Below are 55,477 nucleotides of genomic sequence, written 5' to 3'. Positions count from 1 at the left end.
TGGAAGCCCCGCTCGGCGATGAGGCGGTCAGCGCGCCGCCCCTAGTCCTGTCGGTGCAGACCGGGCGGATCAGCACGGTCGGCCGGTCGCCGAGCCCTTGGGGCGCGTAGTGATTGGCCAGCAGCACGACGCCGTCCGGCATCGGAATGGGCAGATCTTGCTCGACAATCACGTCCTTGGTCTCCGCCGGGGCCAGTTTCGCCCTGCGTGCCAGGATCTTGGCGGCGATGCTCATGAACTGATGTTCCTTTCCTGACAATGGCGCAGCCTTCACCGCGAGCCGCGCTGTGGCCCGCGTTCGTCACGCACGGCCTTCCACGCCTTCAGGGCGCGCTCGTCGGCGAACCCGCCCCGGGTGAAGATTTCGATGCCGGCGCGGGAGAAGCGCAGCAACGTCCGCATGTCGTGCACGTCCGTCACGCCCAGCGAGCGTGCCAGATGTTCACCGAACGCCAGCGGCGCCGGCAGCCACGTCACGTACATCGCGGCCCGCGCGGGCGGGTCGTCGCTGGGCTGCACCAGCCCTCGCGCACCCCCTGCTCCAGCCATTGACCGGTGGAGGCGACGAGCTCGTCGAACAGCGCCGCCCCCTCCGGGGTGCTGTCCAGGAACCCCGTCCCAGGTAGCGGCGTACCGCCGTACCAGCCAGGCTGCTGCGCAAGCAGGTGATCATTGGATGCCCGCGGCACGGGCCGGCTTGTTCTGCTCCCGCGCCGTGCTGCGCTCCGGTATGGCCCGGAGTGCCGGGAAGTCTGCTCGGCGACGTCTTTGGCCGCGCGACCGAACGGAGACTCCGCGATGGATGACGGCGTTCTCAGCTTGTCCGGCAGCCCACAGCGCCGGGCGATCTCATGATGCGGCGCCATCCGGCTGTCAGCCCTCTCACCACCGCCCAGAAACAGGCCAGCTCATCGGCAGCGAACGCGCCCCGTCGAGCACGCCTTCGCCGATCTCAAGAACTGGCACATCCTCACCAAGCTGCGCATGGACGCCGCTCACGCCACCATGCTGCTGCGCGCACTGCTGGTGCTGACCCACAGCGAAATCAGCCGGTGACAGACGATCACCCACCATGATCAGGCGTCACCATCTGCCCGAACACCGCCAGACGAACTCAGACAAGGGGGATGACCTGCGATTTCAAGATGGACCCAGCCCAATGATGCGCATCACCCTCGATGCTCGCTCGACGGATGATCGCCGTTTCGAACCACGCTGGAAGGTGACGCGTAACCCAGCAGCGGAAGGAAGACCTCGTCGGCAACCGCGGCCAGGTCGGCATCGGATGGCCAGATCCCGAAGACCACGAAGTCGTCCCGCAGCAGGCTGATCGGCAGGGTGATCACCCGTCGCGGCCAGGGGCCGGGCGGGATCTGACCGCGCTCGGCCGCGCGCTTCAGCACCGTGGACATAGCGTCCGACAGGGTCGAGCCGGCGATGAGGTCCCGCAATCGCTGTGCCAGCCGCGGGTCGTGAACTGTGTCCGCGATCAGCCCAGAGACCGTGTCGCGGCGGGTGTCGCCGAGGTTCGTCTGTGCCTGACGCAAGAGGTCCAGCACATCGTCGCGCAGATCACCGGTGTCGGGGACCGGCACGTTGGCGAACCGGCTCCGCAGCGTGTCCAGCACCAGCTCGGGCAGGCTGCCCCAGCGGCGGTACAACACGGCCTTGCTGGTACCGGCGCGGTTCGCGATACCGCTCATGGTGGACTTCGCGTAACCCAGTTCGGCCAGTTCCTCGCGAGCCGCGTCCAGAATGGCGTCTTCGAGCTCGGCTCCCCGGCGGCGCGACATGGTCTCACCTGCAGACGGAGCCGTCCTCGGCGTGTTCGGCATCACAACTCCCAAGAAACCTTGCGTTCCCTGATCGCCTAGCCTAGCCTGAGCATAAGGAACTCAAGGTTTCTTATTTCGAGAGGTGACATCATGACAAATTCCGTCACTCAGGCTCCGCCGGCATTCCCGATGCCCCGCTCCTGCCCGTTCGGTCCGCCGCCGCAGTACGAGCAAGTCAGACGGGAGGCGCCGATCTCGCGGGTGACCCTGCAAGACGGCAAGCAAGCGTGGCTGATCACCGGGCACGCCTTCGCGCGAAAATTCCTGTCCAGTGACAAGATCAGCTCGAACCGCGCGAACCCAGGTTTTCCGCAGCTGATTCCCGGGGTGGCCTCGGTGCCGCTGAAGGGCACGATCGTCGCCATGGACCCGCCGGAGCATTCCCAGCACCGGCGCATGATCACCAATGAGTTCACCGTCAAGCGAGTCAAGCAGATGCGGCCGGAGATCCAGCGGATCACCGACCGATCCATCGACGAGATGCTGGCCGGACCGCGGCCGGCCGACCTGGTGGATGCCTTGTCGCTGCCGGTGCCGTCACTGGTGATCTGTGAGCTACTGGGAGTGCCCTACGCTGATCGCGGTCAATTCCAGGGCAGAACAAAGATCATTCTCAGTCGCAACGCGACAAGCGAGCAGCGACGTGACACCGCATTGTGGTTGCGCCAATACATCAACGGCCTGGTCGTGGGCAAGGAGACGGAGCCGGGCGAGGATCTGCTGAGCCGGCTGATCGACAAGTACCGCGACATCGACGCCTATGACCGCGAGACCCTGACCGGGATCGGGCTACTGCTACTGGTCGGCGGTCACGAGACCACCGCCAACATGATCTCGCTGAGCGTGGCCTCGCTTCTGGACGATCCGGAACTGCTGGCCGGGTTGCGGGAGCGGCCCGAGCGGACCCCACAGTTGGTCGAAGAGCTGCTGCGCTTTCACTCCGTCGTCGACAACGCCACTTCCCGGGTGGTCGTCGAGGATTTCGAACTGGACGGCGTCACCTTTCGCGCCGGCGACGGCGTCATCGTGGCGGCCGCGGCCGCCAACCACGACCCGGACGTGTTCACGCGGCCGGATCAGATCGACATCGATCGCGGTGCACGGCACCACCTGGCCTTCGGTTTCGGGATCCACCAGTGCCTCGGACAGAACCTGGCCCGGCTGGAACTGGAGGTCGTGCTGAGCACGTTGTTCGCACGGATCCCGGACCTGGCACTGGCGGACCCGGTAGAGCGCCTGCCGTTCAAGAGCGACGCACTCGTCTACGGCATCCACCGGCTGCCGGTGACCTGGTAAGAGACGCCTCCATAAGACTCCGCAAGCAGATGGACGACACCGGCCGGGTTCTTGATCCAGTGGGTTCTGGAATCGAGGTTCTCCAGGGGCTCGACCTCGTCACACGGGTGGATACCGATATCGGCCAGTTTGCTCGCTGCCGCGTCCAGGTCACGGTGTGCAGCTGCAGCCACAGGTCGGGCTGGCTGTAGTTGTCGACACAGAGGTCGAGCCACAGCGTATTGGGACCGAACCGCACCGAATGAGTTCTCGAGACGGTCGGAGCGTAGGAGACGTCGTCCTCTTTGACCTCGAAGCCCAGAGTGTCGCGGTAGAAGGCCACGGTGGCCTCGTACTGTGCCTTGGGGATCTTCATGGCGATGTTCAGGCCGGCGGTGAATTCAGGCTTGCTCATTGTTGCGCGACTCCTTAGCTTGACGTTTAACCCTTCTGTTTTGGTTCTCGGTGAGCGTTTCGGGTCCAGCCCAGGGTCTGTTTCCACATCCGGAACGTGTGCTCAAGATCGAATCTGCGGAGGAATGCCGGCCAGAGCCGGTCCAGGTGGGCTGGGGTGATGGCAACCGCCGAGGTCCACAGCCACACCGGCTTGGGGTCGCGTTCGCCGGGCAACTGCTCGACCTGCAGCCGGATCAGCGTGCCGTCGATGATGGGCAGCGCGCCGTCGTGGTCGAGCCAGGCGGCGCGTCGGGTGAGCCGGTGGTGCAATCGGTCCCAGCAGGAGGCGACGGCGTTGCCGTACCGGCTCGTGGCGGTGGCCGTGGTGTGGGCGGGTTCACCCCAGGTGGTCTCGTCCTTCATCCGGAACACGGCAAGGGGGCGTGGCCTCTCCCGTCGCCGCACGGCCCGAACGGTCTTCACGGCGTAGACCGGTCTGGGAGGTCGTGCCGGGTGTCGCTCTCATCGCGGCCGAGTTCAGGTGAGATCCGGGTGGCCGATGGGCGAACGTTCCCCGTAGCCTTGGAATCAGCCTCGGATCGGCCCCAGACCACCGCCGCCCTCAATTGTTGACAGCGCCCCAAGCGGCAGATCGGCCTCCACTCGGAACCAGGCTCGGCGGGGAGCAGGTCCATCCCCTGCAGGAATGCGCAGAGGCGTGGCTGCGGGTGCGGTATGTCGGCGGTATAGCGGCAGGCCTCTGATGGCGTCGTCAGTTGCCTCACGAAGATCGCCCTTGCTTGGATGGCAACCCATGGCCGAATGATGAGCACGGGGGATCAGGAGAGTTGCGACGTCAATGATGTCCTACCCGCGTGCGCGGCGCTGGAAAGAAGACGGACATCCTTCGCAAGATCCGGCCGACTGAGCACCAAGCGACTCACCGAACTGGCCGGGGGCACTCAATGACGTCCAGCGCATCGCCCCCGCGCCCTGGACTGACCACTCCTGGAGCCACCATCATGGACAAGAACCTGCCTCGCCGTACGCTGCTGGCGAGCATCGGCGGCCTCGCCGCCGCCGGCCTCGCCACCCCCGCCGCAGCGGGTACGGTGCGTTCCGGCAGCGTCACCGTGAACGCCTCGTTGGGCATGGGCGGCTTCCCCAACCCCGCCTGGTACATCAGCCACACGCACGCCAACTGGTATTTCAAGCGCGGCCCGCTCGGCCCCAAGACGATGGACCAGCTCAAGAACGACTTCCACATCAAGTGGGCGCGGGTATTCGCCAGGCCGGACCGCTACTACAACCCCGACACGGGCACCTACGACCTGGCCAAGAACTACCCCTACCTGGACCAGGCCGCCTCCTACAGCAGCCGACTGCATTTGATCATCAGCTCGCCCAGCGTCGCCAAGACCCCGGCGCTGTGGGAGGAGATCGTGCGCACCACGCTGCTGGACCACAAGAAGCGCTATCCGCAGATCGACAGTGTCGTGCCATGGGGCGAGGCCAATCAGGCGTCGTCAGGGGACATGACACCCAGCCAGTTCTACCCCTTCTACCGGGCTGGTTACCGGGCGGTCAACGCGGTGAACGCGCAACTGCAGCCCGCCATCCCGATCATCATGGGAGGACCGGGGATCTCGCGGCCGCGTCCTGAGTGGATGAACCCCTTCTTCGCCCTCTACGCCGCCGACCAGGACAAGGGCAAGCGGCTGGACTTCGTCTGCTACCAGTCTTACGGCCTGCTCGATACACCGATCCAGGCCCAGAGCGAGCGCAGCCGGGTGCAGAGCATGCTGAGCGGTGCTGGTCTCAACCCCGCGACCCCGGTCTGGGTGACCGAGTTCGGCTTGTACGGCGGCGACACCGATGGCGGAACCCACGGCCGTACCCCTGAAGCGGACCTCAAGCACGACCAACTCGTCCAGGCCGCGGGGATCGCCGCGGTCAGCAGGTACTACATCATCGGCAAGATGAACCGCCCGTTCCAATGGGTGGTCCACCACGGCGAGAACCTGCGGAAGGACATGTTCGTCGAGGGCCTGGACGGTGTCCGCCTGCCGTTCGGCCACGTCGTGGTGATGCTGGGCATGCTCAAGCCCAGCCTGGACGGTGAGCGGCTCGACATGCGGATCAGCCCCGGAGCCGCCCAGACCGATGGAATCGGTCTGGCGGCTCTCGCGCACGCCGACTCCAGCCGGGTGGCCGTCATGTACTGGAACTACCAGGCCGAGACGGGTGGTGACGTCTACGACACCACGATCACGGTGGACAATCTGCCCTCAAACCTGTTCTCCGGCAGGCGGGTCAGGATCGAGCGCTGGCTGGTCGACGCCACGCACAACAACTACAACTACAACGGCACCACCACCTTCGCCCGCGAAATGGACACCACAACGGACACGCCGGTGACCAAGGTGGTGCAGCGGGTGCGACTGGCCAAGAACGCGGTCGGCCTCATGCTGCTCACGCCGCGGTGATGACCGGCCTCGGTGACGGGCGCGCGGCCCGACACCGAGGGCACCGGCGCCACCGTGTGGGTGCCGAATATTGTGTCGCCTCAGCAGTGGGGTTCGCCGTAACCCCCAGCACGTGCACCCGCCGGGTGGCGTGCTCTACCGCGGAGAAGCAGTACAGCCGCGCGAGCATGACCGTCTCGGCGCTGAAGAGGTCGCAGGCAAGAATCCCGGACGCCTGGGCTTGAAGAAACTGGGCCCAGGTCGGACCGCTGCGCCGGGGCGCTGGATCGAAGCCTGCCCTCTTCGAGATCGCCCACACGGTGGCTGGAGACACCTTCCGACCAAGGCCGGCGATCTGCCCGGCGATGCGCCGATATCCCCAGCCCGGGTTTTCGGTGGCCAGGCGCAGCACCAGAACACCAGGATCTCTGCGTCCTTGGACGCCTGTGATCGGGCGAGCAACGCGATCCAGCCGAACACCCGTAAGACGATCAAGTACAACAGCCGCAGAGCCATCCTGCGATCCTGCCGGAGCCGAGCCATCGAGCACAGCAAAACCCCAGATCAGCGCCTGTGACGCAACATTCGGCACCCACAGGCATCCGTACCGTCAGCGTGCTGGTGGGGTGGAGTCCGAGAGTCAGCCGGTCTGATCACCGGATCGGACCGATCGGCGTTCCCAGGCCAGGGCCGCGACCAAACCGATGGCATAGGCGACCAGGTCCCATGGGTCGGGGAACGCGCCGACCAGGACACCGCCGATGCCCGGCGGGGTCATGCCGACTATTTGGTAGAACTCGACGGCGGCGGCGATCGCGGCCGTGGCCAGGGCGCGGCGTGCGGCGGTGGTGCGCCACAACAGGCCCAAGAACGCGTAGACCAGCATGGTGGCGCCGACGTCGCTCACGTAACCGCGGACGAACGGTTGTCCCGGGCCCTGGTAGAGGAGGGTGAACGCGCCGACGGCGAGGGCGACGCCACCCAGAAGGACCATGGCACGGCGCATGAGATTGACATCTTCTCCGAATCTCAACGATGAGGACGAACCTGATCATAGAAGTCGTCCCTCATGGCGGCATGCTGATTGCGTCAGGTCAGCGACCGCGGTGGAGTGCCACGGCGACGGGAGCCGGTGCGCCAGTACCTGACCCGACGCTTCGTCAAGGGCTGAACCCCGAGCCGGCCCGATGGGCGATCAGTTCGCCGGTGCTGCGGCTGATCGAGACCCATCAGCACGCCACCCCCCTCTCCAAGCCGCCGGCCGCTGCCGTGATCGCCTACGACGGCGCGCCCACCGGGGCGCCGGGAATTTAAGCAACTGCGGTTGACTATCGCCGGTTTAGTCAACTACGGTTGCTTACATGCCGGCAGAAGACGTACCCGTACCCCAGGACCCCGCCGACGCGCTCGCGGCGGTCGCCGCGCTGCGGCGCCTGGCCGACCAGCTCGAGGACGCCGCCGTGGAGCAGGCCATGCGCGCCGGGTGGAGCTGGCCGGAGGTGGCCGAGGCGCTCGGCGTCACCCGCCAGGCGGTCCACAAGAAGCACGGCAAGCGGCTCATCGCCGCCGGCGTGACGCTGAGGAGACGACAGTGAGCACGATCGACCACTACATCAACGACATCATCGTGCGGGGGGCGGCCGAGGCGCGGGAGGAAGGCTCCGCCGCCACCGAGGCCCACCACCTCCTGCTGGCCATCGCCGCCGTCGAGGGCACCGCCGCGCACCGCGTGCTGACCACGGCGGGGCTCGGGCGGCAGGCGATCAGGGATGCGCTGGACCGGGAGTTCGAGCACAGCCTCGACGCGGTCGGGGTGTCCCTGGCCTCCTACGACCTCCCGAAGCCCTTCCGCGACCCCAAGGACGATCCGAAGCCCGGCGCTTCCGCCCGGCTCGCGCTCGAACGCGGCTTCGCCGTCGCCAAGGGCAAGAAGGACCTGCGTCCCGCCCATCTGCTGCTCGGCGTCCTGAGCGCCGACATCGGCACCGTTCCCCGCGCGCTCGCCCTGGCCGGCGTCGACCGGGCCGGCCTGATGGATCGCGTCGAGGAGACGCTCACGCGCGAAAGCTGGTAACCAGCACCCCCCAGCCCCCACGCTCCGGCCCCGGTTCGGGCCGCGATGCGCCATGCCCTCGCGCCGGGCTTCGCCGGCATGCGCTCCGGCACGAGGTCATCCGATCACGAAGAGAGGTCATATCATGACGAAGAGCAACGACATCGTGCTCGACGCCGACGGGCTGCGCATGCGCTACGGCTCGCTCGACGTCCTGCACGACGTCACGTTCCAGGCCCGCCACGGCGAGGTTCTGGCTTTGCTGGGGCCGAACGGCGCGGGCAAGACCACCACGATCGAGATCCTGGAGGGCTTCCGCATCCGGTCGCAGGGCCGGGTCTCGGTGCTCGGCGCCGATCCCGCGCACGGCGACGAGCTGTGGCGGGCCAGGCTCGGGATCGTGCTGCAGTCCTGGCGCGACCACGGCAAATGGCGGGTACGCGAATTCCTCGCCCACCTCGGCACCTACTACGCCCCCTACGCCGCCCCCGGGATCCCGCGGCCCTGGGACCCCGACGAGCTGATCGAGCGGGTTGGCCTGACCGAGCACGCCGGCAAGAAGCTCAAGACGCTGTCGGGCGGCCAGCGGCGCAGGCTCGACGTGGCGATCGGGCTCGTGGGGCGCCCGGAGGTGTTGTTCCTCGACGAGCCGACCACCGGTTTCGACCCGCAGGCCAGGTCCGACTTCCACGATCTCGTACGCGACCTGGCCGACGCCCGCCAGACCACCATCCTGCTCACCACCCACGACCTGGACGAGGCCGAGAAGCTGGCCGACCGCATCCTCGTGCTGAACGGCGGCCGGATCGTCGCCGACGGCACCGCCGCCGAGCTGGCACGGCGGATCGCAGGCGAGGACGAGGTGCGCTGGGTGCGCGACGGGCGGCGGTACGTCGGCAGGACGCCCGACTCGACCGCGTTCGCCCGCGAGCTGTTCGCCCGCTACGGCGACGACGTCCAGGAGCTGGAGGTCCACCGGGCCTCGCTGGAGCAGACGTACCTGGCGCTGGTGCGCGAGGCCGAGGGAGTGGCCCGATGAACGCGACCGTACTGCGCGCGGGCTGGTCCCGGGGCCTGATCGAGCTGCGGCAGTCGTTCACCAACGGTGCCGAGCTGTTCTCCCACTTCCTGTGGCCCGCGCTGATGGTGGCCACGCTGTTCTTCATCCGGGACCTGCCGGTCGGCGCCCTCCTTCTCGGCGCCCTGGCCTTACCCGGCATCCTCGGCATGAACGCCGCGACCGGCCTGATCAGCATGAGCCAGCAGCTCACCGCCGACCGCGAGGACGGCACGCTGTTGCGTGCAAAGGCGACCCCGCACGGCATGCCCGCCTACCTGATCGGCAAGGTGATCTCGGTGTCCGGCGGCCTGCTGGCCGACCTGGTGATCTTCCTCGTGCCCGCCGTGCTCCTCGTCGAAGGCCTGCGGATCGGCCCGGACTCCTGGCCGGCCCTGGCCTGGGTGCTGGCGCTCGGCCTGGTCGCGACCCTGCCGATCGGCGCGGTCCTGGGCTCGGTGTTCACCACCGCCCGCGCCCAGGGGCTGGTCCAGCTGCCGTTCCTCGCCTTGATCGGGATCTCCGGCATCTTCTACCCGATCACCGCACTGCCCGAGTGGCTGCAGTGGATCGCCCAGATCTTCCCGATCTACTGGATGGGGCTCGGCATGCGCTCAGCCCTGCTGCCGGACTCGGCGGTCGCCGTCGAGATCGGCGAGTCCTGGCGACACCTGGAGACCGCCGGAGTGCTGGGCGCCTGGGCGGTGCTCAGCCTGCTCGTGGCGCCGGTCGTGCTGCGGCGGATGGCACGCGGGGAGTCCGGCTCGACGGTGGCGGCACGCCGTGAGCGTGCCCTGCAGCGGGTCGGGTGAAGGCCGTGACCGTCACGACGGTGACCGGCCGATCCCTGGCGCCGGACCTGGCCCGGGGCGTGATGCTGCTGGCGATCGCGGTGGCGCACGCGCCGGTGTTCGCCACCGGCACGGCCTTCGGGGTACTCGACGGCGTGGCCGCGTTCCTTGACCATCTGCTCGCCCACAACCAGGCCCGGCCGATGTTCGTGTTGATGTTCGGCTACGCGCTGGGCCAGTTCGCGTACCGGCATCAGGTGCGGGGCGGGGACTGGGGCTCGCTCAGGAAGCTCTTGCGGCGCCGGAGCCGATGGCTGATCGTCATCGGCTTCGTGCACGGAGTGCTCGTGCCGCTGGACATCATCGCGGTGTACGGGCTGACGTTGCTGATGCTCGTCCCGCTGGTGCGGGCCCGGGAATCGGTGTTGTGCTGGACGGCCGCCCTGGCCCTTCTCCCGGCGGTGCTCGTGACCTCCGGGCCGGTCCTGCTGGCCTTGGCGGGCGCCGTCGACGTCGCGGGGGCCGGGATCATGCCGGCCGACCTCGGTTCCCACCTGCTGTCCGGCCTCCAGATGTGGCCGGTGAAGACGGTCCTGGGCACGATCGACATCGTGCCGGGCATGATGCTGGGCATCTGGGCGGCTCGCCACCGCGTCCTGGACGAGCCCGAGCGGCACCTGATCCTGCTGCGCCGCGTCACCGTGATCTGCCTCGGCGTCGCGCTCGCCGGCCGGCTCCCGGGAGCCCTGCTGCTGTCCGGCGCGTGGACGCCCCCCGCGCCTTGGGCGGCCGTCCTCGCGCACACCCTCACCGGCTATGCCGGCGGCATCGGCCTGGCCGCCCTGATGGGGCTCATCGCGACACGGTCTCGCCTCGGCCCTCTCACCGCCGCACTCGCCGCCCTCGGCCGGCGCTCGCTGACCTTCTACCTGTTCCAGTCAGCGGTGTTCCTCGCCCTGTTCTACCCGTTCACGCTGGGCCTGTCCGACGACGTGGGCTTCGCCGCCGCCTTCGGAATCGCCCTCGCGGTCGGCGCCGTCTCGATCGTCCTCGCAAACTGGCTGCATCGCACAGGTCACCGAGGCCCGATGGAGGTCCTCCTACGGCGCCTGACCTACGGCCGCCGCAACACAACGGCCTAGTCGAAGAGCTGTTTCTTGGACCTGCCGGCGTCCGGCGAGGTTGGGGCGCGCCGGCGCGGCTTCCGGCCGGAGCCTGTGCGTCGGTGAGGCCTCCCCCTCGGGTCCGCGCGACCAGCCCCGAAGTAGCTTTCTGTAATCAGACTCTATGGATGGTGATTCCGGGAAACCTGGCGCGGCCTCGGGGGCTCAGATTTGGCGCGGGATCCGGTAGCAACGGGGGTTCACGCAGGCCGGAGAATCGCTGTTGCTCACCATGTCGAACCCGGCTCGCGCCCGGCTCTGTGCGGGTTCACACCGCGCCGTTGATCACCGTCGTCCGCCGAACTCCCAGTCGTGTACTTCGATATCGGCATGGCGGTCCGGGGCCAGGATGGTGCGGGCCGTATCCCGATCCGTCGCCCGGATCAAGGCTGCGGTGCCCAGCCAGGTGGCGCCGTCGTCGGACAGCAGCGGCCCGTAAGCGATCAAGTCGTCCCGCCGGTCGGGCGGTGGGACGAGGCCGGCGGCCGGACCCGCGCCAAGGCCCAGAACCAGATAGCGGTTGCCGCCCTCGCGGCCACCAGGGAAGTCCCACATGGTGCGGCCCAGCACGTTGCGCCAGCGGCGCAGCATCACGTCCCGGTACACGCCGGCCTGGAAGTTGGGCTCGTCGAAGGCGAACGCCCGCGCGGCGGCCGGGCCCGGCAGGTCGACGATGTGCACACTACCGGTGGCCGTGTCGCCGTCGAGGGTGGGGCCGCGGGCGATCAGCCGACCATCGTAGCGGTCCATGTAGGACCAGTGCTCCTCGGCGAGCTTCTCGCGCAGCGCTGCGGAGCCGGGCCGGTCACGGTGGTAACAGAAGAATTCCATGTCGAGCCTGTCTATCACGGTTTGCGGCAGGGGCGGGCGCGTCGGGGGCAGGGGCGTCGGCAGGGCGGAGCGTGGACGCGATTTCGGTCGTGCCGATGAGTTTTGTGCGGATCCGTGGTCGACACGGCTGGACACACCGACAGCGGTGGGCCTGTGCTGGGGAACACGTCCCCGCGCGGGAGGAAGCACATGGAGGCAGTGATGAGCATCGACGACTCCAACCAGGATCACACCATCCGGACTGGCGAGCAGGGGACGCGGGTGAGCGGTCCCAGGGTGTTGGTGGCGGGGGCGAGCATCGCGGGACCCGCGCTGGCCCACTGGCTGCGCCGGCGAGGGGCCGAGGTGACCGTGGTGGAGCGGGCTCCCGAGCTGCGTCCCGGCGGGCAGGCGGTGGACGCGCGCGGAGTCGCCAAGGAGGTCATCCGGCGCATGGGGCTGGACGCGGCGGTGCGCGCGGCGTGCACCGACACCGCCGGCGCGCACACCGTGGACGCGGACGGGAACGTGCTGGAGACCTTCCGTGCCGACGACCACGGGGGCGACGGGTTCATCGCGGACATCGAGATTCTGCGCGGGGACCTGTCCCAGGTGCTCTACGACGACACCCGGGACGGTGTCGAGTACGTCTTCGGTGACCGGATCGCCGAGCTCAGCCAGGACGCGGACGGGGTTGACGTGGTCTTCGCCGGTGGCGACCGGCGGCGCTTCGACCTGGTGATCGGGGCCGACGGGCTGCACTCGCAGTTGCGAGCGATGGTCTTCGGGCCGCGCGAGCACTTCATCCGCCATCTCGGGCTCGTGCTGGCCTTCTACAGCGTGCCCAACGAGTTCGGCGTGGACCGCTGGATGATCGACCATCAGGAGGCCGGACGGTCCGCCGGCCTGCGGCCCATCCCGGACACCACCCGGGCGATGGCCATGCTCTCCTTCCCCGCCGTCGACTTCGACGTCGATCACCGCGACGTCGCGGCGCAGAAGCGCCTGCTGCGCGAGCGGATGGACGGTTTCGGCTGGTTGACCCAGCGCATCCTCGCGCACGTGGACGACACCCCGGACTTCTATCTGGACCAGGTCGCTCAGGTGGTGATGGACCGCTGGTCGAGCGGACGGGTGGGGCTGCTCGGGGACGCGGCGTTCAGCGCGTCGCCGATGTCCGGGGCGGGCACCGGGCTGGCCCTGGTCGGCGCCTACCTGCTGGCCGGAGAGCTGGCCGCCGCCGGGTGGGACCCGGAGGCCGGGTTCGCCGGCTACGAGGCTCGGATGCGCTCGTTCGTGGAGGCCAACCAGGAGATCGGCCGGTTGCACGTACACAGCCTCGAGGTCCCGGGGCCGGACGCCGAGCCGAGCCCCGATTTCGCCGGCGAATGGTTCATCGAACTGGTCGAGCGTGCGATCAACGGCGTCGAGCTGCCCGACTACGCGGGGGTGCCGGACTCCGGGGCGTCGGCCGGACTACCGATGATCTCGTCGGCCAAGCCGTAGGTGTCACATGACGTGTCGAGAGGGACCACGCTACGGGCTGATCCTGGTCGACCCGGCCACCGGAGAGATACGCCGGCGTGACGGCGGCCTGTTCGCCCGCCGAGTGGCGGGAGCGCATCCCGGAAAGTCCCATCAAGGGCCCTGTCGTGACGGTTAGCCGATCTTGCGGAGCACCACGCCGAAGAGGCGGTCCGCGGTCAGGTACCCGGTGTGGCGGGAATCGTGGGAGCGAGCCGGATTGTCGCCCAGGACGACGAGGCATCCGGCCGGCACCCGATCATCCTGAAGTGCGGGGACTGTGGCACGTGGTGCCGGATCCCCCGGTACGGCGGCGACCCGCTTGATGATCCAGTACGTGCCCGGCCGGTCATGGGCGATGTCCCTGAGCACGACGACCTGCCCGGCACCTACTTCGTCGATGGGCGTCCGCCGCACCAGCACCCGCTCACCCGGCCGGTACGCGGGCAGCATGCTCTCCCCTCGCACGGTCACCACGAGATACCGCCGGCGCACCCACCACATCGCGAGCGCCCCGGCAAGAGCGAGCCCCACCAGCGCCATCACCGCGCCGCCTCCGTCAGGTCGTCCCGGTAACCGGTGGCCTGCCGGGTGAACAACCGTGCGTACGTGCCCCCGTCGGCCAGCAACCGGTCGTGGGTGCCCTCCTCGGCGACGACGCCGCCGTCGAGCACCACGATCCGGTCGGCGGTGCGTACCGCGCCGAGCCGGTGGGAGATCACCACACTCGTACGCCCGGACCGCAGCGACGCGAGCCGCCGGTGCACCTCGTACTCGGCCTCCGGGTCCAGCCCCGCACTGGGCTCATCGAAGATCATCAGGTCGCGGTCGTGACGCAGGAACGCCCTGGCGAGGGCCAGCCGCTGCCACTGCCCGCCGGACAGCAGCACACCGTCACCCTCCTCCGGGGAGAACGCCCGGCTCAGCAGCGTGCCATAGCCGTGCGGAAAACCGGCAACGGCGTCGTGGACGTCCGCGTCCCGCGCCGCCCGCTCGATCCTGGCCTGGTCCCCGGCGGCGGACAGGTCACCGATGGTGATGTTGTCGGCGGCGGTCAGCTCGTACGACACGAAGTCCTGGAAGACGGCGCCGATCCGGGCGCGCAGCTTCTCCGGCGGCACGTCGCGCAGGTCGACGCCGTCCCACGTGATCGCGCCCCTGGTCGGGTCGTAGAACCGGCACAATAGCTTGACCAGCGTGCTCTTGCCTGCGCCGTTGTGCCCGATCAGCGCGACCGTCTCCCCGTGCGGGACGAGCAGGTCCACGCCGCGCAGGATCCACGGATGGTGCTCGCTGTAGCGGAACCACACGTCGCGCAGCTCGATGCCCCGGCTCAGGGGCGGCAGCGCGCGAGGACGGGCGGGCGCCGGCAGGTCGGGGGCGTCGGTCACGATCGCGACGTGGTGGCGGAAGGTCAGCAGATGCTCGTACGCCATCACCCCCGCACCCACCATGCCGCTCAGCGCCGCCTGCACCCCGGCCACGGCGGCCACGAACATCGCCACGTCGCCCACGCTGAGCCGCCCCTGCCCGGCCGCGAGGATCCCCCACACCAGCCCGGCCCCGGACACGATCGCCGACGCGCCCGACAGGCTCGCGTGGATGACGAACTCGCGCCGGTCCAGCCGGCGGCGGGCGGCGTTCGCGGTACGCAGTTCGCCCAGCATCCGCGACCGCAGGAAGGCACCGAGGTCGAACAGGCGGATCTCCTTGGCGGCCGGCGCCGTGGACATCAGCTCGGCGTAGAACAGCTCGCGGCGCTCGGCCGGGCCGATCCGCCACAACATGGCGTTGCGCTGCCGCGACATCCGTACCTCGATGAGCAACGCGGGCACCGCCGACAGCACCACCAGGACGGTGAAGGCCGTGTTGATCAGCGCCAGGGACCCGACGAAGCCGGCGGCGGTCACGGCACCGCGAGCGGCCGCCAGCGCGGAGTCCACGAGCCGTCCCGGATGGCTCGCGCTCTGCTGGGCCAGCCGCAGCCGGTCGAGGAACTCCGGGCTCTCGAACCTGGCCAGCCCCGGGAGCCGGCACACCGCGGCGAACAACTCGTCCTTCGCGCGCAGCGCCGTCCTGCGGTCCACCTCAGCGCGCAGGTAGTCCCCTGCGTGCGTTGTCGCTGCGGCGGCCGTGGTCACGACGGCGACGGTGACCGCCAGGGCGAGGAGCGTACCGGTCTGCCGGCCCGCCACCCCGTCCAGCACCGCCTTGGTCAGCCAGGCCACGGCGATCGGTGTGGCGGAGGCCACCAGCGTGACCGCGAGGTAGCCGGCGACGTGCCCAGGCGCCGACCGCCACACAAGCGCGGCGGCGAGCGTCCAGTCGCGCCCCGATCCGGTCGCGCCGTCGCCGGCCGGTTCCGTCACGCCGGTGCCCCGGCCGGCAGGCGCGAGATCTCCGGCCCCACCGCCAGGAGCCTGCCACCGGCCGCCACTTGCAGGAACGTCGGATACGCCGGCACCCCGAACGCCCTGCTCACCGCACCGTCCACGACCACCTGCGCCACGGGCAGCAGCATGCCGAGCATCTCCCCGGGCTCGCCCGCCCGGTCGTCGAGCACCGCCACCACCCGGGCCCGGTCCTGCCCCGCGGCCCACGCGGCGAACGCGGGCAGCTTGTCGTGACAGCCCTGGCAGTCGGGCGACAGGAAGGCGATGACCGTCCCGTCCGGCAGCAGGTCCCGGGCCAGCCGGGTGCCGTCCGTGGTCGTCGCCTCGAACTCGCCGACGACGTCGCCCACGGCCAGCCGCCCGCCCGCGCCAGGTGGGCCGCCCATCAGATCGACGGCCTCGTACAGGGCGTCGATCAGCTTGGTGTGCTCCTTGAGCCGCCGGACCACGCCGAGCGTCAGCACCAGGTCCACCGCGCACAAGACACCGACGAAGGCCACGACGGCGATCAGATAGGACATATGACACCTCCGTGTGGGAGTGCCCGGCCGGCCGCGCCGGCCGGGCACTCAGGTCATGAGCAGTAGATGTAGGTCTGGCAGGAGCCGCACGTCTTGCCGGTGGGGCGGTAGCAGCACCACCGGCCGGCGTTGATCGGACCGCAGCACTCCCAGCCGCAGTCGGCCGCCCGCGCCTCGGTGTGCGGCGCGACGAGCTCGAGGAGCCGGTCCGCCATCCTGGTCACGACGCGCATCGAACCTTCCTTTCGATAGGGGCGGCGGGCCCACGCCCGCCGCTCGTCGCAGCCTGGGGCAGAGGTTTCAGCGATTTCTCAACGAAGTCTTAACGGCCACGGCCACGGCAGGTCCCCGTACGTCCCAGCGGACGTGGCCGTGCGTGGATCGCAGCGGATCTCAGCGGACGTGGCCGTGCGTGGAGATGCGGTCGCGTACCTGGCCGGCGCGCGGGTCGCCGACGGCGTCGTACCAATGCGCGGCCTGCTTCCACGCCTTGAGCGCCGACGCGACGTCACCCGCCCGCAGGTGCGTCTCGCCCAGGCGAACCAGCGTGGTGGCTGCGGCGTGCGGGTCGTCGCATCCCTCCAGCAGCTCCACCGCCCGCTCGAAGCCGGCCACCGCGCCACGGGTGTCGCCCTTGAGGTCGAGTACGTGGGCGATGCTGTCCCACGCGTGCCCCTCCCCCTGGGCGTAGCCGACCTCGGCCAGCATGCGCTGGGCGCGGCGGCAGTCGGCGAGCGCCTCGTCGTACGCGCCGGTCTCGGCACGCAGCCAGCCCGCGTTGTTCAGCGCCCGTGCCTCGCCGACGACGTCGCCGGCCTGCCGGAACAGCTCCATCGCGCGTAGCGTGTGCCGCAGCGCGGGGCCGGCGCCCTCCTTGCTCAGCACGACGCACATGCCCAGGTGGACGTGCGCCTCCAGGCCGTGTTCGCCCAGCTCGCGATGCAGTTCCGCGGCCCGCTCGAAATGGTCGATGGCCTCGCGGTCGCGGCCCAGCCTGGCGTGCGCGCGGGCGATGCTGTTGTGGCAGCGGGCCCGGGCCAGCCCGTCGCCGAGCCGTTCGGAGGCGGCCAGCGCAACCGCATGCATCCGCAGGGTCTCCTCCCATAGGCCGCGGCGCTGCATGAACTCGGCGAACGCCCACGTGAGCTGCCAGGCGTGCCGATCCAGTCCGGCCGCGATCGCCTCCTTGAGCAGCGGCGGCAGGGCCGGGGACTCGTCGGCGTACCAGCGCAGGGCGTCGGCCGGGCCGGCGAAGCGTTCGGGCGTCGTCCCCCGGGCCGGAGGATCCAGGGACAGGCTGTCGCGGTGCGGATAGCACAGGTCGTTGGCGGCGCACGCCGTGTGCACGTAGTGGTCGAGCAGACGCTGGGTGGCGGCGCGCCGTACCGTGCGGCTGTCGGTGGCGTGGGCCCGTTCGGCGGCGTACACGCGCAGGAGGTCATGCAGGCGCAGGTGGCCGGGCTCGCGCACGTCCACCAGGTTGACGCGCTCGAGGTGCGCGGCCAGCTCCTTCGTGCGGTCCACCGGCAGCGCGGCCAGGCTCGCCGCCGCGGCCGGTGATACGCGCGGGCCGGGGTGCTGCCCGAGGCGGCGGAACAGCCGGGCCACGGGCGCGGGCAGGCTCTGGTAGGAGCGCCCGAACACGCCGCGCAGGTCGATCGCGGGATCGTCGTGGGCGAACGGCGCCAGGTCCGCGCCGGGCCGTTCGAGCTCGGCGGCGACCTCGGCCAGTGGCAGATCGACGCGCTGGGCCAGCCGGGCCGCGACGATCGCGAGGGCCAGCGGCAGCCGGCCGCAGCGCCGTACGATGCGGGCCGCCGCCTCCGGTTCCCCCGCCGGCCGGTGCTCGCCCAGCCACGCCACCAGCAGCCGGTACGCGTCCGTCCCGGGCAGGACGTCCAGCCGCAGCAGGTACGCGCCCTCGGTCACCGCCAGCCCAGGCAACTCCGCCCGGCTGGTGACCAGCGTCAGACTGCCCGGCGCGGTGGCCAGCAGCGGGCGGACCTGCGCGGCGCTGCGGGCGTCGTCGAGCACGACGAGCACCCGGCGGGAGGCCAGCAGGCTACGGTAGAGACCGATCCGCGCCTCCGTCCCCGACGGCAGTTGCGCCTCCGGCACGCCCAGCGCGTTGAGGAACCTGGGCAGCACCGTGGTCGCGTCGGCCGTGCCCAGGTCGGCGTAGAGCTGGCCGCCGGGGAAACGGTCGCGGTGCAGGTCGGCCCAGCGCAGCGCCAGCGACGACTTGCCCACCCCGGGCGGCCCGGAGATCACGCACGCGACGGCGGAGGGCCGGCGCCCGCCGATCATGGCCTCCAGGCGTTCGAGCTCCGCCGCGCGGCCGACGAAGTATCGCAGGGCGACCGGGAGTTGCGCGGGGACCAGGCGCTCGGTGACCTCGCCCGGGCGCAGCAGCGTACGATGCACGCGTTGCAGGGACGCGCCCGGCTCGACGCCCAACTCCTCGGCGAGCGTGGTCCGTACGCGGGCGAAGTGCGCCAGCGCCTCGGCCGTCCGGCCCCAGGCGTGCAGGGCCTCGATCAGCGCCGCCGCCACCAGCTCGTCCAGTGGGTGCTCCTCGGCCAACGGTGACAGGGCGGCCACCGCGGCCGCGGCGTCGCGGGGTGTCATCGCCCGCGCCCAGCGCAGCACGGCCTCCTTGCGCTCGTCGCACAGGCGGCGGCGGGCCCGGTCCACCCACTCGCCGGGCAGGCCCGTCATCGGCTCGCCGCGCCACAACGCCAGAGCCTCGTCCAGCATCGGCACCGGGTCGGCCGCCGTCATCGCCCGATCGGCCAGAGCGCGGAACCGCGCCACGTCCACGGCCGCCGCATCGACGTCCAGCAGGTAGCCGCCGAGCCGGTGGACGACGGCGCCCTCGTCGGCCAGCACGTCGCGCCTGATGCGGGTGATGATCGTGTACAGGGTGCGCCGCGCGCCCTGCGGCACGCCCTCACCCCAGACGCGGGCGAGCAGCGACTCGACCGGCACCACCCGCCCGGTCTCCCACGCCAGCGCGGCCAGCGCGAGCGCTACCTGCGGAGGCCGCACGGCCCGGGGCTGCCCCGAGCGCTCGACCTCCACCGGCCCGAGTAAGCGAATCAGCACGACGTCCCTTCAATTGGATCTTCCGAGCGTAGCGAGGTGACGGGCGCATCGGGGGCGCCTGCCGGATTCGCCCCAAGCGTTTGGGGGCACTGCCGGATTCCGGCCGGGTCTGTCGATCGCTTGTCGCTCTTGCCGGACTCGTCCGGTGGCGATTAGGTTGCGCTGGTGCAGTACGTCGATGTGGCCGCCAGAGCGCTGCTGCTCACCGTGTTCACGCTCGCTCTGGTGAGCAAGATCGCCAGCCGCGAAGCCTGGATCGCGTTCGCCGATTCGATCCGGGCGATGGATGTGATCCCCCGTGCGATGACGCCCGCGGCCGCGGTGGCGACGGCGGCGGGCGAGGCAGGCGTCATCGTGCTGGCCGCCGTACCGGTGCGGTGGGCCGGCTCGGCGGCGTTCGTCCTCGCGAGCTTGCTGCTCGGTTGCCTCACCGTCGCCGTCGTCATGGTCGTCCGCAGGGGCGCCGCGGTCCCCTGCCGCTGCTTCGGCGCCACCGAGACGACCATGGGCATGCCGCACGTGGTGCGCAACCTCATCCTCGTCGGGACGGCCCTGCTCGGCCTGGCCGCGTCGTTCGTCGGCGGCTCGTTCGACCCGCTCTTCACCGCGGTGGTCGCCCTCTTCGGCGCCGTACTCGGCCTGCTCATGGCCCGGTGGGACGACCTCTACTCCCTCCTCGGCACCTCCTGACCTGCTGGCCGCCGGCCGGCAGGTGGCGTCATACATCGGCCGGGATGGCCTTCACCCCGGCCCGGACCTATGGTCTCGTCGTCGGCGCGCAGCACCTTGGTCACCGCTCCGACGGCGCCGCGCGCGAATGGGCCACAGGCGGGACAGATCCGCCCTAAGATCGGCGCCGGAAGATCAACGACAACAGGGGGCGTCACATGGCCGAGGCGGATCACCTACCTGCCGGCATCAACCCGAACGTGCCGAGCGTCGCCCGCATGTACGACTACTACCTCGGCGGCCGCGACAACTTCGCCGCTGACCGCGAGGCGGCCGAGAAGATGATCGAGATCGGCCGCCGGATGGGCAACGACGCCCGCGAGCTCGCGCTGGCCAACCGCGCGTTCATCGGCCACGCCGTACGCATGCTCGCCGAGACCGGGGTGCGCCAGTTCATCGACATCGGCGCGGGCCTGCCCACTCAGGACAACGTCCACCAGGTGGCCCAGCGACATGCCCCCGGCTCCCGCGTCGTGTACGTCGACAACGATCCCATCGTCCTGGTCCACGCCCGCGCGCTGCTGGCCAGGGACCCCAACGTGCTGGCCATCGAGGGCGACCTCAAGGACCCCGACGCCATCCTGGACGACCCGCGCGTCACGGAGCACCTCGACCTCTCCGAGCCGTTCGCCGTCCTGCTGGTGGCGGTGCTGCACTTCATCCCCGACGACGCCGAGGCCAACCGGATCGCCGCGCGCATCCGCGACCGGCTCGGTCCCGGCGGCCATCTGGTGCTGTCACACCTGCTGTACTCGGGCGACGCTGTGAAGGGCGCCGCCACGGCCGGCCAGCAGGTCTACTCCAGCACGACGTCGGGCGGCCTGGCGCGGCGCGGCTACGACGAGATCGTCCCCTTCTTCGACGGCCTGGAGCTGCTCGGCCCGGGTGTGGTGCCGGTGACCGACTGGACGCCCGACGCCTCCCCTGGCGGCTCGTACGACCTGTCCAGAGGCGGCGTCCTGGCCGGCGTGGGCCGCGTCAAGTCCTGAACCCCGCCCGACCGGCGCGAACGCTCCATCGTCCGATCCGCACGGGAGCCGCAGCACCCTCTCGGTCGAGTTTGTCAGGGACGTGCGGCTCTCACAGGGCCCACATGTGCCCAAATTCTGGCGTTATGTCAACAGCGCGGCCGTCTCCTGTTAGATTCGGGAGTCATGATCAAGGAGAGGCGCGTCAACGGCCCTGCCACAGGGCGCTGAGGCGTAACGGGGTGCTCCACGGTTCGGGGACCTTCGACGGGGGTCTGATCCTGTCCCCGCGCGGCCGTCCGGTACGGCGAGGCCAGGACCCGATCGTGTGCCGTGCGAGCAGCCCGGCGTGCCGATCGACGCGCCGATCGACGCGCCGATCGACGATAGGAGCAATGTGCTGAGAAGAACTCCCCTGCTCGCCACCGCCCTCATGGTGTTGACGACGCTGTTAACCGTCCCGATGGCGGGGACGGCCGGCGCGGCGGTGACCGGGCAGGACGTCACGGATGCCGTCGGCAAGCGCGGCATCACCTGGGGGCCGTGCGAGGAGGAACCCACCGTCGAGTGCGGCACGCTGAAGGTGCCCATCGACTGGTCCAGGCCCTACGGGCCCACCATCGACCTGGCCCTGGCCCGCCGCAAGGCCACCGACCCGTCCGCGCGGATCGGCTCCCTGCTGAGCAACCCGGGCGGTCCCGGCAACTCCGGCGTGAACGACATCCTGCGGCCGTCCGGCTTCAGCGAGGACGTTCAGCGGCGGTTCGACATCGTCAGCTTCGACCCTCGCGGCGTCGCCCGCAGCGGCTCGGTGACCTGCTCGGCCTCGGTGTACAACCAGATGCCGCACCCGGTCATGACCAGCCAGGCCGACTACCTCAAGTGGGTCGCGTTCGACGCGAGGCTGCGCTCCGACTGCCGCAAGCTCACCGGCCCCGTGTACGACCACCTCGACTCGGTCAACGTGGCCCGCGACATGGACGCCATCCGCGCCGCGCTCGGCGACGACAAGCTGACCTCCTACGGCGTCTCCTACGGAACGCTGGCCCAGCAGATGTACGCCGAGCTGTTCCCCCACCGGATCCGCGCCATGGTGCTGGACAGCAACATGGACCACAGCCTGGACGCCAAGGCGTTCCAGGTCACCGAGGCGGCCGCCGTCGAGGACAGCTTCGACGAGTTCGTCGCCTGGTGCGAGCGCGACAGCGAGTGCGTCCTGCACGGCCGCGACATCCGGGCGCTGTGGAAGGGCCTGCTCGAGAAGGCGGACCGGGGCGAGCTGTTGTGGCCGGGCGACGGCCGTCCGGTGAGCGCCCACAACCTGCTGTGGCTCGGCGTGATGCTCAACGAGGGGCCCGCCTGGCGGCAGGAGGCCCAGGTGCTGCGCGCGCTGGACGGCGGTCCGGTGCCGGACGACATGCCCGGCCCTCCCGGCAACTGGCCCGTGAACGGCGAGTTCGCCGAGCTGCCCACCGCGATCCTGTGCGAGGACTGGAACCTGTCGCTGCGGAGCTACGGCGAGTACGCCGAGGTGATGCGCGCCTCCAACGCGGTGGCCCCGGACATGCGGTACAACCCGATGCCGATGGGCGACATGCCGATCTGCCAGGGCCATCCGGTCAACAACCCCCAGCACCCGCTGCAGTACAGGGGCAGCACTCCGCTGCTGGTGACCACCACCATGCACGACCCTTCCACGCCGTACGGGTGGTCGGCCAACGTGGCCCGGCAGCTCGGCCCCAAGGCCACCCTGTTCACGTACGAGGGCTGGGGCCACGGGGTCTACGGCATGACCGAGTGCACGACGGTCGCCATGGACGACTATCTGATCTCGCTGACCGTACCTGCCAAGGGCGCCCGCTGCCCGGCGGAGGAGCCGCAAGGCTAGGCGGAACGGCGGTGTGAAGCACGTCCGGTTCGGGAGGGCGGCACGGGGAACAGACCGATGGCAACATCGGGAACTGCGCCCCGTGCCGCCCCACACCGGCCGCACCGCTCCCTCGCCCTGGCCGGCGCCGTCGCGGTGCTGGACGCGGAGCGCCGCCTGATCGGGGCGACGCTGATGCTCTCGGGCATCGCCCTGCTCGGCGTGGTCACCGCCTCCGTCGCCGCCTGGTTCGTCGGACGCTTCCAGCAGACGTCGGCCGCGGAGATCCGCAACGAGGCCGGCCTCCGGCTCGTCCTGGCCGAGCTGCGGAAGGTGCCCGCCCGGCTCGATGAGAGGGCCGAGCAGCGTCGTGATGACGGTCCGGGCGCTATGGCCGGAAGCCGGTGAGCTCGATGAGGGCGTCTGCGACGGACGGGAACAGCTCGATGTCGTCGACCGCGTGACCCGGCAGCACTCCGCCATCGATCACGATCAGCCGTCCGTCGGCGGCCCTGGCGTGCTGGGAGGCCGACGAGACGATGTCGCAGCCGCGCCCATCGATCGCCGTCAGACAGGTGAGGTCCATGACCAGCAACGGGGGGATGCGGCTGACCAGGGCGTTGACCAGGTACTGCTGGAGAATCAGGCATGCCACGCCGTCGAGCCGCCCCGCCAGGGACAGCATGGCGACGTCCCCATGCCGGTCAAGGCGGATGTCGAAGTCGGGATCGTCCGGGTGAATGTCCAGTTCCGCGGAATCCATGATGTACGTCCCTGGTCCGAGGCGCGCTTCTACAGCGCCGACCAGACTTCCCGGCTCACCCTGAGACGACCCTAGCAGTCCGTTGCCTTGTGCAACGCTCGCAGTGCGAAGAAGGCCGGAATGGCCGTACGGCACCTCCGAACTCAGTTGCACCATGCAAGGATATTCGGGCGGCGGTCCGCCTCTGGAGGGCACATGGGGCTCGGTGGCGCACGGCGAACCTCAAGAAGCCCTGGACGCCCTGCGTGCCGACCTCGTCGGCCACACCGGTGGACCGCTGCTGGACGACGCGGCGATGCTGCTGCTGCGCCGGCACGGCGGCTGAGCACAGCGCGGCCCCGACATGGACAAGCAGCGTGTACGGGTCGAGCCGCCACGTGGCATCGACCACGACATCGCCGGGCGGGGTGACGTGGGGGTGGCCAGGATGATGTCGTGGTGTGCCGCTCCCTGGCGCAAGGCATCGCTTCCCCTGCTCGACGCCCGACCGGTACAACTAATCAACATGAAGGAGCGCTCACCGGACCGGGTGGACACCGAGGATCTCCAAGCCGTCATCTCGGCTGTCCTCACCGGGTCACGGTTGCTGGTCGCCATCGCCGCCCGATCCCTGGCCGCCGTCCAGGACCAGGTGACGCTCCCCCAGTTCCGCATGCTGGTCGTGTTGTCCGCGCACGGCGAGACCAAGCTCGTCACCATGGCCGACGCGCTCGCGGTCAACAGCTCCACTGCCTCGCGGATGGCCGACCGGCTGGCCTCCGCCGGGCTGATCGTGCGCGAAGTCAACCCGCACAACCGCCGGGAGACCCTCATGCGGCTCACCCCGGAGGGCCAGCGGCTGGTCGACGATGTCAGCACGCGCCGCAGCGAGGAGATCGCCGGCATCGTCTCGCGCCTGACGCCGATGGAGGCCCAGGCGTTGATCGCCGCCATGACGGCGTTCAACAGGGCGGGCGGCGAACCACCGGCGACCATGCGCCATCCCCTCGGCTGGCCGGACCAGTAGCCCCTCCCGCCCTCAGCCGCTCCAGGCCCGGCCTGCCCGGTGCGCCCGAACTCCTTTCTCAGGCTGGTCCACGCCGGGGTCGGCGTCGGCGATGTGATGCTGACCTCGCCCTCGGCGCCGGACCGCCGCGGCACGGGGCATGGAACCGTCACGAGCGGCGCGCCCAGTGCCCGAGCTGCGCTACCGCGTCGTGCAGCCCTGAGACCCGGTCCGCGGGAGATCGCCTCCTTCCTGAACGCGCTTCCGTCGCACCCCGCGCTAATGTGATCTTGTGGCGGACGTGCGTGCGGGATGGCTGACGGCGTGGCGGATCCTGCTGATCACGGCGACCGTGGCGGGCCTGGCCTGCCTGACCTCGTCGATCGGCCGCCCGTGGGCGTACTTCACGGTGCAGAGCAACGTCATGGTGACGCTCTACTACGGCTGGCGGCTGATCATGGGCCGCAGGCGGCCGGCCTCCGCCGACGTCAAGGGCGCGGTGACGCTGTATCTGCTGGTCACCTGCCTCGTCAACTACGTCTCGCGCGACCTGGAGAATCCGCTGGCGTTGCTGGACGGGGGCGGCGCGCGAGGGTGGGGCAACTTCCTGCTGCATTACGTGACGCCGCTGATGGTGGTGGCCGACTGGGCCGCGTTCGACCGGGGACGTCAGGCGCGGTGGGCGGCGCCGTTCGCCTGGCTGGGGTATCCGCTCCTGTACGGCGCCTTCGTGCTGCTCGCCGCCCCTCACCTGCCGCGCCGCTACGTCTACCCGTTCCTGAACGTGGAGCGGCTGGGCTGGCCGACGGTGGCGTCGGCGGCGGCCGGCGTGCTGGTCGCCTTCGTGGTACTGGGCTACGCCCTGGTCGGCCTCCGCCGGCTCACGGCCCCCGGACCGCCGAAGAGCTCGCAGAGTCCTCGACTGTGAGCGAGCGCCGGTGACGGCCGCTGCGAGTGGCTATCCAGGCCCGAGCCGGCGACGACGGGGGCGCTGCCGGCGGTCGCTGCCTCGTCCGTCGGCGATGGAGATCCCGACCAGAAGACGATCGGCATGAGGCACGCGGTGGATCCAGGCTCAGAGGGGTTGGGGAAGGGAGAGTTTCTCGCGCAGCTCCGCCGACCCTTGTGTGCGTCGCTCGTTGCGGTGGTCCTCGACATGGGTGTGGAGCGCGAGTACCTTGCCCGCTTGGTTTGGTTCGTCCCGCCCGACCAGTACGTGCCCTTCGAGGTAGCCCGCGTAGCCGGCGAACGAGCCGTCGCACGTTCCTCGCCGCGTACCGCAGCGGCTTGAGAGCCGCGCGCGTCCAGGTCGCCAGTGAGTTGTGCCGCGAGGCTCGGCCATGAAACCCGCCGCCACTCGGCAGGCAGCACTGAGATCCAGCCTATGGGCGGGTCAGGTGGGTTCTTCCAGTTTGCGGGCGATGTTTTCCAGGGTGGACAGGTCGGTGGGTGAGAGCCGGTCGATGACGTGGCGGCGGACCGATTCCAGATGGGCCGGGGCGGCGTCCTCGAGCGTGTGCAGGCCGTGCTCGGTGAGGACGAGATAGCAGCCTCGGCCGTCGTCGGGGTCGGGCTCGCGCCGTACGAGACCGCGGGTCTCCATCCGGGTGGCGTGCCGTGACAGGCGGCTGCGGGACCAGCCCATCTTGGCGGCCTGCTCGTGCAGCGTGCTGGTGCGGCCCGGGCGCTCGGACAGCGTGCTGAGCACCTCGTAGTCGGCTTCGGACAGGCCGATCGCGGCCAGGTCGTGCGCGGTACGCGACTGGATCGCGATCATCATCCGGCGCAGCGCGCGCCAGGCGCGTTCCTCATCCGCGTCGAGCCAGCGCACCGTCTCGGGAGACCGCTTCTTTGACATGTAAACAAGTTACCAGCTACGTTCGTTTCCATGTCAACGAAACCCGTGCGGGTCCTCGTCCTCACGTGCAGCACCCGGCCCGGCGCTCTCGGCCCGGCCGTGAGCCAGTGGCTGATCGACACGATCAAGCCCCGGGCCACCGAACTCGGCGCGGAACTCGTGCCGGTGACCCTCGGCGACCTCGCCCTGCCCTTCCTCGACGAGGAGCACGAACCGGCCTCCGGCCGCTACCAGCACGAGCACACCAAACGATGGAGCGCGATGGTCGACGCGGCCGACGGCTTCATCGCCGTCACCCCCGAGTACAACTACGGCATGCCGGCGGCCTTCAAGAACGCCCTCGACTACCTGAGCCGGGAATGGGCGTGGAAACCGATCGGCTTCGTCAGCTACGGCAACACCTCAGCGGGCACCCGGTCGGTCCAGCACGCCAAACAGGTGGTGACCACCCTGCGCCTGGTGCCGCTGGGCGCCACCGCCGCCCTGCGCATCGCCGACACCGTCGAAGGCGGCCGGCTGCGCCCCGACACCGGCCGCGACCAGGTCGCCATCGGAGTCCTGGACGAACTCGTCCGCCTCGCCCACGCCCTGCGCCCGATGCGCGAGCAAACCCGCACCAGGCCTGCGGAGACGACACCCCTGCCGGGCTCGTACACGCGTGCGCTGACCCCCGACGACGCCGCGGAGGTCCTGGTGCTCCAGCGCTGCTGCTGGGTGGAGGAAGCACTCGCCAACGACACCCTGGCCATCCCCGCCCTGACCGAGTCGCTGGAGCAGGTCCGCACCTGGCTGACCACCTGGCAGACCACAGGCCTGTGGCGAGACGGCCGGCTGCTGGGCATGGTACGCACCCGCCGCCTGAACAACGACTGGCACGTCGGCCGCCTCGCCGTCGTCCCCGACCTCCGCGGCCACGGCATCGGCCGCTGGCTGCTGCGCCAGGCCGAAACCACAGCCGACCCCGGCTGCCACCGCATCGTCCTGTCCACCGGCGCCCAGAGCCGGCACAACATCCGCCTCTACCACACCGAGGGCTACCACACGGAAACGACCGACGACACGACAACCCTCCTCACCAAGCCCCTGCCCGCCCACGACACCCCCGGAACCGCCGACGAAAAGCTGGCCCAGGTGAGATGACGAAACCCCGCCGCCCCCAGACGAACCATGTGGACCCGGCGCACCCAGTCGAGGCCGGCTGCTTCGTCGATGAGCTCGTCAGCTCGGGCCCACCTCAGCACGGCGGTGCAGCCGCAGGCGAGGTCCTGCTGGAGGACGCGGCCGGCGCCTGCCGGCTGGCGAGGGGAACCTCACCGGCGATCAGATCGAAGCCTCGCCGACCGGCGAAGGCACGGCGCACGGACGCAGGACCATGAGCGAGTCTTCCATGGTCGCCACCATGGCAAAGGGGAACCGGTCGAGCTCAAGGCAGAGTGCGACGTCATCAGGATGGGCTCCTTGACGCACACCCTCCGCCAGCTCGGTGGCGGCGCGCGACTCCCCGGCGCGGCGGAGGAACTCGGCTGCATCCGTCCCGGCCCCGGCGGCCCTGCGAGCGATGTACTGAGCGCACGCCAGATCTTCATCGGCGTTCCCCTCCTCGCCGGTGACCACGAACGTGACACTGTCACACTCGCGTGCCCGCAAGAGCCGAGCCGTTGCCTCCGCCACCACGAAGCTGGCGCACAGCACCAGCGACGCCTCCTTGACCGCGAGCGCGCCGACCGTCCCCGCAGTGGTCTTCTGCACGACGGTCCGTCCGCCGAAGCTGACGGACCGCAGCAGGGCCGGCGAGTTCACAGCGTCGAACCCGGGCGCGGGCGGACCGTCTTTCAGCGCCACCCAATCCGGGTGGCGAGCCTTGAGCGCCAGGGCTTCGTCCAGAGACTCAGCAAGAACGATCCTCTCCGCGCCCTGGGCAAAGGCCCAGGCAGCCACCGTGAAAGCACGCATGACGTCGACCACGACCGCCACGGACGGGGCTTGGACCAACTCAGCGATACCAAGGAAACGAGCGTCCATCCGGTCATGATCGCGCATACCCGGCCGAAACGCACCCGGACAATCGGAGTCGCGCGGACAGGCGGTCGACAGGGCGGCTGCCCGCCTTTGCCCTGTCCAGGGCTGGTCGCCACTTCCGAGCTTCACTTATAGTAATTGATTAACTACTATTTGTGGTATCCGCAGGTCTGGAGGCCTTCCCATGGAGCAGGCGACAGCCGAGATACCGCACGCGACCAGGCTGGAGAGCCTCACGTTCTCCTTGCTCTACTCCCTTCCGGAGTTCGCCCGCGGCCCCGTCATCCGCAGACCCTTGACGATGCGGCAGCTCGCCCGGCTCGACACGCAGGCCGCGGCCCAGCGCTTCTGCATGAGGCTGCGCGTGCGCTACGGCGGCCGCTCGCTCTATGTGAAGGGCCCGCGGGGAAAGGTGCTCCTGCTTCTCTCGCAGGGCGACGTCGAACGGGTGCTGACCGGCAGCGACTCGGTCTTCTCCCTTCGTACGGAAGACAAGTGGCGCGCGTTCTCGCCCGTCCAGCCGGACAGCCTGCTGCTCTCGCGGGGGAAGTCGCGCGAGGACCAGCGCCGGTTCACCGACGCGGTGCTCCAGCCGGGAAGGGCGCCGCACGATCTGGCCAGGCGGATCGACCAGGTGATGGCGGAGGAACTGGACGGGATCTTCGGCCACCGCCCGGCCGTCGTGAGCTGGAAGCGGCTGCGCGACGGCTACTACCGGGCGGTCCTGCGGCTGGTGCTCGGCGATGCCGCCCGCGACGACGTCCAGATCCTTTCGGCGCTGAACGCGCTGCGCCGTGAGGGCAACTGGGTAGGCCTGCGCCCCTGGCGGGAGAAGAGGGTGCGTAGCCTGCGGCAGGCCATGATGGCGCGGATCGAACCGCACGTGGCGGCGGCGGCCGACGGGAGCCTGGCGGGCCTGTTCGCGGCCGCGCCCCAGAGCCCGCTCACCCGCCCGGCCGTGCAGGTGCCGCACTGGCTGATGGCCCTGGAGGGGATCGGCACGACGGTGCTCGGTACCACCCTGGCGCTGCTCGCCGGCCATCCCGAGCACTACGAGCGTGCAAGGGCCGAGGCAAGCGCGACCGGCGGCGACCGGGAGCATCTGCGTGCCTGCCTGTACGAGTCCCTGCGCCTGTGGCCCCTCGTGCCCACGCTGCAGCGGGTCGTGACCACGCCCACCGGCTGGCACGGAGCCACGCTCGCCGCCGGGACCGACATCACCATCCCGGTCGCCGTGCACAGCCGGAACCCGCAGATCGACTACGCCGACGCCTTCACCCCGCAGGCCTGGCTGGACGGCCGGGCCTCGGCCGACTGGTGGATCGTCCCGTTCTCGGCCGGGCCCGGCCGCTGCCCGGGGGCCGACCTGGGAGGCCAGGTCGGGGCTGCGGTGCTGGCCACGCTGCTGCGCCAGTACGACTTCCATCCGGCCGGCCCGGAACTCGGAGCGGGTGGCCCGCTGCCCCAGACTCTGGACCCCTTCTCCCTGCGCCTGAGCGTCCGGCCCGGCCGACGGTGACGTAGCCCCCGCCGGCGGCGTTCACATCGCGCGGGCCCTCGCCGTGCGGGCCCTCGCCGTGCGGGCCCTCGCCGTGCGGGCCCTCGCCGTGCGGGCCCTCGCCGTGCGGGCCCTCGCCGCGGGGCTCGGCCGCGAGGGCTCGGCCACACGGCCGGTTCGCACCCGGGGAACTCAGCCGCTCACGGCAGGTCGCGGGCGGTCTTCAGCGCGCTGATCAGGTCGGCCGCGAAGGACCGATCGATCTCGCGGCCCGCCAGTGCCGTCACCTCGGCGCTCAGTCCTGTCAGGATGCCGCGCCTGGCCTGGGGGCGCTCCCACACCTCGGCCAGCACGCGAAGCCGCGCCAGCAGGCCGGCCCGCACGCCGGCACTCCTGATCGCCCCGGTATCGGCGGCGTTCGTCACCGCCTCGGTCAGGGTCGCCGGGCTGAGCGCCGCCCAGGCGGGGCGGCGTACGGTGACCGTCACGGCCCCCGGCACCCGCGTGCCGCGCGGGAAGAAGGACGTGGTCGCACCCTCCGAGCCGACCTCGAACGGCACCCAGTCGTGCACGCCGACAGTGCCGCGGGTGACCCGGTCGACACGCATCCCCCAGCCGCGTCCGTCACCCAGCGCGGTGGTGGCCCACAGCCCCTCGGCCCAGTCGGGGAACGTGCCCGCCACGGTCAGGGCGTTGGGCGAGGAGCTTGCCGGGGTGGCCGGGGCGCCGGTGTAGGCGCTGGAGGTGCCGGTCACGGGGAGCGTCCGCTCGTCACCTGTGAGGCGGAACGCCCCGCCGTACAGGTGGCCCTCGCCGTTGACGTAGCCGGAGACGACGGCGCCGGTGGCCTTGTCGACGCGGGCCAGCACGAAGCGGCCGGCCATCGTGATCCCGTCCACGACGTGCTCCTGGGTGGAGTCGCTCACGTACACGATGTCGCGATATTTCGGTGTTTCGAGGCGGGTGACGGAGGTCATCGGGTCGCCGCCGAACGCCTCCTCGAAGGTGACCGACGACAGCTTGCCCCGCTGTCCCGCGCGCATGGTCTCGTAGACGGCCGCGTACGTCGTGGTGTCCGCGGGGGTGACCAGCCTGCGGCGCTGGAAGTGCCAGTTCGGGTAGGCGTCCTTCTTGGCCGCGTCGTTCGCGGTACGGCGGAGCGTCGGCACCTTGGAGAAGATCACCTCGTCGCCGGGGGAGCCGTTCACGAACGCGCGCACGGCCGTTCCCGTCCTGGCGCCCGTCCAGGTGAAGGAGAGGTCGCCGGTGCCCGGGCCGACGCGTGGGTCGCGCATCAGGTCACGGTCCTCGGCCAGCCCGTCCGTCTTGCCGGTCGACTCGTAGTAGGACTTCACCGTGCCGCCCTTGTCCTGCAGGGGCAGCGCGGTGTCGAGCGTGACGTCCTCGTCCTCAGAGGCGCGCAGGAACCACTGGTGGGCGTCGCCGCCCTTGAGCCGCGAGACGTCCAGGACGTACCGACCCTCCGGAGACTGGATCACCGCGAGCAGGCGTCGCTTGACCTCGGCACCGTCCTGCGCGGGCCCCGGCTCGGACGCCTCGATCAGCTGCACGCCCTTGCCCGAGGTGGCGCCGTCGTCGTAGGCGAGCACGGCCGCGCCGGTGCCGAGCGCGTCCTGGCAGGTGTAGCCGCCGGCGTTGTCCCTCGACCAGATCCACGGCGTGTTGTGCGCGGGGGTGTCCATGTGCCAGTAGCGGTGGTTGGGCACCTGGTGCGGGTAGCCCTGGTCGGGCAGGACCTCCATGCCCGATCCCCACAGGATCAGCCCCAGGTGGTCGCCGTGGCCGTGACCCGCCTTGTACGGCAGGCCCTCCGAGGTGGGCGGCAGCGTGAGGTGCGCCTGCAGCGCGTCCCGGGTGTCGCCGGCGGTCAGCGCGTAGTGGCCGTAGCCGTACAGCTCGATGTTCTTCAGGTCGGTGATCGAGTCCGTGGCCACCATGTCGTCGGCCTTGGGGAAGTGGGTGTCGTTGATCGTCACGGGCACGCCGTCGGGGAAGCGCAGCGCCTGGCCCATGGCCGCCGCCTTGGCGAAGATCGGATAGCGTGCCGGCACCAGATCGGTGTGGTCGAGCTGAAGCTCGCCGGCGTATCCGGCCGGGTCGGCGTAGTTCTCCGCCAGCAGGGTGAACGCGCCGCGGGCGAAGAACATCACCTGGTCGTGGTAGGAGGTGGTCGCCTCCTCCCAGGTGCCGTCGGCGAGGAACTGCCGGCCGGAGAACATCCGGTCGGTCATCGGCAGCACGTACCTGACCAGGTCGGGGTCGCCCAGGATGGAGGCGACGGCGAAGGCGTAACGGAAGCCGTAGACCTCGATGTTGTGCAGGCCCGTCGGCTTGTCGGCCAGGTTGACGAAGCTGACGACGGTCCGCCGCAGCCAGCTCTCGACCAGCGCGCGCGTCTGCGGCGTCCAGTCCGGCGCGTCGTACACCAGGTCGTAGGCGCGCACGGCCTGGAACGGGATGGTGTTCTTCGACCAGGAGGGGTGGGCGTACGGCACGTCGTCGTAGCCGCGCGCGAGCTCGATCAGGCCGAGGACGGCCCGCCGCCGCTCCCCCAGCTCGGCGAACCTGCGCAGGTGCGTCTCGAACTCGGGGCGGACGTCCAGTCCCGTACGGCTCGCGCCGGCGGCCTTCGCCGCCGCGACGTAGTCGGACTCCGGCATGGTCGCCAGCGTGCCCAGTCTGGTGCGCTTGACCTCGTCCGGCTCGCCGGCGACGGCGCTCCAGTCGGCGCCGCCCATCATGTTCTGCGGATTCCTCAGCGGATGGCTCACCCGTGAGCTCGGGTACTCGCCCCCGACGTCGGTGGGCAGCGCGGCGGGCTCGGCCGTCTCGATCCAGGCGGTGCCGGGACCGGTGAAGGTCACCTCGACGCGCACCGCGTCGGCGCCGGTCGGCATCGGCACGTTGTGGGCGACGGGCACGAAGTCGCGCTGCTGGTCGATGTCGGCGTAGGCCTGGCGGGCCCCGGGAATCGGCTGGCCCGCCCGCATCGGGGTGTAGGCGATCTCCAGCTTGCTGGACTGGCAGGCGATCTCGTCGAGCTTGACCCGCAGCCGCGAGGCGTAGACGGTGCGATCGTCGACGGGGAAGGTCCGGCGGTACTGGCCGCCGGCCCCCGCCGGGCCGCCGATCGTGAGCGTGCCGTTCTCCTCGGAGGAGGTCGGCGTGCCGGACATGGGGACGAACTGCCAGCCGTCCCCCGAGGGCAGCGGGCCCGCCCACTCGACGCTCAGCGCGTCCACGGCGAACGTGCCCACCTCGCTGTCGATCATCGGCTCCAGGGTGACGGTGGCGGTCCCGGCCGGAACCTCCAGGTAGCCGTCGACCTCGTGCCAGCCGGTGGTGCCCGTGGTCTGCGCGAAGTACCGCAGCCCGCTGGAGACGCCGGACGCGCTCAGCGGCTGCACCCTGATGCTGGTCCTGCCACCGGTCAGCCCGGCGGAGCGGACCTTGGCCCGCAGGTGGATGAGGCCGCCGCCGCTGTCGGGCAGCGCCACCCGCTGGGTGATCGCCACCCGGTCGTCCGAGGAGTCCGTGCTCAGCTCGGCCGCGCTCGTTCCCTCGGCCGCGTCGGCCGAGGCGGTGATCCTGCCGTCGCCCCTGGGTCTCCAAGCGGACCACGAGGCGGGCAGGCCCGCCGCCGTCCACGTTTCGAAGCCGCCGTTGGCCAGGGGAAGCGGATCCGCGAGCGCGGCGGCGGGGGTCAGCAGGGCCAGGGCGAGAGCAGCATGGAACGAGCGCATGGGGGGTGCCTCTCAGAAACGGGGGGACTACTTGCCGCTGCCGAGGGTCATGCCCTCGATGATGCGGCGTCCGAGCCAGATGTAGACCAGCAGGAGCGGCAGGATGACGATGGCGATGGCCGCGAACAGGCCGCCCCAGTCGGCGCCGCTGTACTGCACGCGGGTCATGAAGTTGAGCAGCGCCAGGGGCAGCGTCTGCTGGGTCGGGTCCTGCAGGAAGATGAGGGAGAGCAGGCCCTCGCTCCAGTGCCCGATCACGTTCAGGATCACGAGGGTGACCAGACCGGAGCGGGCCAGCGGCAACATGATCTGCCAGAAGGTGCGCAGCGGGCCGGCCCCGTCGATCGCCGCCGCCTCCTCCAGGTCGCCCGGCAGGCTGCGGAAGAAGGCGGTCAGGAAGAACACCGCGAACGGGATGGACGTCGCGACGTACACGATGATCAGGCCGCCGAGGCTGTTGACCAGCCCCAGCTGCGACATGGCCACGAACAGCGGCAGCATGATCGCCTGGATGGGCACGCCGAGCCCCATGGCGAACAACGACGTCAGCGGGCCGGAGGTCCTGGTCGTGAAGCGGCTCAGAGCGTAGGCGGCCGGTGCGGCGATGAGCACGGTGCCCAGCGCGGTGGCCGCCACCACGGCGACCGTGCGCAGGATCGCCGGGCCGAACTCGCTGACCTCCCAGGCGCGTGCCCAGTTGTCGAGCCGCCAGTCGGCGGGCAGGCCGAAGGGGCTGGCGAAGATCTCCCTGGCCGTCTTGAACGACGACAGGACGAGCCAGAGCAGCACCAGGAGGTCGAAGGCGACGACGAGCCAGACCAGCAGCCTGCCGGGGCGCAGCCGTACGGGGACTGTGGCCATCACTCAGTACTCCAAGCTCTCGCGTCGGGTGACCCTGCGGGTCAGCAGCGTCAGCACGACGATCAGTACGAGCGTCACCATCGTGGCCGCGGCCGAGGCCCCGTATCGCGCTTCGCCCGTGGGCTGGAAGGCCTCGGCGTAGGCGTAGAGCGACAACGTCCACGCCTTGGTCGTCGGCACCGAGCCCGCCGCTCCGGCGAAGACGTAGATGAACTCGAAGATCTTGATGGCGCTGATCGCCCAGAGGGTGGCGCTGACCGCGACGGCGTCCCACATCAGTGGCAGGGTGACGTTGCGGAACTTCTGCCAGGGCGAGGCGCCTTCCAGGTCCGCCGCCTCGTACAGGTAGGCCGGGATGCGGTCGACGGCCGCCATCAGGATCGTGGTGTAGAAGCCGGTGTTGACCCAGACCAGGCCCATGCAGATGACGTAGAACAGGTTGTCGTCCGCCAGCCACCTGGGCACGGTGTCCACCCCGGCCAGCCGCAGCAGGGCGTTGGCCAGGCCGTCGGCCTGGAACAGGAAGCCCCACAGGATCGAGATGGCCAGGGCGGAGACGGCGTTGGGGAAGAAGATGACCGCGCGGACGAACTTGCGCCCGGCCATCTCCCGCAACACCATCGTCAGCCCGAAGCTGAACAGGAAGGTCAGGAACCCGACGCCGATCAGGATCAGCAGCGTGTTGAGCAGCGAGGAGTGGAAGACGTCGTCGTACCAGAGCCGCCGGTAGTTGTCGAAGCCCACCCACTCGATCGGCCCGGCACCCGCCCACTCGGCGAAGCTGAGCACCACCGTGAACAGGCTCGGCACGATGAAGACCAGCAGGTAGACCGCCAGGGCGGGCAGCACGAAGGGCAGGTAGAGGCGTTGCCTGGCCCTGGCCAGCGGGCTGCCTGTCTCCGCGGCGGGCCTGACGGCGGCCGGTGCCTCTACGGTGGCCGTGGCCATCAGCCGTTGACCTTCCACCAGTTGACGGTGTCGGTCTTGAGCTTGGCGACGAAGGCCGCGGCGGTGACCTTGCCGGCGAACAGGTCCTTGGCCATCGGCAGGAAGATCTTGACGTTCCAGTCGTCCATGCCGCGCACGCCGTCCATCTGCAGGTGGAGGGGCACGCCCGAGTCGAGGGTCGCCTTGGCGTCGGCGACCTCGACAGGGGTGCTGGTGTCGGTGCGGATCGACATCACCTTCTCGTCGGCGGGGATGCGCTCCAGCCATTTCTTGTTCATGAAGTACTCGATGAACTTCTCCGCGTTCGCCGCGTGCCTGGCCTTGGCCGGTACGGCGAAGCCGAACAGCGAGACCTCTTCGGAGGTGAACCCGCCCTCGGTCCTGGGGAAGGGGAAGGAGCGGAAGGTGAATCCGGGGCCGGCGATCTCGGCCGTCTCGCTCGGCCCGTAGGTGCCGATGAACAGGAAGTCGGCCTGGCCCTGCGCCCACTTCTGCTGGATGGCGGGGAACTTGCTGGCGTCCCAGCCGTCGATCATGTACTGGCCCTTGGCGAGGCGCTCGATGTAGGTGGCCGCCTTGAGGAACCTGGGGTCGTCGAAGCCGGCTCCGCTCCGGTCGGTGAGCACCTTGGCCAGGTTGCCGGGGCCGAACTCGCGGATCAGCGCCTGGGACAGCCACTTGCCGACGTACCCCTGGATGTCTCCGTCCGCGGCGAGCGCGGCCCTGCCCGCCGCCTTGCTCTTGTCGAACAGCGCGAGCAGTTCCTCGAAGGTCTTCGGCGGGTCGGCCGCGACTTCGGGCAGCTTGGCCGCGTTGTAGTAGATCTGCCAGGTGTGCACCGACGTGGGAATCATGTACGTCTTACCCGCGTCGGCGATGACCTGCCGGTAGTTGTCGGGGATGACGTCGCCCACGGTCTTGTCCTCGCCGGGGATCCGGTCCTTCAGCAGGCCGGACAGGTCCTTGGCGTTGCCGGTGGCCTGCAGGAGGTTGAGCAGGCCGGCCTGCGAGCCGTCGACCAGGTCGGCCGCGACGTTGCCGCCGACCAGGGTGGGCTGCAACTTCTTCAGGTTCTCCCTGCCCTGGAAGACCAGGTTGACCTTGATCCCGGTGTCCTTGGTGAACGCGGCCGCCAGTTCGCCGAGCATCTTGGCGCGGGGCTCGTCCTGCTTGTGCATCGACCAGAACGTGAACTCCTCGGCGTCCGAGGCGCCACCGCCACCACCGCACGCGGACGTGCCCAGCATGAGGACGGCGACGGCGAGGGCAGCCGCACCCTTCTGAGGGAGATTCATGAGCACCGCCGTTGTATCAGGGAACGATGTGCAGGATTCTGCGGGTATTCATACGCTATAGTCAACGGATTCTTAGGATTGAATTTGCGCGACGCAGCGCCGACGCGTCCTACGAGCTCCCCTTTCCTCGGCAGATGCGCCAAGATTCTCCGGGAGGTCCCGTGAGTGAACCCAAACGTGGCGAGAAGTTCCGCCAGCTCGCCGACGAGCTGCGCCGCGGCATCGCCGAGGTCCGGTGGCCGGAAGGCAGGCTGCCGACGGAGCAGCAACTGTCGAAGGAGCAGGGGGTCAGCCTCAACACCGTGCGCAGGGCGGTCGACCTGCTGGTCAATGAGGGTCTCGTCTACCGGCGTCAGGGCTCGGGCACGTACGTGCAGGCCGAGCAGCCGCGCACCGGCCCGGTGGTCGGCGCGATCGTGCCGTCGATGACGTACTACTACCCGAGGATCATCGCCGGCATCGAGAGCGAGTTGTCCAGGAACGGCGCGCAACTGCTGCTGCGCAGCACCGGCTACGACGTCGCCCAGGAGGCGCAGGCGGTGGAGAGCATGGTCGCGGCGGGCGCCCAGGGCCTGCTCATCGTGCCCGAGCTGACCGGCCGGGCCGACGCGCACGCCTACCTCGACGGGCTCGGCCTGCCTCTGGTGCTGGTCGAGCGGCGGTTCAGGTCGGGCGGCGACATCCACGAGTTCGTCTGCTCCAACCACGCCGCCGGCGGTTACATCGCCGCCCGCCACCTGTTCTCGCTCGGCCACACCAAGATCGCGTTCCTGGCGCGGAGCAGCCCGCACGCCACCGAGGTCGCGCACGGGCTGCGCGATGCGCTGGCCCAGCGCGGGCTCGAACCCGCCCTGGAGCACACCATCGGCAGGTGGACGGCCGCCGACGCGGACAGCTGCCTGGACCGGCTGCTGGCCGGGGGCTGCACGGCCGCGCTGTGCTTCGCCGACAGAGAGGCGACGCTGCTGGTGGCGGCCGCGGCCAAGCGCGGGATGGCGGTGCCGGGCGACCTGTCCGTGATCGGCTACGACGACGAGATCGCCGACCTGTCCGCCGTGCCGCTCACCGCGATCTCCCCCGCCAAGCAGGCCGTCGGACGGCTCGCGGTGCGCACGCTCCTGCGCCGCCTCGCCGAGCCGGACGCGCCCCTCCAGCAGCATCTGGTCGTTCCAGCGCTGGCGGTACGCGAGTCCACCAATATTCATTCCCCTTCAAGGGGTTGAATTAAGGGTAGGTCTTGAGCCAAGGTGGTCCCGTCATCCCCGGACGTAAGGACATCTCCATGGCAGTTGTACGGCTCGGCCTCGTCGGCGCCGGCGGCGTCGCCCGGCTCTACGCGCAAGCCGCGCTGGACCTGCCCGACGAGGTGCGGGTGACGGCGGTGTTCGACGTGGACGCCGGCCGCGCGGCGGAGCTGGCCCGGCTCACCTCCGCCACCGTGCACGACAGCCACCTGAGCATGCTCGGCGGCTCGGTCGACGCGCTGATCGTGTGCACCCCGCACGCCCTGCACCTGGCTCCCGCCGTGGACGCGGCGGCGGCCGGGGTGCACGTGCTGATGGAGAAGCCCATGGCCACCTCGCTCGCCGACTGCGACGCGATGGCGGCCGCATGCTCGGGCGCCGGGGTGGCGCTCTTCCTCGGTCACATCCAGCACTACCTGCCGATCACCGCGACCGCCCGTCGCGCGGTCGCCGACGGCCTGATCGGCGCGCCGGTCGCGATCGTGGACCGGCGCTCCACCGACTACCGGCGGGGCCACCGTCCCGGCTGGTTCTTCGACCCGGAGCTGGCCGGTGGCGGCGCGATCATGAACATCGGCGCGCACTGCGTCGACAGGGTCACCTGGCTGGCGGGCGGGCGGCCCGCCCGGGTCACCGCCACCGTGGTGCGGCGGGGGCCCGTCGAGACCGAGGGACTGCTCCAGATCGAGCTGGACAACGGCGTGCTGGCCTCGGTGGCCGTCATCGACAGCGCGCTGGCCGGAATCGACGAGATCGAGGTCCTGGGCACGTCGGGGTCCCTGCGCGCCTCCCGCTCGGACGGGGTCCAGATCGCCACGGAACAAGGGGTTCGCACCCTGCTCCGCGCTCCCGCCGACATGGGTGAGCACGTCCGCACCGCCTTCGTGGACCAGCTCACCGACTTCGCCGCCGCCGTGCGCGGCGAGCGGCCCGTCGCCATCGGCGCGCGGGTGGGCCGCGACGTCGTGGCCACGGTGCTGGGCGCCTACGAGTCCGCGCGGAGCGGAAAGACCGTAGAGGTGGAGCTCTTTGGCCAGTCGTGATCCCCGACGGCCCAATGTCCTGTTCATCCTGAGCGACGACCAGGGGCCGTGGGCGCTCGGCTGCGCGGGCAACTCCGAGATCCACACCCCGCACCTCGACGGGCTGGCCGCCTCGGGAGTGCGGCTGTCGCGATTCTTCAGCGTCTCGCCGGTCTGCTCCCCCGCCAGGGCGTCGCTGTTCACCGGGCGGATCCCGTCCGCGCACGGGGTGCACGACTGGCTGAGCGGGCCCTCGCCGGACGATCACCTGGCGGGGCAGCGGCTGTTCACCGACGACCTGGCCGACGCGGGCTACCGGCTGGGGCTGGTGGGCAAGTGGCATCTCGGCGCCAACCAGGAGCCCCGGCCCGGCTTCGTCCACTGGTACGCCCACCCGTCGGGCGGGGGGCCGTACTACGGGGCCACGATGATGGGCCGCCGGGTGGACGGCTATCTCACCGACGCGCTCACCGCGCGGGCGGCGGCCTTCATCGACCGGGAGGCCGACCGTGCGGAGCCGTTCTACCTGTCCCTGCACTACACCGCGCCGCACAAGCCGTGGAAGGGGCAGCACCCGCCGGAGTTCGAGGCGCTGTACGAGTCGTGCCCGTTCGAGTCGTGCCCGCGGGAGCCCGCGCACCCGTGGCAGCCGGTGGACGGCGACGGCGTGCCCGTGGGCGGGGAGGCCGACGTCAGGGCCGCGCTGGTCGGCTACTTCGCCGCGGTCAGCGCCATGGACGCCGGGATCGGCCGGGTGCTCGCGACGCTGGAGGCCCGTGGGCTGACGGAGTCGACGCTGGTGCTCTTCAGCAGCGACAACGGCTTCAACTGCGGCCATCACGGCATCTGGGGCAAGGGCAACGGCACGTTCCCGCAGAACATGTACGACTCCTCCGTCATGGTCCCCGCGATCTTCAGCCAACCGGGCCGGCTTCCCCAGGGCGTGGTGTACGACTCGCTCGTGTCGGGGTACGACCTGCGCCCGACGCTCATGGACCACCTCGGCCTGCCCGGCACCGGCGACGGTCCCGGCCGCTCCTTCGCCGCCTTCGACGACCGGGCGGGAGCGGAGGTGGTCGTCTACGACGAGTACGGGCCGGTGCGGATGATCCGTACCGACGCCTGGAAGTACGTGCACCGCCATCCGCACGGCCCGCACGAGCTGTACGACCTCGAACGGGATCCGGACGAGCGGCACAACCTGGCGCACGCGGGACTTCCCGAGCTCGCCGAGCTCCGCGACCGGCTGGACGCCTGGTTCGCCCGCCACGCCGACCCCCGCGTGGACGGCAGCCGCCTGCCCGTCAACGGCTCCGGCCAGCACTCCCCCGCCGGCCTCGGCGCCTTCGAGCCCGCCCCCTACAGAACGGAACCGCGGTGAAGAGCTGGTACACCGACGCTCGATTCGGCATGTTCGTCCACTGGGGCCTGTACTCCATGGTCGGACGCGGCGAGTGGGACAGAGCCGTGTCACAGGTGCCGCGCGAGGACTACGCGGGCCTGATGAAGGTGTTCAACCCCGCCGCCTTCGATGCCCGCGCGTTCGTCCAGGTGGCCGCCGACGCGGGCCAGAAGTGGATCACCATCACCAGCAGGCATCACGACGGCTTCTCCATGTACGACACCCGCCTGTCCGACTTCAAGATCACCAATTCGCCGTTCGGACGCGACCCGATCGCCGAGCTGGCGCAGGCGTGCCGCGACTTCGGGATCAAGCTGGGTTTCTACGTCTCGCTGGTGGACTGGCACCACCCCGGCTACCGCGATCCCGCCGGCTGGCAGGACTACATCGGCTTCCTGCACGGCCAGGTCGAGGAGCTGTGCACGCAGTACGGCGAGCTCGGCCAGGTGTGGTTCGACGGCGACTGGCCGCACTCCAGCGCCCCCAAGCGGCATCCCGGCTGGTTCACCATGGACCGCCCATGGGGCTACGAGCGCCTCTACAGCATGATCCACGACCTGCAGCCGGAAGCCGTCGTGCTCAACAACCGCAAGTCCGGCCTCCAGCCCGGCGAGGATGTGCAGGGCTTCGAGAACGACCTGCCCGGCGAGAACTCCACCGGCCTGAACCCCACCCCGATCGTGCCGGGCGTCCCGCTGGAGACTGCCTCACCATGAACCGGTCGTGGGGTCACGTGCCGCACGACAACGCCTGGCGCGACGTCGACGAGCTGCTCGGCGTCCTGCTGCGCTGCGTCGCGGCGGGCTCCAACCTGCTGCTGAACGTCGGCCCCACGCAGTCGGGCACCATCCCGCAACCGGCGATCGACCGGTTGCGCGCCATGGGCCGGTGGCTGGCCCGGCACGGCGAGGCGGTCTACGGCGCCGGCCCGTCGGGCGACCGCGGTGCGATCAGGACCGCGGCGGGAAAGGTGCTGCCGATCAGCGGGCTGCTCGGCTAGCCGGCAGGACCTGCACGGACGATCCGGAACCACTTCCCAGCAGCCCTCCCCCGACTCCAAGGATCGTCGGCTCGGCGGCGACCAGACGAGCAACCCGCGCGCCCCGCGTACGGAGAAGGAGGTGACCCGGGCGGTCAGGTCATCACCGGCGACCTGCCGCCCCGGGCGGTACGGCTTCCGCATGCGGGAGGACTGCTCCTTCGCCGAGCGGGCGCGCGAGCTCTACGACCAGTGGTGGGAGCTGCGACGCCGGCGGGCCGCCGATCCCGCGGTGCCGATGAAGCCACAGGCGGTGACGTGCGCGCTGAGCGAGGTCATCCCCGACGGGGCGATCCTCACCGGCGACGCCGGGACGGTCAGCTCGTGGGGGTCGCGGGTGATGCTGCGCCGCGGCATGCAGTTCTCCTTCTCCGGCACGTTGTGCTCGATGGGGTCGGCGCTGCCGTACGCGGCCGGCGCCCAGATCGCCTACCCCGACCGGCCGGTCGTCGCGTTCGTGGGCGACGGCGGCCTGGCGATGTGCCTGGGGGAACTGGCCACGCTCGCGCAGCACCGCCTGCCGGTCAAGGTCGTCGTCCTGCGCAACGACACGCTCGGTCTGGAGGTGTGGGAGCAGAACGCGCTGGTCAGTTCCAGCGTGAAGGTGAAGGCGTCGTCGGAGAAGAGTGTGACGGCGAGCACGGCGGTGATCAGGGCGGTGATCAGGGCGCTGGTCATCACCAGCGCCGCGACCGGCACGTCCTGCCGGTTCTCGCGGGCGAGGAAGGCGGGCATGTCGTGGTCCTCGGCGGCCACGAACAGCACTTCGGCGGCCATCAGCGTCCAGGCCAGGTACGCGCCCGGCACCGACACGATCAGGCCCACCCCGAGTAGACGCTGGCGCCCTCCACCCCCAGGAACACGAACACGGTGGTCAGCATGGTGGCCCTGACCTGCTCGAACAGCGTCCCTGCGGTGCGTTCGGAGCCACCCCACAGATTCGCGCCGAACACATCGCCGCGGAGCGCGACGGCCACGATCACGACGAACAGCAGGATCGGCAGAAGCTTGGCGACCGTGACGATCTGGTTGATCGTGGCCGCCTCGCGCACGCCGCGCAGGATCAAGAAGTGGAAGGCCCATACGCCGGGCACGGAGACGGCCACCGCGGCGATCGTGGCGCCCTCGCCGGAGGCGGGGACGACCGCGCCGAGGGTGGACCCGACCACCATCGCGGTCAGGACCGGCAGCGACATGGTCCGCGCGCCCTCGGTGTGTGTGTTGGTCTGGCTCACGACGCTGGTCAGCCCCTCGCTTCTGGTCTCCGACAGCGGCGACAGCTTGTCCCCGAGGTACGCGCCCGAGATCACCGCCCCTGCGGTGATCGGCGCCGACACCCCCAGCATGGTCGCGATCCCCACCAGGCCGACGCCGACCGTCGCCGCGGTGGTCCACGAGCTGCCGATCGACATCGACACGATGGCGCAGATGAGCGCGGTGGCGGCGTAGTACCAGCCCGGCGACAGCACCTGGATCCCGTAGTACACCAGCATCGCGACGATCGCGCACATCACCAGCGCGACCTGGAGCGGCCCGTCCAGGGCGTCGAGGCCGACCAACGCCAGCGATCCGCCGATCAGCACCACCAGCGTGGCCAGGACGATCACCAGGTCGCATCGACGACTCCTCGGGGCCCTGGCGGGGGCGCGCACGCCCTGGGAACTGCTTCACCTGCCAGGCGACGTACCCGTCAGCCGCGGCGGAGTGGCCACGTCGAGGTCAAGTTCCTTCCACGATCACGCAGAGGGCCGCTGCAGCCGCCGAGGACGGATGTCGATGATGGTGTCATCCATCGTGCTGTGGGACCCGCGAACGTGCGGGTGCTCCTTGTGTTCTGGCCGGGCCGGGCTTTCGGCTGATGAAGACACCGACGAGGATCATCAGGCCGCCGAGCAGCGCGGCCGGATGAACGCTCTCGTCGAGGGCCGTCCAGGCGATGCCGATCGCCAGGAACGGCACGAGATAGAGCGTGTTGGCGGCAGTGGCCACCGGTAGGCGGGCCTGGGCGTAGGCCCAGGTGATGAAGCCGAGGGCGCTGGGCGCGGCGCCGAGGAAGATCAGGGCCGCAAGCGCTTCGCCGGAAGCGTGCGGCACCTCGCTGATCAGGGCGGGCAGCAGGGGCAACAACAAGGCCGTGCCCGACCATATCGCGTAGGAGGTGATCTCCACTCCGCTGTAGCGGGCCAGCAGAGGCTTCTGGAGCACGAAGAACGATGCCTGGGCGATGGCCGCGCCGAGGACGAGGCCTGCGTCCAGGCTTGGAGTCAGGCCGTCGCCTTGCACCAGGGTGATGACCACGGCGCCCGCGAACCCGAGAGCCAGGCCGGCGACGCTTCGCCGGCTCAAGGGTTCTCGCAGCACGATGAGGGCGAGCACGGCGGCGGCGATGGGAGCGGTGTTGACGAGCAGGCTCGCGGTGCCGGCCGGCACGCTGCGTTCACCGGCGTTGAGCAGCAGCTGGTAGGCGGTCATCCCGGTCAGCCCGCAGCCGATGATGCGGGGCAGGTCGGCGCGGGCAGGCCGGCGTACGCGCAGCAGCGGGGCGACCACCGCGAGGACCAGGGAAGCCACCAGAAGCCGGCCCACCGACAGGCCTGCCACGCCGAAGCCAGGTAGAGCCACTCGGATGGCCACGAATGCCGCGGACCACAACAGCACGGTGACGGCCACGGCGGCGGCCACCCGTCGATCACTGAACATGGCCCAAGCCTGGCGTCGCGGGCATGTAAGCGCCAGTAACTACTTTTTCGGCACCCATGTAGCATCGCTTTATGCTGGATGTGCGTCGCCTACGGGTGTTGCTCGCGGTAGCCGAACACGGGGGCATCGCCGCCGCCGCACGAGCGTTGACGTTCACCCCGCCCGCCGTGTCGCAGCACATCGCCGCCCTGGAGCGGCAGGTCGGCATGCTCCTGGTCGACCGCAGCGGGCGTACCGCTCGGCTGACCGCCGCCGGGCATCGGCTGGCGGGTCACGCGCGTCAGGTCCTGGCGGGCCTGGAGGCCGCCGAGGCGGATCTCGCTTCCCTCGGCGGGGACCTGCGCGGGACGCTCTCCGTGGGCACCATCGCCACGCTGGGCCGGACGCTGCTGCCCGCCGCGCTGACCACACTGCGCGCCACGGCGCCCGACGTGGATCTGCGCATCGAGGAAGGCGAACCGGAAGACAGCCTTCCCGCCCTGACGCGCGGCGATCTCGATGTCGTGCTGGCCGGCGAGTACGGCCTGACACCACAGCGACCGCAAGCGCACGTCGACCGCATCGACCTGTTCACCGAGCCACTACTGATCGCGGTAGCTCGCGATCATCCCCTCCGGGGACCCGAGGTCGATCTGGCGCAGCTGCGTGACGAGCGCTGGATCGCCCCGGCCGCCGGGAGTTCCTGCGAGACCATGCTGCAGCGCGTCTGCGCCCTGGCCGGGTTCGAGCCGCACGTCGTGGCGCACAGCGGAGACTTCGCGGTGGCCGCCGCCCTGGTCAGCGCGGGTCATGGCATCACCCTCCTGCCTGCCATCGCCACGCTGGGGGACGCCACCGGTGTCAAACTGCTCGGTGTCCACCAGCCGGGCATGCACCGCACGCTCTATGCCGCCGTCCGCCAGGGCAGTCGCCGGCATCCTCTGGTCGACTGTGTCCTGGACGCCTTGGCCGCCAGTGCTGAACGTCTCGCTGCGTCCCGTGGGGAAACGTGTCCTGTCCCGCTCGGTGCTTGACGCGCGGCAGCAGGCTCCCGGGCACTGCCGGTCACCGGCTCATGCCCGGCCATTCGGAAGCAAGGACCGCCCAGATCTGCTTGTCGTGGCGCACGCCCTCGTACGGCCACGCCTCGCGCCGCACGCCCTCCAGCGTCATGCCGAGCCGCTTGGCCACCGCTGAGCTGCGCTCGTTGTCGGCCCGGCAGTGCCACTCGGCCCGGTGCAGCCCTCGGGACGTGAACGCCCAGTCCAACAACGCGCCACACGCCTGCGTGATCAGTCCGTGGCCCTCAGCGGACGGCTCCAGCCAGCAACCGATCTCGCACGAGCCGAGAGCGGCGTCGAAATCCGTGAACATCACACCGCCGACCAGCGCCCCCTCCCGCCAGATGCCATACAGGCGGGCACCGTCGCGGGCCTGGCGTTCGGCGTACCGCTTGAGCGTGGCCCGCGCCGCGTCCACGTCGTCGGTGACGAACGCGGAGCCGACCCAGGGACGGATGTGCTCGCGGGCCCGGTCCAGATGGCCGGCGAACTCCTCGGCGTGCCAGACCTCCAGCGGCCCGAGACGAGCACCGTCGCGCAGCGGCAGCGTGAACATGCAAGCCCTCCATTCACATAACAAGCGTTACGGCAATGTACCGTGACAGCATGCCACGCACCAAGGGAGATCACGAGGCTCGCCGGCGCGACGTCTCCGCAGCGGTCTGGCAGGTGATGGCCACCCGCGGCTTCGCGGGCCTGACCCTGCGCGCCGTCGCCGCCGAACTCGGCGCGACCACCGGCCTGCTCACGCACTACTTCCCCACCAAGCACACCCTGGTGGAGTACGCCCTTGACCTGCTCGAACAGCGCACCGTCTCCCGCCCTCGCCGCCATGCGGGCGCCGGCCTGGCCGCCCTCAGGGCCGCACTGCTCGACATCCTGCCGCTGACCCCCGAGGCCACCGACAGCAACCGCATCTGGGTCTCCTCCTGGGACGCCGCGCTCTCCGACCCCGATCTGAGCACGGGCTACGCCCGCAAGTACGCCCAGAGCCGGGACCGGCTGAGCGAGCTGGTCGCCGCAGCCCAGGAACTCGGCGAACTGCCCCCCGGCGACCCCGTCCGCGTCGCGACCGGCGCTCAATCCTTCATCCTCGGCCTGGTGGTTCAGGCCCTGTTCGACCCGGCGGCGTTCCCGCCGCAGCGACAAGTCAAGCTCCTGGACGGCTACCTGGCCACCCTGACCGCCTCGCACTGATCAACCTGGATCACCCGGCGGTGCCGCCGGTCACTCGTTCCGCCTCCGGCCCCCTCCCCCCGCCTGTCACTGTTCACCCTCCGGTCCAGGGGCGCGCAGGAGGGCCTTGACATCGACGTCGGACAGGCTCACCACCTCGGACAGGACGAGGAGGGTCGTGGTGCGTCCGATCCCGGTGAGGCTGTCGATCATCTCTTCGAGATGAGCCGGGCTGCGGGCGGCCACCTCGATGACGTAGCAGTCGTCGCCGGTGACATGCACGCAGCTGAGCACATGCCCGAGGGCGAGCAACTTCTCGCGAAGCCCGTGAGCGCGGGCGTTGGGCTGGTGGGGGCGCAGCCGTACGTGCGCGCGCAGCGGAAGGCCGAGGCGGGCCGGATCGATGCGAGCCGCGTAGCCGGTGATCACGCCGGTGCTCTCGAGCTTGCGGAGGCGGTCGGCGACGGAGGGCCGGCTCAGGCCGACCTCGCGCGCGAGATCGGTCAGGCTCGCGCGGCCGTCCTTGGCCAGCCGGGCCAGCAACGCGAGATCGATCGCATCCAGTGCGGCACCGTCTCCCATTTCCATCTCTGCCTCATCCCTTCCTTTCGTCGGCACTCTGTGAAATTCTCCACCTCTTTGTAGGCATAGTAACAATATTGCCTGTGACAAGGAGGTGTTGTCCCGCTATGGTCTCCCTCGTGAAAGATGGCGACTGGGACGTGCAGACGCGGTTGCTGGCCGGCGGCACGTCCGGCCGAACGGGGCCCGAGATCAGGCCGGTGGCCTGGCCGGTGTACGAGACGGCCTCCTTCGAACTGCCAGGCGTGGCCGAGGCAGGAGTGCTCTACGGCGAGGACGCGCTCGGCGAGGCGTTCACCTACAGCCGTTACGCCAACCCCACCTGTGCCGAGCTGGAGCGGCGGGTCAGCGCCCTGGAAGAGGGTGTGGGCGCGGTCGCGACCGGCTCCGGCATGGCCGCGATCGCGCTGAGCGTTCTCAACCTGTGCCAGGCCGGCGACAGCCTGGTCTGCTCCTCGGACGTGTACGGCAGCACCCGTGCACTGTTCGCCCACACCCTGCGCCGATGGGGCATCGAGACCCGATTCGTCGACGGATGCGATCCGCAGGCGTTCGCGCGCGCCGCCGACCACACCACCCGCGCGCTGTACGGCGAGACGATGCCGAACCCGTCCCTGCGCACGTTCCCGATCCGGCAGGTCGCCGACGTCGCCGGCCGGCTCGGCGTACCGCTGATCGTGGACAACACGTGCGCGCCGGTGCTGTGCCGCCCCGGACGGCACGGCGCCGCCGTGGTGGTCCACTCGGCCACCAAGTACATCGGCGGTCACGGCACCGCCCTCGGCGGGGTCATCGTCGACACGGGCCGTTTCGCCTGGGGCGCCGCCGGCGCTCGGTTGCCGCTGCTCACCGAGCCCGATCCCGCCTATCGAGGGCAGGTGTGGACCGCGCTCGCCGGCGCCCGGAACTCCAGCGCGTACCTGGTGCGACTGCGACGGACGCTCATGCGCGATCTGGGGCCCGCTCTCGCCGCCTCGGCGGCGAGCCGGCTGGTGCAGGGCATCCAGACGTTGCCGCTGAGAATGGCCCGCCACTGTGACACCGCCGGTGTGATCGCCTCGCACCTGCACGGCCATCCGGCGCTGCGCCGCGTCAACCACCCGTCCTTGCACAGCGGTGACGACGCACGGCGTGCCCGGCGCTATCTCGGCGCCCGGGGCGGGCTGATCGGCCTCGAACTCGCCGGCGGCTTCGAGGCGGCCGCCGACTTCGTGTCACGCCTGCGGATCGTGCGCCACGTGGTCAACCTCGGCGACGTCCGGACCCTGGTCACCCACCCGGCCGGCACCACGCACTCCCAGCTCGGCGCCGAGGAACTGGCCTCGCTGGGCATCTCCCCCGGCTATGTACGGCTGTCGGTCGGACTCGAGGACCCGGCCGATCTCATCCACGACCTCACCCAGGCACTCAACTCCATCACCCTCCCGGAGCAGCCATGACCGACCACACGTACACCGAGCCGGCGAGCACGATGGACGCGGCACTCGCGTCGATCAGCTTGCGCGGCACGCCCTTCATCGACGGTGCGCGCACGTCCTCCGAGGCCGGGGCCACCTTCGCCGACCACAGCCCGATCGACGGCCGGATTCTGCTTGAGGTCAGCGCCTGCGACGCCGCGGACGTCGACGCCGCCGTACGAGCTGCCCGGCGGGCCTTCGACGACGGCCGCTGGCGCGACCAGCCACCGGCGGCGCGCAAGCGCGTGCTCCTCGCCTGGGCCGACCTCCTGGAGGCACACGCCGACGAACTCGCGCTGACCGAGTCGCTGGACGTGGGCAAGCCCATCACCGACGCCCGCACGGTCGACGTCCCGGCCGCCGTCCGGGCCGTCCGCTGGTACGCCGAGGCCATCGACAAGGTGTACGGCGAGACCGCGCCCACCGGCGGCGACGTGCTGGCGACCGTCACACGCGAGCCGATCGGGGTGGTCGGATGCGTGACCCCCTGGAACTTCCCCCTGTACATGGCCTGCCTGAAGCTCGGGCCTGCCCTGGCCGCCGGCTGCTCCGTCGTGCTCAAGCCCGCCGAGCAGTCACCTCTCAGCGCGCTGCGGGCCGCCGAGCTCGCCGTCGAGGCCGGCCTGCCGGCCGGTGTGCTCAACGTCGTCCCCGGGCTCGGCGAGACCGCCGGGCAGGCCCTCGGCCGTCACCCCGGCGTGGACGCGCTGGCCTTCACCGGCTCCACCCAGGTCGGCAAGCTCTTCCTGCGCTACTCCGGCGAGAGCAACATGAAACGGGTCAGCCTCGAATGCGGTGGCAAGACACCGCACATCGTCATGGCGGACGCCCAGGACCTCCAGACCATCGCGCGAGCCGTGACATGGGGCATCTTCTTCAACGCCGGCCAGGTGTGCAACGCCGGATCCCGCCTCCTGGTCGACCGGCGCGTCAAGCACGAACTGCTCGAGCACATCACCACCCAGGCCCGCGCCATCCGGCTCGGCGACCCTCTCGACCCGGCGACCGAGCTGGGCGCCGTCATCGACCACGCCAGCAGGGACGGCATCCTCGCTCGGGTGCGCGAGGCCCAGGACGCCGGCGGGCGCCTGGTGCTCGGCGGCGGCGCCGCCCGCGTGGAGACCGGTGGCGCCTACGTCGAACCCACCATCGTCGATCAGGTCGGCAACGGCACCCGGCTCGCCCAGGAAGAGGTGTTCGGCCCGGTGCTGGCCGTCATCGACTTCGACGGCCCCGAGCAGGCGATCGAGCTCGCCAACGCCTCGACCTACGGCCTCGCCGCCGCGGTCTGGACGCAGGACATCGACGTGGCGCTCCATGCCGCGCGGCGCCTGCGCAGCGGGACCGTCTGGATCAACAACTTCGACGACAGTGACATCACCACACCCTGGGGCGGCTTCCAGCAGTCCGGCATCGGCCGCGACAAGTCGCTCCATGCGCTGGACAAGTACACGGAGCTGAAGACCACCTGGATCAGCATCAGGCACAACGGCCGAGGCGGGCTTCGAGACCGCTGAGCGGTCCGGTCCGCAGGGCGGCCACGCCCAAGGAGGTGCCGGTGCAGGTTGGTCTGGCACGCCGGCCCCGTAGGGGCGGTGTGCTTCGCGGTTGTCACATTCGTCCCGGCCGGCCTGCCCGTCGCGGTCGCCTGGCTCCTGAAACGGCGGGCCCAGGCCACCGCACCGGGACGCAAGAAACGTCCCCGCTAGGTGCCGGGGCGTTCCGTCAACTGGAGCAGCTTCGGACCCTGCCGGGTGAACGCCTCGTAAGGGCAGGCGGTCAGCTCGGGATCGCGTGACTCCCAGCCCTGCAGCCATCGCCGGAACCGCGGGGTGTCCACCTCGAGCGAGCCGTCGGGGAGCAGGCGCCCGACGGTGTTGCCGGGTTCCGACAATCCGACAGTGCACTTGCCGAGGCGCCCGTCCGCACGCACCATCAGCGAGTTGGCACGGGCGGCGTAGCACACTTGCTCCGGCTCGAACAGGCTCTCGCCCCGCCCGTCCGAGAGGACGATCTCCTCCAGCGCGGCGATCCTCTTGTCCTCGGCGTCGAGCACCTCCATCGACGCGTCGTCGGCGCCGCCGAGTCGCACCACCCGCTTGAGGAACACCCGGAATCTGCGGTCGTCCAGGAACGTGTCCCTCACCTGGGTGAGGAACGCCGGCATCACGTCCAGGTTGCCGGGAGTGAGGTGAACTCGCAGCAGTATGTGTGCGTCCACCGAACCGTCCCGGATCGACAGCAGGTTGCGCCAGATGCGATCGAACGTCCCCTGACCGTCAGCCCGCACGCGCGTGTGGTCGTGGTGGCGGGCAGGCCCGTCCAGCGACACCTGGAACCTCCGGATCCCCAGCCCGGCCAGGCGTTCCGCCGCCGTGCGGTCGAGCAGGTAGCCGTTGGTGGTCATGTCGCTGCCGTACCCGAGGCCCGGTGTCCGCCGCTGAACCTCGCTCGCGTGGGAGGCCACCTCCTCGATGACGGACCGCGCCAGCATCGGCTCGCCGCCGAACCACGAGATCTGCAGATGCGCCAGATCACCGTGGCGCCGGTCGATGAGGTTCTTCACACCCTCGACGACCTCGCGACGCATCCGTCCGATGGCGAAGTCCTCATAACAGTAGGTGCACCGGAAATTGCACTGCTCGGTGGGAAGGAGGATGAGGTGCAGCCGGTCGCTGCGGAACGAGGTGACCATTTCCCGATCGAACGCAGAAATGCCCGTCAGGGTGACTCCGCTCATTGCGGGGCACAGCCACTGGAGCAGTTACCGCCGTGGCAGTTGTTGGTGACATGACCTGGATGGCCCGGGTTGGGGGTGAACCTGGCCAGCGCCGTCAGGGCCTGCGCGGTTTCCGGATCGTCGATCGTGACCCTGCCCTCTGCGTCGATGCTCACGTCGCTCGCCCGGACGGGCACGGAGGATGCCTCTTCGGCCATCATGAAACTCCTCTGTGTTGATTCCAGCCGGTCTTCGGCGATGACTGCGGAAACCGCCGAGCATGCGTGGTCCGGTGGTGTCATTGGTGGCTAGCGGAGCATGTACCCGAGGGGTGTTCGGGCGATAGCAAAGGCGCCGCCAAAACGGGCGGCGATGGCTGCGCCTGCCCGCCCCCTACGCGACCGGGCCATCGGCTACCTGCTGCTCCACCGCTGTCCTCGCGCCAAACGCGAGCAGCTCGACCTGCGCCCGGTCGTGACGGCGGACCGTGCCGTCACTCTGGAAGCGCCGGGCGTGGAGACCGGATCAGCGCAGCTGCGCGGTGATGGAGGGGTCGCGGATCGCGGTGTCGCCGGCCAGCATCATGGCCTTCGACAGGATGACGGCCAGCACCTGGTCGCCCTCGAACGGGAGGAACACCGGCGCCTCGCTCCCGCTCTTGGGCACGATGCACAGGTAGGCGTCGACCGGCGACATGAGGATGTTCCCCGAGCCCAGGTGGATCTTGTACGAGCGGAGGTCACCCCGTACGTGGAGGAACCGGTCGTCGAGGGAGCACCGGTCGGCGATGGCGAGACGAGGCAGGAGGCGGGACAGCAGGTCGTGGCGGGTGCGGGCGGTGGCAGAGAGCGGGCCGAAGCCGTAGGAGGTCCAGTAGTCGCGGAACGTGCCGCCGGGCCCGCCGTCCTGCCAGGCGGGGTCGGCGCCGACGCTGGCCACGCCGACGAACAGGTCGGCGTCGCGCATGATCTCGCTGAACACGAGCGGCGGGATCTGCGTGAGCGGCAGCGGCGGGGAGTGGCGGGGGTCGATGAAGCCGCCGTGATGTGTCTCGGCGCCGGGCGGGTAGAAGCGCAGCTCGCCGGTGACGACATGGAGGTAGGCGCCGGAGGGCGTCCAGTCGCTGTTGCGGTGGTCGGGGCCGCACCAGAACTCGGCGCGCACGCCCCAGCCGGGCAGGTCGCGGGTGGCGGGCGGGAAGGATCCGTCGACCGCCATGTGCAGGTCGTGGCGCCAGCCGCGGGCGAGGGCCAGCGCGTGCAGCTGGTGCTGGCGCAGCACGTGGCCGGCGAAGCGGGCGGAGTGGCCGCCCGCCGCCCGCTCGGCCTCGGTGAGCAGGTAGACCTCGCGGTGCGCCTGCTTGAACGGCTGCGTGATCTCGTGCCACTCCAGGCGGCGCCGCCAGCCCAGCACCTCGTCGGGGTTGCGGCCGATCGGGTGCCAGAGCCGCACGTCCGCGCCGGGGGCCGGGCGGACCTCCGTGCCGTCGAGGTCGCGTAACGCGCCGCCGGCCCACAGGCACGGGACGCCGCCTGCCAGCCAGATCAGCCGTCTGGCCAGGGTACCGAGCAGCGGATGGTCGAGGTGACGGGCCCGCCAGGTGGCGTACGTCCAGGACCGCTGGGCGAGGAACATGCGGTCGAGGCGATCGGACTGGGCGGTGAGCATCTTGTTGACGTCCTTGACGACGCCCTTGAGGGCGGCGAGCTCCTCGGCGTGCCCGGAGCGGACGCTCACGGGCGGCGACCTGACCGTTCTGCCCTTGTCGTTGCGCCAGCTCAGGGCCGCCTTGCCGGCGGTCACGGTCAGCTCGGCGGTGGCGTCTGCGACGGTCCGGACGAGCCGGCCGACCTCGGTCAGGCCGTAGGCGGGCACGCCGAGTTCCGCCACCTCGTCGCGGGAGACGCCGAGCGCCCTGGCCTTGGCGTCGAGGACGCCGTCCAGGACCTTCGTCGTGGGCTTGTGCGTCACGGTGACCGCCAGCCGGGCCAGGTGCCCCAGGGCGTCGTCTCCGTCGAGGCGGGCCAGGGCGTGGATCGCGGAGGTGGCGGTCGGCGGGTGGCGCGGCCCGAGGCGGGGGACCTTGCGCAGGGCGGACTCGGCGAGCGCGGCCAGCATCCGGCTGGTGGCGGGCTGCGCGGGCAGGCAGCCGAGCAGCCAGATGAGCCCGCGCAGCGCGACCGCGTTGTGCGGATCGGTGTGGTGCTCGTAGCCCTCCATGGGCAGGGACCGGGGGCCGCCGACCAGGGCCAGCCAGCCGGTGAGGCGGGCCCTGGCCTCCTCCGTGCCGGCCTGGTCCATCAGGGTGCGCGCGGTACGCGCCCACCTGGCGGACGGCTTGGAGCCCGACGCGGTCAGCGCGTGTTCGAGCAGGGCGGTCCAGGTCTCGTCGAGCTCCTCGGACAGGATTCGGTCGGCCCAGGGCTCGCCCGGGTTGAGCAGGGGTGACCGGAGCAGCCCGACGAGCGGTGCCAGCACCACCTCGCGACTCCACCCCACCAGGGCCACCCGCCGCACGCCCGCGACCTGCTCGGGTGTGAGGGTGTGGCCGGCGTCGAGCCGGCAACGCAGGATGAACGAGAGCCTGCCGTGGCAGTACGTCCACTGGCGGGCCGCTTCGTCGAGGAACGCCCCGGCCGCCTCGGGGGTCCAGGCGTCGGTGACGTCGCCGGTGATGATCGCGGCCGTGCCGGCGTCGCGCTCGCCGTCGGGACGGGTCAGCAGGCGCATGCCCACCTCCACGCGGAAGGCGGCCGGAGCCCGCGTGAGGGCGTCCCTGAGTCGTTCGCCCGGGCCGCCGTCGAACCAGAAGCGCATGCCCAGGTCCTCGCGGCGGAGGGCGGCGATCCCGTCGGCCAGTTCCCCGGCGCGCCCTGCCTCGATCAGCGGCATCAGCGCGTCCACCCGCTCCATGCCAGAAGTGACAGAGCCAGAAGTGACAGAGCCAGGCGTCTCAGTGGTCATGGCGGGCCAGTGTAGGGAGACCGGCCGACGGTTTCGATCACAGGGCGTCGGCGATCTCCAGCAGGGCGTCGGCGGGGCGGTCGATCCCGCGCAGCGGCCCGCCGCGCCTCTGCCGTCGCGGGGTCCAGCGCCGACACGCCTCGATGGCCTTCCGTCAGGCCGGCGACGCGCGCGGGCCGGGTCGGAGGGGCCGGCGCGCGCAGGCGGTCGAGGAAGGGCAGGTGGGCCCACGCCGGGCCAGGCGTTTGCGTTCGGCGCGGACGTTCTGGATGGCGTTGCGCGCCATGGGCAGGTCCATGGCCGGGATGACCTGGGCGAGAGCGTGATGGAGGAGTAGCGTGAGACAATGGATCGTCGCATCTTCGGCCTGGAGAACGAGTACGGCGTCACGTGCACGTTCAGGGGCCAGCGCAGGTTGTCCCCGGACGAGGTCGCGCGCTACCTGTTCCGGCGAGTCGTGTCCTGGGGCCGATCGAGCAACGTCTTCCTCCCCAACGGCGCACGTCTGTACCTGGACGTGGGCAGCCATCCCGAGTACGCCACGCCCGAGTGCGACAACGTGATCGAGCTGGTCACGCATGACAAGGCGGGCGAGCGCATCCTTGAGGGCCTGCTCGTGGACGCCGAGAAGCGGCTGCGCGAGGAGGGCATCGCGGGCGACATCTACCTGTTCAAGAACAACACCGACTCGGCCGGCAACTCCTACGGCTGTCACGAGAACTACTGTGTGGGCCGGCACGGTGAGTTCGGCCGGCTGGCCGACGTGCTGATCCCGTTCCTGGTCACCCGGCAGATCATCTGCGGAGCGGGCAAGGTGCTGCAGACCCCGCGCGGCGCCGTCTACTGCGTCTCGCAGCGCGCCGAGCACATCTGGGAGGGGGTGTCGTCGGCCACCACCCGGTCCCGGCCGATCATCAACACCCGCGACGAGCCGCACGGTGACGCCGAGCGGTTCCGCCGCCTGCACGTCATCGTGGGCGACTCGAACATGAGCGAGACCACGATGCTGCTCAAGGTCGGCGCCACCGACCTGGTGCTGCGCATGATCGAGTCGGGCACGGTGATGCGCGACCTGTCGCTGGAGAACCCGATCAGGGCGATCCGCGAGGTCTCCCACGACATGACCGGGCGGCGGCGGGTGCGGCTGGCCAACGGCCGCGAGGCCTCCAGCCTGGAGATCCAGCAGGAG

The 55,477-nt window shown here is 70.5% G+C and carries 54 protein-coding genes and 1 pseudogene (1 of these 55 cut by a window edge); 28 read left to right on the top strand and 27 right to left on the bottom strand.

Going from position 1 to position 55,477, the window contains the following annotated elements:
• The 4 genes from AB0I79_RS58390 to AB0I79_RS58375 form a co-directional block, all read right to left on the bottom strand.
• On the bottom strand, nt 1-20 hold the 5' end (the start) of the coding sequence (locus tag AB0I79_RS58390) for a CocE/NonD family hydrolase (RefSeq protein WP_357893852.1). It extends 805 nt beyond the left edge of the window; 20 of the gene's 825 nt are visible here — the first part of the coding sequence; the start codon lies at nt 18-20; its stop codon lies beyond the left edge, outside the window.
• A 250-nt stretch (nt 21-270) separates the two neighbouring features.
• Complete coding sequence (locus AB0I79_RS58385; protein ID WP_357893842.1) at nt 271-519, bottom strand: hypothetical protein; 249 nt, start codon at nt 517-519, stop codon at nt 271-273.
• Between the two features lie 363 nt (nt 520-882).
• Complete coding sequence (locus tag AB0I79_RS58380; protein WP_357893840.1) at nt 883-1,074, bottom strand: hypothetical protein; 192 nt, start codon at nt 1,072-1,074, stop codon at nt 883-885.
• A gap of 95 nt (nt 1,075-1,169) precedes the next feature.
• Entirely contained in the window at nt 1,170-1,793 is a 624-nt protein-coding gene (locus AB0I79_RS58375; RefSeq protein ID WP_357893838.1) for a TetR/AcrR family transcriptional regulator, read from the bottom strand.
• Nucleotides 1,794-1,925: 132 nt separating this feature from the next.
• On the opposite strand from AB0I79_RS58375, the gene AB0I79_RS58370 reads away from it, so the two are divergent.
• Nucleotides 1,926-3,131 (top strand): cytochrome P450, encoded by a 1,206-nt coding sequence (locus AB0I79_RS58370; protein WP_357893836.1) that lies wholly within the window; start codon nt 1,926-1,928, stop codon nt 3,129-3,131.
• 420 nt (nt 3,132-3,551) lie between these two features.
• Here AB0I79_RS58370 and AB0I79_RS58365 read toward each other — a convergent pair whose 3' ends face one another.
• Entirely contained in the window at nt 3,552-3,929 is a 378-nt protein-coding gene (locus AB0I79_RS58365) for a hypothetical protein (RefSeq protein ID WP_357893834.1), read from the bottom strand.
• A 599-nt stretch (nt 3,930-4,528) separates the two neighbouring features.
• Between AB0I79_RS58365 and AB0I79_RS58360 the strand changes: the two genes are divergently transcribed.
• The gene (locus tag AB0I79_RS58360; protein WP_357893832.1) at nt 4,529-5,992 is read left to right on the top strand and encodes a glycosyl hydrolase; all 1,464 of its coding nucleotides are present in this window, start codon (nt 4,529-4,531) and stop codon (nt 5,990-5,992) included.
• Between the two features lie 619 nt (nt 5,993-6,611).
• Here the strand turns inward: AB0I79_RS58360 and AB0I79_RS58355 are convergent.
• Entirely contained in the window at nt 6,612-6,965 is a 354-nt protein-coding gene (locus tag AB0I79_RS58355; RefSeq protein ID WP_357893830.1) for a DUF2809 domain-containing protein, read from the bottom strand.
• 367 nt (nt 6,966-7,332) lie between these two features.
• Between AB0I79_RS58355 and AB0I79_RS58350 the strand changes: the two genes are divergently transcribed.
• From AB0I79_RS58350 to AB0I79_RS58330, 5 genes are all read left to right on the top strand, one after another.
• On the top strand, nt 7,333-7,566 hold the full coding sequence (locus AB0I79_RS58350) for a hypothetical protein (RefSeq protein WP_357893828.1): 234 nt from the start codon (nt 7,333-7,335) through the stop codon (nt 7,564-7,566).
• Entirely contained in the window at nt 7,563-8,045 is a 483-nt protein-coding gene (locus tag AB0I79_RS58345; protein ID WP_357893826.1) for a Clp protease N-terminal domain-containing protein, read from the top strand. Before AB0I79_RS58350 ends, AB0I79_RS58345 begins: the two co-directional genes overlap by 4 nt.
• 124 nt (nt 8,046-8,169) lie before the next feature.
• Nucleotides 8,170-9,063 carry an ABC transporter ATP-binding protein gene (locus AB0I79_RS58340; protein WP_357893824.1) on the top strand — a complete coding sequence of 298 codons (894 nt, stop codon included), beginning with the start codon at nt 8,170-8,172 and terminating at the stop codon, nt 9,061-9,063.
• Nucleotides 9,060-9,893 carry an ABC transporter permease gene (locus AB0I79_RS58335; RefSeq protein WP_357893822.1) on the top strand — a complete coding sequence of 278 codons (834 nt, stop codon included), beginning with the start codon at nt 9,060-9,062 and terminating at the stop codon, nt 9,891-9,893. Before AB0I79_RS58340 ends, AB0I79_RS58335 begins: the two co-directional genes overlap by 4 nt.
• Before the next feature lie 5 nt (nt 9,894-9,898).
• Nucleotides 9,899-11,014, top strand: coding sequence for a DUF418 domain-containing protein (locus AB0I79_RS58330; RefSeq protein WP_357893820.1), 1,116 nt, complete (start codon nt 9,899-9,901; stop codon nt 11,012-11,014).
• Nucleotides 11,015-11,320: 306 nt separating this feature from the next.
• Here the strand turns inward: AB0I79_RS58330 and AB0I79_RS58325 are convergent, their stop codons facing one another.
• Nucleotides 11,321-11,866: a YciI family protein gene (locus AB0I79_RS58325; protein WP_357893818.1), complete on the bottom strand. Its 546-nt coding sequence runs from the start codon at nt 11,864-11,866 to the stop codon at nt 11,321-11,323.
• 201 nt (nt 11,867-12,067) lie between these two features.
• Between AB0I79_RS58325 and AB0I79_RS58320 the strand changes: the two genes are divergently transcribed.
• Nucleotides 12,068-13,351: an FAD-dependent monooxygenase gene (locus AB0I79_RS58320; RefSeq protein ID WP_357893816.1), complete on the top strand. Its 1,284-nt coding sequence runs from the start codon at nt 12,068-12,070 to the stop codon at nt 13,349-13,351.
• A gap of 153 nt (nt 13,352-13,504) precedes the next feature.
• Here AB0I79_RS58320 and AB0I79_RS58315 read toward each other — a convergent pair whose 3' ends face one another.
• From AB0I79_RS58315 to AB0I79_RS58295, 5 genes are all read right to left on the bottom strand, one after another.
• The gene (locus AB0I79_RS58315; protein ID WP_357893850.1) at nt 13,505-13,912 is read right to left on the bottom strand and encodes a S26 family signal peptidase; all 408 of its coding nucleotides are present in this window, start codon (nt 13,910-13,912) and stop codon (nt 13,505-13,507) included.
• The gene (locus tag AB0I79_RS58310) at nt 13,912-15,738 is read right to left on the bottom strand and encodes an ABC transporter ATP-binding protein (protein WP_357893814.1); all 1,827 of its coding nucleotides are present in this window, start codon (nt 15,736-15,738) and stop codon (nt 13,912-13,914) included. The genes AB0I79_RS58315 and AB0I79_RS58310 overlap by 1 nt, the downstream gene beginning before the upstream one ends.
• Complete coding sequence (locus AB0I79_RS58305) at nt 15,735-16,283, bottom strand: hypothetical protein (RefSeq protein ID WP_357893812.1); 549 nt, start codon at nt 16,281-16,283, stop codon at nt 15,735-15,737. Before AB0I79_RS58305 ends, AB0I79_RS58310 begins: the two co-directional genes overlap by 4 nt.
• A gap of 53 nt (nt 16,284-16,336) precedes the next feature.
• Nucleotides 16,337-16,516 (bottom strand): hypothetical protein, encoded by a 180-nt coding sequence (locus tag AB0I79_RS58300; RefSeq protein WP_357893810.1) that lies wholly within the window; start codon nt 16,514-16,516, stop codon nt 16,337-16,339.
• 160 nt (nt 16,517-16,676) lie between these two features.
• Nucleotides 16,677-19,388 (bottom strand): BTAD domain-containing putative transcriptional regulator, encoded by a 2,712-nt coding sequence (locus AB0I79_RS58295; RefSeq protein WP_357893808.1) that lies wholly within the window; start codon nt 19,386-19,388, stop codon nt 16,677-16,679.
• Between the two features lie 165 nt (nt 19,389-19,553).
• Between AB0I79_RS58295 and AB0I79_RS58290 the strand changes: the two genes are divergently transcribed.
• The 4 genes from AB0I79_RS58290 (at nt 19,554) to AB0I79_RS58275 (ending at nt 23,360) form a co-directional block, all read left to right on the top strand.
• Nucleotides 19,554-20,078 carry a MauE/DoxX family redox-associated membrane protein gene (locus tag AB0I79_RS58290; RefSeq protein WP_357893806.1) on the top strand — a complete coding sequence of 175 codons (525 nt, stop codon included), beginning with the start codon at nt 19,554-19,556 and terminating at the stop codon, nt 20,076-20,078.
• A gap of 197 nt (nt 20,079-20,275) precedes the next feature.
• Nucleotides 20,276-21,106, top strand: coding sequence for an SAM-dependent methyltransferase (locus AB0I79_RS58285; RefSeq protein ID WP_357893804.1), 831 nt, complete (start codon nt 20,276-20,278; stop codon nt 21,104-21,106).
• A 376-nt stretch (nt 21,107-21,482) separates the two neighbouring features.
• On the top strand, nt 21,483-22,973 hold the full coding sequence (locus AB0I79_RS58280; protein ID WP_357893802.1) for an alpha/beta fold hydrolase: 1,491 nt from the start codon (nt 21,483-21,485) through the stop codon (nt 22,971-22,973).
• Nucleotides 22,974-23,030: 57 nt separating this feature from the next.
• The gene (locus AB0I79_RS58275) at nt 23,031-23,360 is read left to right on the top strand and encodes a hypothetical protein (RefSeq protein WP_357893800.1); all 330 of its coding nucleotides are present in this window, start codon (nt 23,031-23,033) and stop codon (nt 23,358-23,360) included.
• Here AB0I79_RS58275 and AB0I79_RS58270 read toward each other — a convergent pair.
• Nucleotides 23,341-23,715, bottom strand: coding sequence for a hypothetical protein (locus tag AB0I79_RS58270; protein WP_357893798.1), 375 nt, complete (start codon nt 23,713-23,715; stop codon nt 23,341-23,343). The genes AB0I79_RS58275 and AB0I79_RS58270 overlap by 20 nt on opposite strands.
• Before the next feature lie 154 nt (nt 23,716-23,869).
• Here AB0I79_RS58270 and AB0I79_RS58265 point away from each other — a divergent pair, with 154 nt between their 5' ends.
• The 3 genes from AB0I79_RS58265 (at nt 23,870) to AB0I79_RS58255 (ending at nt 25,628) form a co-directional block, all read left to right on the top strand.
• The gene (locus tag AB0I79_RS58265; RefSeq protein WP_357893796.1) at nt 23,870-24,040 is read left to right on the top strand and encodes a hypothetical protein; all 171 of its coding nucleotides are present in this window, start codon (nt 23,870-23,872) and stop codon (nt 24,038-24,040) included.
• Nucleotides 24,041-24,058: 18 nt separating this feature from the next.
• Entirely contained in the window at nt 24,059-24,721 is a 663-nt protein-coding gene (locus tag AB0I79_RS58260; protein ID WP_357893794.1) for a MarR family transcriptional regulator, read from the top strand.
• Nucleotides 24,722-24,992: 271 nt separating this feature from the next.
• The gene (locus tag AB0I79_RS58255; protein ID WP_357893792.1) at nt 24,993-25,628 is read left to right on the top strand and encodes a Pr6Pr family membrane protein; all 636 of its coding nucleotides are present in this window, start codon (nt 24,993-24,995) and stop codon (nt 25,626-25,628) included.
• Nucleotides 25,629-26,093: 465 nt separating this feature from the next.
• Here AB0I79_RS58255 and AB0I79_RS58250 read toward each other — a convergent pair whose 3' ends face one another.
• Nucleotides 26,094-26,558, bottom strand: coding sequence for a MarR family transcriptional regulator (locus AB0I79_RS58250; RefSeq protein ID WP_357893790.1), 465 nt, complete (start codon nt 26,556-26,558; stop codon nt 26,094-26,096).
• Nucleotides 26,559-26,588: 30 nt separating this feature from the next.
• Here AB0I79_RS58250 and AB0I79_RS58245 point away from each other — a divergent pair, with 30 nt between their 5' ends.
• Entirely contained in the window at nt 26,589-27,698 is a 1,110-nt protein-coding gene (locus AB0I79_RS58245; protein WP_357893788.1) for a bifunctional NAD(P)H-dependent oxidoreductase/GNAT family N-acetyltransferase, read from the top strand.
• A gap of 180 nt (nt 27,699-27,878) precedes the next feature.
• Here AB0I79_RS58245 and AB0I79_RS58240 read toward each other — a convergent pair whose 3' ends face one another.
• The gene (locus AB0I79_RS58240; RefSeq protein WP_357893786.1) at nt 27,879-28,580 is read right to left on the bottom strand and encodes a 2-phosphosulfolactate phosphatase; all 702 of its coding nucleotides are present in this window, start codon (nt 28,578-28,580) and stop codon (nt 27,879-27,881) included.
• A 181-nt stretch (nt 28,581-28,761) separates the two neighbouring features.
• Here AB0I79_RS58240 and AB0I79_RS58235 point away from each other — a divergent pair, with 181 nt between their 5' ends.
• Entirely contained in the window at nt 28,762-30,096 is a 1,335-nt protein-coding gene (locus AB0I79_RS58235) for a cytochrome P450 (RefSeq protein ID WP_357893784.1), read from the top strand.
• 179 nt (nt 30,097-30,275) lie between these two features.
• Here AB0I79_RS58235 and AB0I79_RS58230 read toward each other — a convergent pair whose 3' ends face one another.
• The 4 genes from AB0I79_RS58230 to AB0I79_RS58215 are packed head-to-tail and all read right to left on the bottom strand — an operon-like array spanning nt 30,276 to nt 36,943.
• Nucleotides 30,276-33,839, bottom strand: coding sequence for a heparinase II/III family protein (locus tag AB0I79_RS58230; protein WP_357893782.1), 3,564 nt, complete (start codon nt 33,837-33,839; stop codon nt 30,276-30,278).
• Nucleotides 33,840-33,866: 27 nt separating this feature from the next.
• Nucleotides 33,867-34,700, bottom strand: coding sequence for a carbohydrate ABC transporter permease (locus AB0I79_RS58225; RefSeq protein ID WP_357893780.1), 834 nt, complete (start codon nt 34,698-34,700; stop codon nt 33,867-33,869).
• Nucleotides 34,701-34,703: 3 nt separating this feature from the next.
• Nucleotides 34,704-35,648 carry a sugar ABC transporter permease gene (locus tag AB0I79_RS58220; protein WP_357893778.1) on the bottom strand — a complete coding sequence of 315 codons (945 nt, stop codon included), beginning with the start codon at nt 35,646-35,648 and terminating at the stop codon, nt 34,704-34,706.
• Complete coding sequence (locus tag AB0I79_RS58215; protein ID WP_357893776.1) at nt 35,648-36,943, bottom strand: ABC transporter substrate-binding protein; 1,296 nt, start codon at nt 36,941-36,943, stop codon at nt 35,648-35,650. Before AB0I79_RS58215 ends, AB0I79_RS58220 begins: the two co-directional genes overlap by 1 nt.
• Before the next feature lie 161 nt (nt 36,944-37,104).
• Between AB0I79_RS58215 and AB0I79_RS58210 the strand changes: the two genes are divergently transcribed.
• The 6 genes and pseudogenes from AB0I79_RS58210 to AB0I79_RS58185 all read left to right on the top strand — a co-directional run.
• Nucleotides 37,105-38,166 (top strand): substrate-binding domain-containing protein, encoded by a 1,062-nt coding sequence (locus AB0I79_RS58210; protein WP_357893774.1) that lies wholly within the window; start codon nt 37,105-37,107, stop codon nt 38,164-38,166.
• A gap of 59 nt (nt 38,167-38,225) precedes the next feature.
• Nucleotides 38,226-39,230 (top strand): Gfo/Idh/MocA family oxidoreductase, encoded by a 1,005-nt coding sequence (locus AB0I79_RS58205; protein WP_357893772.1) that lies wholly within the window; start codon nt 38,226-38,228, stop codon nt 39,228-39,230.
• Nucleotides 39,217-40,590, top strand: a complete 1,374-nt coding sequence (locus AB0I79_RS58200; RefSeq protein WP_357893770.1) for a sulfatase-like hydrolase/transferase — start codon at nt 39,217-39,219, stop codon at nt 40,588-40,590. The genes AB0I79_RS58205 and AB0I79_RS58200 overlap by 14 nt, the downstream gene beginning before the upstream one ends.
• Nucleotides 40,587-41,327 carry an alpha-L-fucosidase gene (locus AB0I79_RS58195; protein ID WP_357893768.1) on the top strand — a complete coding sequence of 247 codons (741 nt, stop codon included), beginning with the start codon at nt 40,587-40,589 and terminating at the stop codon, nt 41,325-41,327. The genes AB0I79_RS58200 and AB0I79_RS58195 overlap by 4 nt, the downstream gene beginning before the upstream one ends.
• Nucleotides 41,324-41,611, top strand: coding sequence for an alpha-L-fucosidase (locus AB0I79_RS58190; protein ID WP_357893766.1), 288 nt, complete (start codon nt 41,324-41,326; stop codon nt 41,609-41,611). The genes AB0I79_RS58195 and AB0I79_RS58190 overlap by 4 nt, the downstream gene beginning before the upstream one ends.
• Before the next feature lie 181 nt (nt 41,612-41,792).
• A pseudogene (locus AB0I79_RS58185) lies at nt 41,793-42,188 on the top strand (thiamine pyrophosphate-dependent enzyme); the annotation flags it as partial.
• On the opposite strand, the gene AB0I79_RS58180 reads toward AB0I79_RS58185, so the two are convergent.
• The 3 genes from AB0I79_RS58180 to AB0I79_RS58170 all read right to left on the bottom strand — a co-directional run bounded on the left by AB0I79_RS58180 (nt 42,080) and on the right by AB0I79_RS58170 (nt 44,332).
• Entirely contained in the window at nt 42,080-42,457 is a 378-nt protein-coding gene (locus tag AB0I79_RS58180) for a hypothetical protein (RefSeq protein WP_357893848.1), read from the bottom strand. The pseudogene AB0I79_RS58185 and the gene AB0I79_RS58180 overlap by 109 nt on opposite strands.
• An 8-nt stretch (nt 42,458-42,465) precedes the next feature.
• Nucleotides 42,466-43,302 carry an amino acid permease gene (locus tag AB0I79_RS58175; RefSeq protein WP_357893764.1) on the bottom strand — a complete coding sequence of 279 codons (837 nt, stop codon included), beginning with the start codon at nt 43,300-43,302 and terminating at the stop codon, nt 42,466-42,468.
• Nucleotides 43,303-43,435: 133 nt separating this feature from the next.
• Nucleotides 43,436-44,332 carry a DMT family transporter gene (locus AB0I79_RS58170; RefSeq protein ID WP_357893762.1) on the bottom strand — a complete coding sequence of 299 codons (897 nt, stop codon included), beginning with the start codon at nt 44,330-44,332 and terminating at the stop codon, nt 43,436-43,438.
• An 89-nt stretch (nt 44,333-44,421) separates the two neighbouring features.
• Here AB0I79_RS58170 and AB0I79_RS58165 point away from each other — a divergent pair, with 89 nt between their 5' ends.
• A complete protein-coding gene (locus tag AB0I79_RS58165) occupies nt 44,422-45,363 on the top strand; it encodes a LysR family transcriptional regulator (RefSeq protein WP_357893760.1) in 942 nt (313 codons plus the stop codon).
• 31 nt (nt 45,364-45,394) lie between these two features.
• On the opposite strand, the gene AB0I79_RS58160 is transcribed toward AB0I79_RS58165, so the two are convergent.
• Entirely contained in the window at nt 45,395-45,946 is a 552-nt protein-coding gene (locus AB0I79_RS58160; RefSeq protein ID WP_357893758.1) for a GNAT family protein, read from the bottom strand.
• A 50-nt stretch (nt 45,947-45,996) separates the two neighbouring features.
• On the opposite strand from AB0I79_RS58160, the gene AB0I79_RS58155 reads away from it, so the two are divergent.
• On the top strand, nt 45,997-46,587 hold the full coding sequence (locus AB0I79_RS58155; RefSeq protein WP_357893756.1) for a TetR/AcrR family transcriptional regulator: 591 nt from the start codon (nt 45,997-45,999) through the stop codon (nt 46,585-46,587).
• Between the two features lie 66 nt (nt 46,588-46,653).
• Here the strand turns inward: AB0I79_RS58155 and AB0I79_RS58150 are convergent, their stop codons facing one another.
• Nucleotides 46,654-47,148 (bottom strand): Lrp/AsnC family transcriptional regulator, encoded by a 495-nt coding sequence (locus tag AB0I79_RS58150; RefSeq protein WP_357893754.1) that lies wholly within the window; start codon nt 47,146-47,148, stop codon nt 46,654-46,656.
• Nucleotides 47,149-47,267: 119 nt separating this feature from the next.
• On the opposite strand from AB0I79_RS58150, the gene AB0I79_RS58145 reads away from it, so the two are divergent.
• Nucleotides 47,268-48,587: a PLP-dependent transferase gene (locus AB0I79_RS58145; RefSeq protein WP_357893752.1), complete on the top strand. Its 1,320-nt coding sequence runs from the start codon at nt 47,268-47,270 to the stop codon at nt 48,585-48,587.
• Complete coding sequence (locus AB0I79_RS58140; RefSeq protein ID WP_357893750.1) at nt 48,584-50,122, top strand: aldehyde dehydrogenase; 1,539 nt, start codon at nt 48,584-48,586, stop codon at nt 50,120-50,122. The genes AB0I79_RS58145 and AB0I79_RS58140 overlap by 4 nt, the downstream gene beginning before the upstream one ends.
• A 188-nt stretch (nt 50,123-50,310) precedes the next feature.
• On the opposite strand, the gene AB0I79_RS58135 is transcribed toward AB0I79_RS58140, so the two are convergent.
• The 3 genes from AB0I79_RS58135 to AB0I79_RS58125 all read right to left on the bottom strand — a co-directional run bounded on the left by AB0I79_RS58135 (nt 50,311) and on the right by AB0I79_RS58125 (nt 54,237).
• The gene (locus AB0I79_RS58135; protein WP_357893748.1) at nt 50,311-51,300 is read right to left on the bottom strand and encodes a radical SAM protein; all 990 of its coding nucleotides are present in this window, start codon (nt 51,298-51,300) and stop codon (nt 50,311-50,313) included.
• Between the two features lie 41 nt (nt 51,301-51,341).
• On the bottom strand, nt 51,342-51,545 hold the full coding sequence (locus tag AB0I79_RS58130) for a hypothetical protein (protein WP_357893746.1): 204 nt from the start codon (nt 51,543-51,545) through the stop codon (nt 51,342-51,344).
• A 304-nt stretch (nt 51,546-51,849) separates the two neighbouring features.
• Entirely contained in the window at nt 51,850-54,237 is a 2,388-nt protein-coding gene (locus tag AB0I79_RS58125) for a DUF4132 domain-containing protein (RefSeq protein WP_357893744.1), read from the bottom strand.
• Nucleotides 54,238-54,634: 397 nt separating this feature from the next.
• On the opposite strand from AB0I79_RS58125, the gene AB0I79_RS58120 reads away from it, so the two are divergent.
• Nucleotides 54,635-55,477, top strand: an 843-nt coding sequence (locus tag AB0I79_RS58120) for a proteasome accessory factor PafA2 family protein (protein ID WP_357893742.1), incomplete at its 3' end; no start/stop codon positions are given.

Source organism: Nonomuraea sp. NPDC050202 (assembly GCF_040656115.1).
Lineage (GTDB): Bacteria > Actinomycetota > Actinomycetes > Streptosporangiales > Streptosporangiaceae > Nonomuraea.
The sequence above is the reverse complement of the archived record's forward strand: the minus strand, read 5'-3'. Positions and strand labels throughout refer to the sequence as shown.

What these genes read in the sequence shown, in the direction of transcription:
- AB0I79_RS58380 (WP_357893840.1), bottom strand. Translation starts at nt 1,074, where the DNA reads ATGGTGGGTGATCGTCTGTCACCGGCTGATTTCGCTGTGGGTCAGCAC.
- AB0I79_RS58375 (WP_357893838.1), bottom strand. Translation starts at nt 1,793, where the DNA reads ATGTCGCGCCGCCGGGGAGCCGAGCTCGAAGACGCCATTCTGGACGCG.
- AB0I79_RS58370 (WP_357893836.1), top strand. Translation starts at nt 1,926, where the DNA reads ATGACAAATTCCGTCACTCAGGCTCCGCCGGCATTCCCGATGCCCCGC.
- AB0I79_RS58365 (WP_357893834.1), bottom strand. Translation starts at nt 3,929, where the DNA reads ATGAAGGACGAGACCACCTGGGGTGAACCCGCCCACACCACGGCCACC.
- AB0I79_RS58360 (WP_357893832.1), top strand. Translation starts at nt 4,529, where the DNA reads ATGGACAAGAACCTGCCTCGCCGTACGCTGCTGGCGAGCATCGGCGGC.
- AB0I79_RS58355 (WP_357893830.1), bottom strand. Translation starts at nt 6,965, where the DNA reads ATGGTCCTTCTGGGTGGCGTCGCCCTCGCCGTCGGCGCGTTCACCCTC.
- AB0I79_RS58350 (WP_357893828.1), top strand. Translation starts at nt 7,333, where the DNA reads ATGCCGGCAGAAGACGTACCCGTACCCCAGGACCCCGCCGACGCGCTC.
- AB0I79_RS58340 (WP_357893824.1), top strand. Translation starts at nt 8,170, where the DNA reads ATGACGAAGAGCAACGACATCGTGCTCGACGCCGACGGGCTGCGCATG.
- AB0I79_RS58335 (WP_357893822.1), top strand. Translation starts at nt 9,060, where the DNA reads ATGAACGCGACCGTACTGCGCGCGGGCTGGTCCCGGGGCCTGATCGAG.
- AB0I79_RS58325 (WP_357893818.1), bottom strand. Translation starts at nt 11,866, where the DNA reads ATGGAATTCTTCTGTTACCACCGTGACCGGCCCGGCTCCGCAGCGCTG.
- AB0I79_RS58320 (WP_357893816.1), top strand. Translation starts at nt 12,068, where the DNA reads ATGAGCATCGACGACTCCAACCAGGATCACACCATCCGGACTGGCGAG.
- AB0I79_RS58315 (WP_357893850.1), bottom strand. Translation starts at nt 13,912, where the DNA reads ATGGCGCTGGTGGGGCTCGCTCTTGCCGGGGCGCTCGCGATGTGGTGG.
- AB0I79_RS58305 (WP_357893812.1), bottom strand. Translation starts at nt 16,283, where the DNA reads ATGTCCTATCTGATCGCCGTCGTGGCCTTCGTCGGTGTCTTGTGCGCG.
- AB0I79_RS58300 (WP_357893810.1), bottom strand. Translation starts at nt 16,516, where the DNA reads ATGCGCGTCGTGACCAGGATGGCGGACCGGCTCCTCGAGCTCGTCGCG.
- AB0I79_RS58285 (WP_357893804.1), top strand. Translation starts at nt 20,276, where the DNA reads ATGGCCGAGGCGGATCACCTACCTGCCGGCATCAACCCGAACGTGCCG.
- AB0I79_RS58275 (WP_357893800.1), top strand. Translation starts at nt 23,031, where the DNA reads ATGGCAACATCGGGAACTGCGCCCCGTGCCGCCCCACACCGGCCGCAC.
- AB0I79_RS58270 (WP_357893798.1), bottom strand. Translation starts at nt 23,715, where the DNA reads ATGGATTCCGCGGAACTGGACATTCACCCGGACGATCCCGACTTCGAC.
- AB0I79_RS58265 (WP_357893796.1), top strand. Translation starts at nt 23,870, where the DNA reads ATGCAAGGATATTCGGGCGGCGGTCCGCCTCTGGAGGGCACATGGGGC.
- AB0I79_RS58260 (WP_357893794.1), top strand. Translation starts at nt 24,059, where the DNA reads ATGGACAAGCAGCGTGTACGGGTCGAGCCGCCACGTGGCATCGACCAC.
- AB0I79_RS58250 (WP_357893790.1), bottom strand. Translation starts at nt 26,558, where the DNA reads ATGTCAAAGAAGCGGTCTCCCGAGACGGTGCGCTGGCTCGACGCGGAT.
- AB0I79_RS58245 (WP_357893788.1), top strand. Translation starts at nt 26,589, where the DNA reads ATGTCAACGAAACCCGTGCGGGTCCTCGTCCTCACGTGCAGCACCCGG.
- AB0I79_RS58240 (WP_357893786.1), bottom strand. Translation starts at nt 28,580, where the DNA reads ATGGACGCTCGTTTCCTTGGTATCGCTGAGTTGGTCCAAGCCCCGTCC.
- AB0I79_RS58235 (WP_357893784.1), top strand. Translation starts at nt 28,762, where the DNA reads ATGGAGCAGGCGACAGCCGAGATACCGCACGCGACCAGGCTGGAGAGC.
- AB0I79_RS58230 (WP_357893782.1), bottom strand. Translation starts at nt 33,839, where the DNA reads ATGCGCTCGTTCCATGCTGCTCTCGCCCTGGCCCTGCTGACCCCCGCC.
- AB0I79_RS58225 (WP_357893780.1), bottom strand. Translation starts at nt 34,700, where the DNA reads ATGGCCACAGTCCCCGTACGGCTGCGCCCCGGCAGGCTGCTGGTCTGG.
- AB0I79_RS58220 (WP_357893778.1), bottom strand. Translation starts at nt 35,648, where the DNA reads ATGGCCACGGCCACCGTAGAGGCACCGGCCGCCGTCAGGCCCGCCGCG.
- AB0I79_RS58215 (WP_357893776.1), bottom strand. Translation starts at nt 36,943, where the DNA reads ATGAATCTCCCTCAGAAGGGTGCGGCTGCCCTCGCCGTCGCCGTCCTC.
- AB0I79_RS58205 (WP_357893772.1), top strand. Translation starts at nt 38,226, where the DNA reads ATGGCAGTTGTACGGCTCGGCCTCGTCGGCGCCGGCGGCGTCGCCCGG.
- AB0I79_RS58190 (WP_357893766.1), top strand. Translation starts at nt 41,324, where the DNA reads ATGAACCGGTCGTGGGGTCACGTGCCGCACGACAACGCCTGGCGCGAC.
- AB0I79_RS58165 (WP_357893760.1), top strand. Translation starts at nt 44,422, where the DNA reads ATGCTGGATGTGCGTCGCCTACGGGTGTTGCTCGCGGTAGCCGAACAC.
- AB0I79_RS58160 (WP_357893758.1), bottom strand. Translation starts at nt 45,946, where the DNA reads ATGTTCACGCTGCCGCTGCGCGACGGTGCTCGTCTCGGGCCGCTGGAG.
- AB0I79_RS58155 (WP_357893756.1), top strand. Translation starts at nt 45,997, where the DNA reads ATGCCACGCACCAAGGGAGATCACGAGGCTCGCCGGCGCGACGTCTCC.
- AB0I79_RS58150 (WP_357893754.1), bottom strand. Translation starts at nt 47,148, where the DNA reads ATGGGAGACGGTGCCGCACTGGATGCGATCGATCTCGCGTTGCTGGCC.
- AB0I79_RS58140 (WP_357893750.1), top strand. Translation starts at nt 48,584, where the DNA reads ATGACCGACCACACGTACACCGAGCCGGCGAGCACGATGGACGCGGCA.
- AB0I79_RS58135 (WP_357893748.1), bottom strand. Translation starts at nt 51,300, where the DNA reads ATGGTCACCTCGTTCCGCAGCGACCGGCTGCACCTCATCCTCCTTCCC.
- AB0I79_RS58130 (WP_357893746.1), bottom strand. Translation starts at nt 51,545, where the DNA reads ATGATGGCCGAAGAGGCATCCTCCGTGCCCGTCCGGGCGAGCGACGTG.
- AB0I79_RS58125 (WP_357893744.1), bottom strand. Translation starts at nt 54,237, where the DNA reads ATGGAGCGGGTGGACGCGCTGATGCCGCTGATCGAGGCAGGGCGCGCC.